The sequence below is a fragment of the Legionella qingyii genome, assembly GCF_003184185.1.
In genome coordinates this window covers 1-54,744 of sequence record NZ_QHJG01000002.1, presented here as the reverse complement: position 1 = coordinate 54,744, position 54,744 = coordinate 1, and the positions used below count along the sequence as shown (strand labels likewise).

The window sequence follows — 54,744 nt, the reverse complement described above, 5'->3', positions numbered from 1 at the left end:
ATGAGGGAGTTTAGATAGACTAAATGACCGAATTAAAAACATTTTTTAACGAAGAGATTGGGATTTTTCGAAGTCCTGATCCTAATAAAAATTATTGAGTTTTATCATGAAGATAAATAAAAACCAACACATCAACGTATGAGATCCCTCTATAAATGGATACAAAAGAATAATTCTCGTGGATTATGTCGCATCGATTGCATATGAAGGGGATTCGTCATTGGTAATCCGAAAACTATCATAATCTCGAATGAAGTTTGCTATATGATATGCTAATGAAAAATTAGTATGCTCTCCGAAAATATCATGATAAACACCTCTAGGCGTTTCATCTAATTCAGCGGTACAAGTTTTTAGCAGAATATCTGCATATTTTTTATTTATTTCTCCCCATTTGTCCAATATGGCTTTGCCATTAGCAAGATGAATTTCATCTTTAAAAATACTTAATTTATTGAAATGGTATAAATTACCCATGAGATAAAGGGCAAAAACCCGCGTTTCCATATATTGCATAGGAATAGCATTCAATACCGAGGGAATAAGAAGTTTAAGCATCAGGAATTTGCTATTATCCAAATTGCGAATTACAAACAGTAAATTCCAGCTAGTGTACAAATGCATCCATTCTTTATACACATAAAATTGACTGACTCTTTTAGGAAGTCGATTAATGATTAAGTTAGGTAACAAGCTGTATTCGCCCTCCTCTGTTATTGAGCTTTCCTCAGGCAAAACTAAATTTTTAAAAGAATAACCGTGAGAGGGTCTAAGGCATTCTAACAAACGAATAAGCGTAGCCCCTGCAAAAGCATTGTCAGCCGGTTGACCATCCTCCTCATACTTTTCTTCCCAAGTTGCTTCCAAGATATTTAAACTCACATTTTTGACTGAATCATCATGCATTTCACCTAATGGAGGAGGACAAATCTTGGCATTCCACAGCGCTAATCCATGCTGCTTAATAAACACTTTTGATTTTTTAACAATTTCTTCCTGACTAAGTTCCTCATCTCCTAATGCACGAATAAATGCACCTTCAGTAATCACGGGGTCAACAGAAACTAATTTTAGGCTTTTAAAAAGAGAAAAGTTATTTCTATTCGAACAAAAAAAGAAATTATTGATGGGATTTCCAGGATAATAAGTGTTTCTTTGTTTTGTAGTAAAACTATAGATATCTTCATTCAATGTGAAACTGTTTACCATAGTCACTGCGAATGCCTCGAATAAACATAATAAATTCAGCTGGATTTGCAGCTGTTCTGACATTTCATTTAACTCTAGATCTGCAATTAATTCTTCGTGCTCTATAAAAGCCAGTAACTCGCATATTGGTGGATTGTTTAGCAAACCTTCTTTTACAGACTCAATGAGTCGCTCCAAATCAATAGGTTCTTCTGTGAGTTTAGCCAAGAAGTTTTTGAACCCTTGATCACGAATTTCAAGTGAATTTAAACTAAAATCATGGAGAGTATTTTTGATAATGGCTGGATTGGATTGTTTCTTAAGATATTTCGTTACACGCTCTAAAAATTGTTTTGCTAAAGTCCTTTGCATAAAAAATCCATGTATTTGAAAATAACAAAGTATATGTCTTTAGCAAAAATTTTTAAATAAAAGGGACTCTTTAACTATTTTCTCCTTCCTGTGGAGGAACCACAATAGCAAAAGGTTCGCTAGAGCTGCCGTCTATGACTTTATTTAATAATGTAACTCTTACTAAAACGTTCATTGTTTTACTTTCTGCAGAACATTTTGTTTCATTCGGCTCACGCTTACAGTTTGCAACCTGGTGCACTGTATCTATAGGACTGGTATCGATATCAATCACTTTTTGATGTTCCACATCAATAAGGGCTATCTGCAGGTGACTAAGCTTCCATTCGCTCCCTTCTGCAGTATATCCCACGCGCCGTTCATGAACCAGGGTAACTTTTTGCCCTCTTTTCAATGTAGTTTGGTATTCCCACACTGGCTGTTCTACGGTCAACTCGCTTTCCACAATATTATTTCTTTGTTGAAATGCTTTTTCCATATTGAGGTAACCCCAACCATACGTTCGATTCCATGCTGAGCCCATAATTTTAGTATGTCCCGAATTCATTGAACCCGCATCGGTCCAAGTATCCGCACTGTTAATAAGTAACGCCTTGATGGCCATAGGATTCTGAATCCCTGCATCTTGCAATAACAATGCTGCCGCACCTACATGAGGGGCAGCTGAGCTTGTTCCCCCCATGAGACGATAACCATCTTTATAGTTCATCGCATTAGAATAGACAAAACCATAAATTTTAGGGTCAGGAGCACACGTCATCGTATCATGGCCAGGGGCAGTTAAATCAGGTTTACGTCTACCAAAAGGTGTAGGACCTCGGCTACTGGTATTCTTTATATGATGTTTGGCTCTATCTACAGTTTTTACCGTAGATTCATTTTCAGTGACCAGCGTATTCATATTGGCAATAGTAAGCGCATTATAATTATCACCAGGGACTGTTAATGTGGAGGCAAAGGTAAATTGATGCGCTGGCTCTATGTATCCAGCATTCCCTGCTGATTTTACCCAAAGGATTTTTTGAGTATTTACTACATAATCCATCACTTTTGCTAGCCCACTCCATTCAGGACAAGCAGGACAATTTAAATCGAGCCGACCATTTCCCATACTGTAATTAATAATGGTAGGTTTCAGTTCAGCACGATTCAACATCCAATCCAAAGTTTCCATCGTACGCATAATACTTGCAGGATCAGCAGTTTCCTCTCCAGCTAATCCAGATACGATGGCTGAAGCGCCATAAGCAATCCCTTTATATTTCTCATGATTACTGGCATAAATACAGGCGACGCCTGTTGCATGAGGCTCTTTTACACCATTAATCAGATTAGAATATCCAGAACCTACATCTTGGCGCACTACTAATCTTTTACCGGATAAAGCAGAATGCAAAGGATCTACTCCTGTATCGATTATGCCAATAATTCCTTTTTGACCAGTATAACCATGGGCCCACCAATTACTCACATTAGGGTAAAAGGATGAGGGTGTCAGTTTTAAAACTTGGGCCGTAACATCCAACTCTGGCATAGCTGCTGGATGTGAAGAAATTTGTGCTGCTGCATTTAAATTAGCAATGTGATAGAGCAAGGTACGATCTCTGGGAATTTGTATTGCTACTGCAGGCATAAAACCGAGGTCTTTTACATTTACATTGGGAGTTTTTTTTAACTGTTCAATAAATGGTTCTTTCTCCGAGGCATTATGTAAAAAAACCAGGAGTGATAAAGGAGCATGTGAAGAGGATCTGGAATGTTTTAAAGTTTGGAGGACATCAGCATCGATAATGGCTCTTGCCGAAAGAACAGGACTTACAGTAAGTAAAATTATCGCCAGATAAGATCTTTTGAATATACGCCACATACAGCACCCTCATTTTTGAGTTTCAATATAATGGACAAAGCTTACCTTCTCAATTGGTAAATCATTGTTATCATCTCAGTAATGAATAGAAGGATTTTAAAGCAAGGAATCGAAAGAAGAAAGCCGTCTTAAGAAAAATATAGTTTATACAATAGGATACTGCTCCTCAGTAATAGAGGAACTATCGTGAATTGGTCAGGGCGGGGCCTGGGTATTAGATACCGGTATGTTAAAATTGTTATTGGCTGATTGTGATCAAAATATGAAGATTATGGCAGCTCAACAACTGGCAGAACTTGAGAAAAATTGCACGGAACATGGGGCACATTTTGATTTTGCCCCTTTACTCACAGCGTTAAAACAATGCGCTGACAATATTGAGGTGTGGAGTGATGAGCAAACCGATAAGTATTGGATTACCACTGCAGGGGGGTGCCAAAAAGCCCTCAAAATTCATTCCTAATTTGAATACTGTTCATTCTAATGATACATTTTGTCTCTCAACTACTTAGAGATAAATAATGACAAGGACGCTTTTTTCTTCAGCACTCATACTGTTTTGTTCCATTGCTTTTGCACAAGATCAAGTGATTGAGGATTTTTTTAAAGATGTGAATCCATCAGCAATATCCACCAAGACGGAAAATAATATACAAGCGAGTCATTTTCGCCTTGTTGAAATTGACCTCAGCCAACTGTATGCGGAACTGGAAAACGTACCCCATCGAGATGAGTTAAAATCAGGAACTGCATCACAAATTGCCCTTCCTTTGCCCGATGGAACTACTAAGCTGTATCAAGTTGTCGAAAACAGTACATTACATCCGGAACTCAGTGCAAAATTCCCCACAATTAAAACCTATGATGCTTATGGGGTTACTGATCCAGGCGATTTCGTCAAACTGGATCTTACTCCGCAGGGATTCCATGCGATGATTCTCAGACCAGGAAAAAGTCCGGTTTTTATTGATCCCTTAAGAAAAAAAAATACTCAATATTATATTGTTTATAATAAAAAGGACTTTATAACCTCCAAGCACTTGAAATGCGGCGTCCAAAGTCAAAATCAATTTGCAACCTCGCCTGTTAGTTCAAAACATTTCGCTCGTTTTAATCCTTGCCAACTCAAAAAATACCGCCTAGCCATGGCAGCAACAGCAGAATACACTCAATTTCAAGGCGGAACAGTAAACGATGCATTGGGGGCAGAGGCAACCACGATAAACAGAGTGAATGGTGTTTATGAAATTGATATGGCCATTACAATGCAAATTATTGCTAATAATAATCTTATTATCTATACAGATCCTAATAATCAGCCCTATACACACGGTGTTCCCGAAAAGATGATCAATGAGAATCAAGAGAATGTGAATCAAGTTATTGGTGCACCTAATTATGATATAGGCCATGTTGTAGATTCAGCAGGAAGCGGTTATGCCGGGCTAGCCTGTGTTTGTAATGATGAACGTAAAGCAAGAGGGGTTACTGGTCAAGCCAAGCCTGTAGGAGACCCTTTCGACATTGACTATGTAGCACACGAAATGGGACATCAATTTGGCGCAAATCACGTACAAAACAATAGCTGTCAAAGGAATGGACCCACAGCCGTAGAACCTGGAAGTGGTAGCTCCATTATGGGCTATGCTGGAATTTGCGCCCCTAATGTTCAAAAAAATTCAGATGCTTATTTTAATGGCATTAATCTTCAAGAAATGGGCACTTTTGTCTCCAGTCCCTCGCATACCTGCCCTGTTACAACAGACATTCCTGATGCTCCTGTAATTACTAGTGTTAATGCAGGAGTTACAATTCCTGCGCAAACCCCTTTTGCTTTGACTGCATCAGCGACTAAAAGTGGCGGCACTGAAGTATTAACCTATACCTGGGAACAAATGAATAATGAAGTCTCTCCCCAGCCTCCAGTCAGCACAGCAACAGGGGGACCCAATTTTAGAAGTTTCTCACCACAACCGACAGGCACACGTTTCGTCCCTAATCTCAACGCGCTCAGTAACGGAGGTCCTTTTACATGGGAAGTTTTACCTTCAGTTTCTCGTATTATGAAATTCAGAGTTTCAGTACGTCGGAATACTCCGGGAGGCTCTTGCAATGCATATACTGATACAACTGTAACAACAACCACTAATGCGGGTCCTTTTATCGTGACCTCCCCTACTAGCAAAGGCATCAACTGGATAGGTTTATCGCCACAAACAATTACTTGGGATGTTGCCAATACCAATTTTACTCCGGTTAATGCCCAAAATGTAAACATCCTTTTATCTACTGATGGCGGAAAAACATTTCCCTATACCCTTTTATCCAACATAACAAATAATGGGCACGAAGAAATCTGCGCCCCTAATTTAAACACAACTACAGCCCGTATTATGGTGCAGGCGAGCAATGGAACCTTCTTTAATATTTCAAAAAATAATTTCTCAATCATTGCAGCTCCAGCTAAAGCACCGGTATTGACAGCAGCCGAGCGTAATCCAATGAACACCAGTAAAGCATTTGTCTCATATGCTGAGTGTATTCCCATATCCAATGATGTCTATACAGTGAATGGTTTACCTGGAGCAACCGTGAAATTGGATATCAAGAATCATCGCTTCGTCATTGAAAACATCCTGACGCCAAAAAGAATCCCTAAGGTCACGATAACTGCGACGAATGAAAGCCGCATGAGTCAAACCTCAAACCCAATTACTATTCCCAGTATTTTATAGAAAAGGCTTAATATGAATAAACATTCAATATCAACAATCATCGCTTGTATCCTCTCATGTAATGCATATACAGGCGTATATTCCGGTCTTAATTTAGGTATTAATACAGTTACTGTTCACAAAGATTTGAGCTATCCTCTTGAAGAAGGTTTGCCCACTTCTTCCAGTTTTAACAACGCATATACTAATTTTCACGGACAAATTTTAGCAGGATATGAATTGCCATTGAGCACAAAATTCTCTACTGCTTTAGAAGCAGATGCGGATCTGTTTATTGGAAAATCACGGTATAAAATTAACGAATGGTTCTTTAATGAAGACGTTGATGCAGAAGAGAAATTAGAATATGGATTCTCCCTCTTTTTACTGCCCGCATACCAATATAATGAGTCAGCTCGTTTTTTTGTAGGACCAGGAATTTCAGGCAGCCGTTTTGCAGTTAACATGGACAATACGGCTGGGAATGTTGGAGTCAGCGCGAATTTCAAGAAATGGTTAATCGGCGGTGGTTTAAAAGCAGGAGCAATCACCAAACTCAATCATAACCTGGATCTACTCTTAACGTATCAGTTCACTCAGTACAACAGTACGGAACGAACTCAAATTGAACCGTTATCTGATGAAACATTACGAGGACGTTACAGGCCGAATGTAAATACTGTATTAATCGGTCTTAGAGTCAATATGCCAGAATCAGTTATTGTAACTAAATGATGTATCTTAATAGTGAGTGCAGGTCGTATATATTGGACCTACCCCAACCGGCACTCACTACCACAAATTTTATGATCACTGATCTCAAAACTATAGTACCTGCTTTATAATTATTAATGCCATCTTGATAAACGTAATCTATTTGACTTAATTTTCAAAAATAGAGGACTTATGAAAAAACCCAATCTCTTCGTTAAAAAATTTTTTTAATTCGGTCATTTAGTCTATCTAAACTCCCTCATTAAAAACATTTTTTACCTAAGCCTTGGGGTTTTTCGTAAGTCCTGAAATAGTGCTTCACCAACAAGACAGACTCGACTTAAATCGAGCCTGTTTGCCGATTAATAAATTGCTTCATTTTGAAGGTTTGCTTACTGAAAAAGAAGAGTCTTCCTGTTCCTCTTGGGGGTTGGTAAGTTTTCCAGTGTTTGAGTTAAATTTAAATATATAACGATGTTGGGGGCCTCTTGATTTTGTACGTTGATGATATTGGGTTACATTTCCTGTTTTAACATCCAGACGAAACATATTTTGATCTGTGGAAACTGTGTTATCTTCTTTATTTTTTTCCTCAATATCATCCTGATTCGTCTTTATATCAAGGTCAATTTTAAACATATATTTTTTCATCTGCTTATTTTGTTCAGACCCAAAGAAATTTTTTCTCTTTTTCAAAGAGGGTTTACTACCGTCTTCTGGTATTTGCAAGGATTTATTTTTGTTTAAAGGTTCCGCTGGCACCGCATCTTGTGACTTTTTACTATAAAAAGCTTGCTCCAATTCACTAAGATCTTCGTTATTTAATTCTAATTCAAGAAGGTGATTATCCATTTCTTGTGGCTTTTTGCCATAAAAAGCATCTTTCAGTTGCTTAATGTCAGCATCATTTAATTCTAATTTCAGAAAATGATTGTAGGGATTAGGCATGCAAACTCCTATTTAAGAATAAATAGTCGCGCATACTATCAACCGGACTTATTTGATGTCAATGTGATTTAAAAATGCCATAAAAAGCGGCTGAAGCTTTAGCCCCTAGTAAAGAGAGAATGCGAACAAAAAATACACTTCCTTCTAATGTCTGTTGACATTTCATTTTATTTCTTTTGCTCAAAGACAATCTTCGACAAATTGAAAATAGCGTTCTATAAAAATTAAATTGACACAGCGAAGGCCAATTTGCTATGTTAACCCAATAATAGATAAAATTTTACCAAACTGCTATCAATATGAATCACCGCGATACGAACAAAAGCAATAAGTACCCTGCAGTGTTCACTGCAAAGGTATCGCCATGCCATGATTCATTACCAACAACAATCTCTTCAGTAGACATTATTATTATTTTGCCCTCTTTACCCTAGAGCGGTTGGCTATTTCTTATTCCCGAACCTCTCTAGGGAGGAACTTTCGGGTAATTGGAATTATTGCTTTATTAATACTGGAGGGTATCGTGACTCAAACTAACTATTTAAATTTAAAAAACAATTACTTGCCCTTTATCATGTGGTTTTTTCCACTTTCATTTTTTGCACTTCAATTTATTTTGCGTCTTTGGCCAGGATTGATGATGCACCAAATAATGAACCAATTTTCAATAGATGCAGCCAGTTTTGGTCTCTTAGCTGCTTTTTATTATTATGGGTATGCCGGAATGCAAATTCCCATGGCGATATTGCTCGAAAAATTTGGTGCCAAAAGAGTGGTTTTTATCTTTACTCTACTTTGTGGATTAGGTGCCTTACTCTTTACCTCAACCAATAATTTTTATCTAGCCTTATTGAGTAGATTTTTAATCGGAGCCAGTTCTGCTGTTGGTTTTTTAGGAGTATCCAAAGTTATTTCTGAATGGTTCAATAGCAATCAATACTCTCAAATGGTTGGATTTTCTTTTAGTGTTGGGTTATTAGGAGCAGTCTATGGAGGTAAGCCAGTAACGCAATTGATCGCAACTTACGGTGGTCAACATGTAGGACAGGTACTTGCACTCTGTTCTATCACCATAGGACTTTTGGCATATTTAGTCCTACGTACTCCAAAGAATATTGAAACCACAAAATCGAATGAAATAAATCTATCTTATTTATCTGTTTTATTCACCTCAAGAATATTATGGACTCTGGCCCTGGCAAATTTACTCATGGTTGGCGCACTAGAAGGTTTTGCGGATGTTTGGGGGGTATCCTATTTAACTACTGCCTATGGTTTTGCAAAATCTGATGCCGCCCTGCTCGTATCATTTATCTTTGTTGGTATGTTATTTGGTGGACCAATACTTGCATTTTTGAGCAAAAAATTAGGGAATTATACAGTAATAGGCATTTGCGGAATTGGGTTGACCTTAGCATTTCTCGTGCTTCTCTCAGATCGCGTGAGTAATTGGTGGATGCTTAGTATTCTATTCTTCGCAATTGGGCTCATGTGCTGCTATCAAGTCATTGTCTTTGCGGCAGGATCCAGACTGGTTTCCCCAAAACATTTAGGAATAACCATAGCTTTTTTAAATTGTATCAATATGTTTGGTGGCTCATTTTTTCATACTTTAATTGGCAACTTAATGGATTATTACTGGGAGGGAAGTTTCACTGCAGATGGTATGAGGCAATACAGTATTCAATCCTATCATCATGCATTAGTAGTTATACCTTTGGGAGCTCTTTTGGGAACAGTATTGGTTTATTGGGTTCACAAAAATGCCAAGAATCAAGTACCTACGGCATCTGTTGAACAGACTACAACTTCTTAAAGCTTCATTGAATTAATAAGTATCAATTTATTGATTTAAGCTGCATTATAAACTCTTCGTCGATTTTATAATGCAGGCAATTATTTTGTATTTTTTCAATATAACCTAATTCCTCCAATCTATTTAAAGCCGGGAGGATATCTGGAGACAATTCATATCGAAATCGAGGTATTGAAGAATTCAATATTGCTTCCTTATCGACTACAAAAAACTCTTTTATATGCTTGCAACCAGGATTAGTAACATCATTTTTAATGACACTCATAAAATGAGGATAATCATTAAAAAGCCTATCGAAATCTAATATTTTCTTCTTCTTTATATTTTCCGAATTTTTTCTATTATTCACGAATTTTTGTACTTGCCATCCACCTAGGGCTGTAGTCAAACAACCGCTTAAAAAGCCAAATATAAATGAAGTATCCATGTTGTTTTAAATTAAGATGTTGATAATGCGTAGCATGATCATTGCACGATTAAAAGTTGGCTAATTATATATCAAAGTATCAATAAAAGTAACGATACTTTATTTTAAGATCTTGAGTCTTTTTAGGTAAGATACCTGCTTGCTTTTTCAACTAGGCATTACTAAACTACGGCTGGCTTGTTCTGTTTGAAACTCATCTGCATTTTATATGGCCACAATACCAAACTATTTGCTTCACATAACTCATCAAAAGAGGATAATATGCTTAAAAAATTCTTCATCTTTTCTATTTTGGTTTTAGCTGGCATGTTGACTGCCTGTGGTCCTATCTATAATACCGAGTACAGTTTTGTTCCGCCGAAATCAGATATAGCAAAAATGTGTACTGCCCAGTGTATTCAAGGTAAAAATGATTGCGAACAGAGTTGTCGGGTAGACAATGAAAATTGCCGCATGAGAGCCCAACAAAATGCGATGTTTGAATACAAGCAATATAAAGAGGACCAAAAAAGAATGGGGCTACCAATTAGTAAATCTGTGACTGATTTTGATCGAAGCAGCAGTTGTAGCAACTCCTGTCATTGTGAGTCGACCTATAGGTCCTGTTATTCAGCCTGCGGCGGCGAGGTCAGAGAGCATAAAGTATGCGTCGCTTTTTGTGACAAACAGCCATAATAAGATAAAAATTTTTTACCTTTTTGACATATAATCAAAGCAAACCAGCAATTTATTGTATCAAATTGCTGGTTTTTCTTTTTTTACTTTTATCAGCCTACTAATAGTCAAATTATCAGAACTTACGAACCCCCCCAAGATCGAGGCAAAAAATGTTTTTAATGAGGGAGTTTAGATATACTAAATGACCGAATTAAAAACATTTTTTAACGAAGAGATTGGGTTTTCGTAAGTCCTGATTATTTTACAATTCAAGAAACCTTTGCCACACTTTAGTTGATCCATTGTAAAGAGTGGAAATAATAATGAAGAAAATTATCCTTTATTTTTTAGCCTTCATTGGGACTCTGGCTATATTATTTTTTATCTCCCAATGGTTTGGTAGAGCTGGAACGACAATGTATAGGGGAAGTCCTTTGCCAATGCAAGCGGCAGTTGGAAAACCTGATTACGCCGTTAGCTCTGTAGCAATGCGTATTACAAGCCAGTCTTCTGGAAATCAACCCTCAGAAAATGTGAAGCGGGGTATGATTATTCGTAATGCGAATATTTCCTTGCAAGTTAATAACATTAATTCAGCAATGGAAAAAATCTTTCAATTAGCGGAAAACTCAGGGGGTTATGTTGTAAGCTCCAACTTAACTCAAGATAATGATGAAGCCAATAATACTACTGCAAATATGAGCATAAGAGTACCTGCCCAAGGCTTAAATAATGCGCTAACTGCCTTGAAGTCACTCGCAACCCAAGTCATGCAAGAATCAATAACTGGTGAAGACATCACACAACAATTTGTCGATTTACAAAGCCAGCTCAGTAATTTACAAAAAGCAAAAGAACAGCTATCCAAAATTATGGCTAGCGCGAATAATACATCCGATGTTCTTAGTGTATTTAAGCAACTAAGCGACACCCAAGGACAAATTGATGTAATCCAGGGACAAATTAAATATTTCAAAGAGTCAGTAGCTTATTCATTGATAAATATTAACTTAAGCATGAACCCAATTATTCAAACGGAACAACAAAAACAGTGGAAAATAACTGAAACATTTATTGACTCCTATCATGCATTGATCGATCAATTACATCATTTTACCTATGGTTTGATCACATTTTTTGTGTACGTTTTACCATTACTATTATTATGGATTTGTATCTTTTTGATTATTTTTTGGATAGGGAAAAAAATTTGGAATAAATTCAAAAAGAGTTAATCTCACGAAATAGAAACTGTTTTAAGAAAATCTGTCTATATTGATTGGGCTTTTATTCTAAATACATGAAATAAAACTGACGGGAGTATTTTGTGTTACGTCATTTTAAGTCAAAACAGTTCATTACCTTCATAGTGGCAGGAGCAATTGCAGTTACGGTAAATTTCTGCAGCAGAATTTTCTATAGCTATGAGTTCAGTTTTTCACTATCAATTATCTTAGCCTATATTACAGGCATGATTGCATCGTTTATTCTGGGTAAATTATTTGTATTCAAGAACAGTCAGCAAACCTTTTTACGATCAATTCTGTTTTTTATCCTCATTAATTTAATTGGTATGCTGCAAACCTGGCTTGTTAGTTTATTTCTTGCCTATCATATCTTGCCTGCTTTGGGTATTAAATCATTCACTTTAGAAATAGCACACGCAATTGGGCTTGTTTTCCCCACTTTTACTACGTATCTGGGACATAAATTTTTTACTTTTCGAGAACACATTTAATGTGCTCAGCGAAACTTTGCAAACGATTTTAAAAATTCAGTAAGTCGTTCAAGGTCTTTAAACTCATGGCATTATAAATCTTTTAATTATAGGAAATAATCAATTTATTTCTTGGTTTTCCCGCCCCTAAGATTTTGAAGTGTGCGAAGATAATATATTCAGGACTTACGAAAAACCCCAAGGTCGAAGCAAAAAATGTTTTTAATGCGGGAGTTTAGATAGACTAAATAACCGAATTAAAAACATTTTTTAACGAAGAGATTGGAGTTTTTCGTAAGTCCTGATATTTTTAGAGAGACTGCAATAAGAAGGGATTACTGGAAGGACAGTTTCTATTTGATTTAATAATCAGGTAATCTTGATTATTCAATGAAGTAAGCAGATTGATATAAGGTTGCTGATTACTGGTACACACGTTGACATCACTCACTCCTCCCAACAAAACACGGCCACTCCAACTGGAAGCCATTATGCAATTAAAGGCTGCTGAAGATCCAACGTAAAAACAGGTTGCCACTTGAGAGTTGGACGAATCAACGGATATAGTGACATTAGACAGATCAACCGTTTTAGGAGGTGCGTTACCTCCTGTACCCAGAGCAATCGTTCCTGAAAGAGTTACAGCATGCTCATTATTGATTAATGTGACATTATTACTTGAATCATAGGTGAGCACAATATTCGTATTAGGAACTGTGACGGTATAGGTAGTTCCGGATGGGACAGAAGGAGGATTGGGGTTTGGATTTGCATTAGGAACTCCTGAACCTATAGCTGGTAAGCTAGTACTGGTGAAAGTAGAATTAAACAATTGGCCACTGAGGGCTGGATCATTTTGGCTAATATAACTTGCGGATACCAAAGATAAATTTTCATTATTAGAATTGATCCAGGTCACCAGATGATCTACTTTTTTATATTTAGAATTATTGGTAATCGTCCAGGTGCGGTAAAAGGTGGAATCGAACTCGGTAGTAATATCAGAACCCGTTGTAATCGCATTATACCCAGCAATCGTGGAATAATTACGCAACTGCTCCATTTTTTGATTAAACAATTGCGTGGACAGATAATCTTGATTGGTATTTGCTTTGGCTTTGATAAGGTGCACTTCCGTCTTGCTGCCAGCAACCATCCCAAAAATTAATAACGAGGTAACAACCATGGCTTCAACCAATCCCAAGCCGTTCTGTTTGCTAGGGGTTGAGTTGAATTGATGAGTGCTCATCGTCTCTCTCCTCAACTATAAATCCTTAAAAATCTCGCCAAGATCCTGGGACCTTGACAAAAGACCCTACTTTGTTCAATTGATTCAGGACCGTTGTGCTATAAGTAATATTGGGTGAACCAGTAGATGTTATAGAACCTTCTACTACGGCACCACCGATTATATCCAATGTTCCTCCCCCGCTATTATTCCAATCTCCTATTATATAAACCATACCATAAATCGTAGTGCTGCCATTAGCTTGCAAAGAACCATTAACTACCAAGACAACCGGATTCGTAGGAGAACCTATCGTGGCACTACCCGAGAAGCTGGCAGAACTTCCTCCTGTTTGGTTAATCCAAATCGATTGACCAACAACTCCATTTAAAAGACCACTGTAATTTGTAGTACTATTATTAGTATAGGTAATATCCGCCGATTGTTGTGCTAAAGTTTTTGTAGTAGCAAAAAAGTCACTAAAAAATTGATCCGAGCTCAAACTACTTATACTTGAATCGTTGTGTACCACATCAGTCTGAAGACCAGCACTATTGGAGCCAGAACTTGTATTTGAGGCTGTGCTTGCTGAACCGCTTAAAATCGTATCCCCCCCACTCCAAATGGTTGTCCCAGTTGTCGTATTGGTAATAGTCAGGGAACCACTCAAGTTCACATTATTTTTTACAAGAAGAGGCACTGGTGTAGGTGCAGGTACAAAGGGATAAATCTGCATAATTTGAACTATAGTGGTTGAAGAGCTGTTATTATCAGCCGTTCCCTTTGAAGTTACTGTAATGCGGTTGAAATTAGTGAAAACCGGGTTGCTATAAGTGATGGTATAGGTGGTATTATTACTAAAAGGTACATTGGTTATTTGCGCGTTGGTGTAGGTATCTATAAAACCATCATTGTTCGTATCAACAAGAATGGCTGTTTTATTGGCTTCCAGATAGGCCAATCCATACTCCAAACCGGCTTCAGCCGCCATAAAAGATTGCGATGTTCGATAAAAATTATTTTCTATTTTTTGATCAAAATCGACTGTTTTAATGGTTAATAGTGCAGTTATTGCAATTCCCAGTAGAATCATCATTGATGTAGCAAGCAAAACATAGCCGCGTTGATGTTTCATAGCAATAACCCTCCTCCTATAATTCAGGGCTGAAATTTATCGTTACGTACTCGTATTACTTGGGTAAAAGTGCGGCTCACTGAATTATCTGAAATCAAACTACCTGTTAAATTAACAGTAACATTTCGTATCGTAAGCGTGCTTATTCCATTACTTAATGTGATAACCGTAGGTGTCAGATTAAAAGATAAATTAGTCACCTGGATCTGATTGGGATCAGTTAAATTGATCCAATTGCCGTTGTTACAATCAAAAAATGAGTCTGTTGCTGCTCTTGCTTGTAAGACATTATTCGAGAGCCTAAATCCAAAGCGTTTGTCATAACCCGCGGAATTTAATGAAGGCATAGTGCCATTTGAATCTGTGTCATAGGTGAATAAGATACAGCTGCTAACAGGAACAGTAATATCATTAGCAGATGCCATAAAGGGATTAGTAATAGTCCCAGAACCTATATCATTAGCAGCGTTTGCGGAATAGCCCGCTCGTCGTATTTCGATGACCATCATATTCATTGCGGAACGTAATTGTTGATCCAATCTGTTAACTGCCATGACACTGTAAAAAGAACGCATTAAGGAAATATAAATCGCAATACTGCCTGCTAACAAGAATAAGCCAATGGCAATTCCTATTAGTATCTCGAGCAGGGTATAACCCCTGTGTTTTTTAATCGTTATTAAGGACATGTCTGATATCCTGAAACAGTATTGGAACAAACAGTAACTAGCCCCATGCTGTTGGCATTAATCGTTGCTGATTTATCTGACAGACTAACATTTATAGAACCTCCAGATGTAATTGTTCCATGAAATCCGTCAAAAATAATGTAAGGGGCAGAAGCTGAGCCTGAAAATCCAGTTATAGAAAGGGCAACAGGATTACCTGAGTAGTCACTGCTTTGTACTATGGTTTGAATGCCATTAACCAAACAACTGTTTACTACGGTGCAATCACACGGAGCGGTATCACTAAGTCCATAACACCAGGTTGTTGGCCTGAAACTAAGATAAAGAGTATTCTTTGTAGTAAGAGCCTCTGATTGTGCGATTTTAATATAATTATACAATTCCTCCGTCCCTGTCCTTACGCGCTTTTGATTCATAAAATTTGTGTAGGAAGGAAAAGCAATCCCCATAAGGATTACGAGTATCGCGATGGTGATCATTATCTCGAGAAAGCTAAAGCCCCTCAGTTTATTTGTGCCAATCCTTTGAACGGCCATAAGGAATTCCCTTTTCTTAAGCAATCTCAAAATGAGTAATGTATATTATTAGTTTAGTCTAAGATTAAAGAGAGTAATTATGGAGAATTCTTAAAATGGATAATTTCAAGAATAAAAAAGAGGGATTTTCATTGATTGAATTAGTAATCGCCCTGGCTATTATTGCTATTCTTGTTTTGATAAGTATGCCAAGTTACTTTAATTATGTTATGCATTCTAGACGAACAGAAGGGATTAACGCCCTAAACAGCATCCAACTTGAAGAAGAAAAATACCGTGGTCAAAATACGGCTTATGGTACCTTGGCAGATGTTTGGGGGGGAGTGACTACCACAGAAAATGGATATTACACCTTATCAGCCACTAATAATACAGCAACAGGTTATACCCTTACTGCAACCGCCCAAGGCTCCCAGGCAAATGATACACAGAATGGCGTTTCATGTAGCACTTTAACCTTGACTGTTAATGGACTCAATACCACCAGAGCGCCACAGGCTTGTTGGTCACAATAAAACTCTAATGAGTCAATAGACATCTTTCATTTCTGAGAGTGAATTAGGTGAAATGCAATGGAAACTCGAAATTTATCCGAAGCAGCTTTACCCATTACATGCGATTTATTTCATGTCCTATACTTATTGAATAACACCAGCCAACCTGTGTGAGATTTAAAAATGGAACGCTCATGGAAAGATCAGTTGCATCAAAAGCTAATAAAACAATTAGGTATGAAAAAGGGGAAAAAATTTGCTGAAAAATATCTTCCGGCATTATCAATGAGTTATTGTGAACAACACACCATTGAAGAGGCAATAGAAGATCTCTCGCAAATTGATAATCTGTCACTACAAAACCCATTAACGATTGTTTTTTTTGAATCACCACGTGGCGAACATCCATTACACATTAAAGTCTATCGATATGGCAGTTCTATTCCGTTATCGGATATCTTACCCATGATTGAGAATATGGGATTACGAACTTATACTGAAAGACCCTATAAAATTTCGATAGAACCCAACCAGTTTATATGGATTGGTGATTTTAATGTATCTTATTCCTCCCCCAATTTACTCACCCTGGATCAAGTAAAAAACAATTTTAACGAAGCCTTGATAAAAATAAATGTGGGGCTTTGTGAGAATGATGGGTTTAACAGATTGGTTTTAGGTGCGGGATTATCCTGGCGTGAAATAGTGATCATTCGTGCTTATGCCAAATATATGCAACAAATTGGATTTCGCTTTAGCCAACAGTATATTGAGAAAACCATTTCCAACTATGCACCCATTGTCAAAAAATTAATTGAACTCTTTTGTTTAAAATTTAGCCTGAAACAGAATGCTAAAAATAAAAATAAACGGGTTGAATTGGAGCAAGAAATTCGAGCCGATATTGATGCCATTACCATCCTGGATGAAGATCATATCATCCGTTTTTTCTGGTCTCTAATCACAGCAACACTTCGTACAAATTTTTACCAGCTAGACGCTGATGGTAACCCCAAAGACTATTTATCATTTAAACTCAATTCAGCCAAAGTACCTGATTTACCGCCCGGACAACCCATGTATGAAATTTTTGTCTATTCCACGCGATTTGAGGGCATACATTTGCGCAGCGCAAAAGTTGCTCGTGGTGGTATTCGGTGGTCCGATCGCCCCGAGGACTTTCGTACAGAAGTTCTTGGTCTTATGAAAGCTCAAAAAGTAAAAAACTCAGTGATTGTACCTTCTGGAGCCAAAGGAGGTTTTATCTTAAAAAAAGCAACTAATATGCTTGATCGAGAGCAGATAAAACATGAGGTAATTGCGTGTTATCAATCATTCATCAGAGGGTTGCTTGATCTTACAGACAATTTTGAAAATGACCATGTTGTTTCACCCCTGAATACCATTTGCTATGATGATGCCGACCCCTACCTTGTTGTCGCAGCAGATAAAGGAACTGCCACATTTTCAGATATTGCAAATGACATTGCCAAAGAATACAAATTCTGGCTTGGAGATGCCTTTGCTTCAGGTGGCTCTGCGGGCTATGACCATAAAAAAATGGGGATTACAGCGCGTGGCGCATGGGAGTCCATTAAACGGCATTTTCGTGAAATCGATATTAACATTGAGAAACAAGATTTTACGGTTGTTGGCATTGGAGACATGAGTGGGGACGTATTTGGTAATGGTCTAACCTATACCCACCATTCTCTTTTGATTGCAGCCTTTGATCATCGCCATATATTTCTTGATCCCAATCCTGACGGGTGTAAATCTTTTGAAGAGCGCCAACGCTTATTTAATTTACCCACTTCATCATGGGAAGATTTCAATCCTCGATTAATTTCCAAAGGTGGTGGTATTTACAAACGTTCAAGCAAGTCCATTACCATTACCCCCGAAGTAAAAAAAGTACTTGATATTAATGCAGATTCATTAACGCCCAATGAATTGATTCGAGAAATCTTAAAAGCCCCTGTTGATCTGTTGTTCAATGGCGGTATTGGTACTTATGTAAAAGCATCAACTGAATCGAATGCCGATGTAGGTGACAAAACAAATGAATTTTGCCGTGTTAATGGTAATGAGTTGCGCTGCAAAATTGCGGGCGAAGGCGGTAATCTTGGCTTTACTCAACTTGGAAGAGTCGAATTTGCACTTACAGGTGGTTTGATCAATACCGATTCAATTGATAATTCAGCAGGAGTAAATTGCTCAGACCATGAGGTGAATATTAAAATTCTACTCAATAAGGAAATGAATCAAGGAAAACTTACTGAGAAAAAACGCAACCAATTGCTTACCAAAATGACGGAGCAAGTAGCCCGACTCGTTTTACAAGATAATTACAATCAAGCGTTGGTTTTAAGTTTTTCTGCGATTAATGCACTCGCTTATAGCGGTTTATATCAAGCATACATTAAAGAATTGGAAGGATTGGTGCATTTAGATAGAAACGTGGAATTTCTTCCTGATGATAAACATCTTTTGGAACGTAAAGCCGCTGGCCAAGGCCTAACGCGCCCTGAATTGTCAATTCTTATGGCTTATACAAAAATTTATATTACGGGTGAATTATTAAAATCTGATTTACCCGATGACCCCTATTTTGCAACCATACTGGAAACAGGCTTCCCTTCAATGTTGATGAAATCCTATGCCAAATCAATGCAAACCCATCGTTTGCGTCGTGAAATTATTGCTACGCAACTCAGTAATCAAATTGTTAATAGCATGGGTATTACCTTTATGTACCGCTTACAAATGGAAACTGGACAATCAGTAGCAGACATTGCCCGTGCTTATATTATTGCTTCCAAGGCTTATGGGATAGATGAATTACACCAATTAATTGATTCGCTTAATTATAAAGTAACAGTACAAACTCAATATGAATTACTTCACCACGTAAGACAATTAATGAATTTGGCATCTCGATGGTTCTTGCACCATAAACGTCTTGCAGGCGGAATTAGCAATAATATTGCCCATTACAGTCAATCTATAGCCAAACTTGAAGAATCAATTCCTAATTTGATGGCAGGGGTTACGAAAGAATATCTTGATAAAACCGTTATTCAGTTTGTAGACATCGGTTTACCCAAAGAGGCTGCAAAAAAGATCGCTGCTACACGTGCTATGTACACCGTGTTAAACGTAGTGGAAGTTGCGACACAAAATAAATTTGACTTGGGAAGAACTGCCGAAGTTTATTTTAAAGTAGGCAGCAAGTTTAGTCTGGTTTGGTTCCGTGATCAAATTGGTAATGATTCTCGTGAAGGCCATTGGAATAGTCTGGCACGCTTATCTTTGCGTGATGAATTGGACAATTTGCAACGTCGCCTTACCATTGTCATTGTGATGAACAATCAAAAAGGACTTAATTCGGAGGAACTGATTACTTATTGGTTCTCAAAAAACCCTTTTATTCAACAGCGATGGGAAAAATTGCTGGAAATGTTACTCGGCAGTTCAAGCATTGATTACACGATTTTCTTTGTTGCACTACGCGAATTATCAACCCTAATTGCAGTAGAGTAATATAAAATCGTTACAGAAATCATCGCTTGAATATGCGAAGCATCACTGCATTGAGTTAAGAAAAACTGTAATTCCACTGTAAAAATTAGATTCTCGCCTTCGCGGGAATGGTCTAAATCCTTAATTTAATGGCAGTAGCGTATAGTTAAGTCCAGGAATCTTTTGCAAGAAAGCCCAATCCACACTGCTCCCCCCTTTTTCGCATGGAAGGTGATTCCCATTGTATTTTTGTATCCGTTGATGATACTTTGTTTGTGAATTAATTTAATGTTAATGCTTTCAGGAGGTCTTTATGGATGAAGAATATAGAAAACAAGCTAAGTTAAAAATTACAAATGCCAAATATCTGGATCGTGAAGTTATTACAAAAAAAACTGTAATTGATAAATACCTACAAGGGATTAATTTATTTTTACTCATTGTTAATAAAACATTAAACGATTTTCATGAACTTTCCGATGCTTATCATGATCTGGCTATCGTTTATTTTAATAGCTCCGAATATGAAAAATCAGCTCAATGTTATCTGGATGCTATTAAACAACTTCTGCAAACTCCTCTCAATGATAAAAGTTATAGAAAATTAACCGAGTTGTATATTGATTTAGCCGATGCGTGTTATGAATCGTTAAATCAACCCGCAGGGGATGAGGCAATGGCTAATGCCATAAAAGCATTCGGCTGTATTAAAGAAAAAACCTTTGAGGAACAAAATATCGGTGACCCAGTTGTTAATTTCAAGCAATTTCATAGTCATTATGAAAAGAAACTCTCAACTGCTTCATATATTGCTTCATCCAGATTTGCTAATCATGAACATCTACTGGGTGAAGGACAATTTGCAAAACAAGAACAAGCCCTTTTCGAACAGTTTGAAACAATATCAATTCATGAAGTTCAACAAATTGATCACAGTATAGAAAGCATGTTAAGCCAACTCTCCTTATCAGCTGATAAACACCCATTTAGCCCAGTTTTAATCAATGAAACACCTGGTGATGGTGCTTATCGTAATATGGCAATGCAGCTTTTAGCACTCGCTAAATCCCAGGTTCAAAATCAACGTGTAAGAGATACCATTGCAACATATAAACAAGCCATTAAAACATTACAAATGATCAAAGCCCCCCAACAAAGTGATCATCAAATAATTCAACATTTGGAAGAACAAATACACTATTTATCGAAGAAACCCATTACCACAAAAACACAATTCCCTGCAACTTCCCCCTCTATACCTCAAGAGAATCAAAGTTCTATTTTGGTAAGCCAGTCTGGGGCAAGTTTTTTTTATCAATCGTTACCTCAAGAAACAAAAGAAGAATGTTTTGAGAGTTATGATCAAGATGTTGAAATGGATAACAACAGAATGAGTATGTAAAGAGAATGCTACCTTAACGTTTTGTTATTCTGTGTGCTTATGCCTCATCAGTTGAAGGAGGTCCAATCTTTTGCAACTTATGGATATTCTAAATTTCCTACAGAACTCCCAAAACAGTGTTATGGGAGTTCCTAATTTAAAATGACTTTTTATAGATTGTTATCAAGCATAAAAATCATTTAAATTTAGGATAAATCTAAAAAATCCATTTTAGATCAGTCTATAATTTTAAGAGTACAAAATACTATAAAAACAATTTAGTTAGAAACTAAAGGTATCTCAACAAATCAGGTATAGGAGCTATTCTATTATGAATCAGTATCAGCCTATTCCAGTTCATTGGTTTTTTGATCCATCGATCTATCAACTTGAAAAAGAATATATTTTTAAGCAAAGCCCCCAATATGTTGGACATCAGCTTATGGTTCCTAACTTAAATGATTATTATGTTTTGAAACGAAGTAATAATACTGAGATGCTGATTCATCACCAAGATGGGATTAGCCTGCTCTCTAATATTTGTCGGCATCGACAGGCGCTTCTGTTATCCGATTCAGGAAATATAAAAAGAATTCGCTGCCCAATTCATAGTTGGTCATACAATATCCAGGGTGAATTAATTCATGCACCACAATTTGAACAAATACCCTGTCTTAATTTAAAAAAAGACTACGTAAGTGAGTGGAATGGACTTCTGTTTAGAGGAAACAATAAAATAGAAGGAGATACAATCGACACTAAAGCATATACCGTATTGGATTTCTCTGATTATGTATTCGCTCAATCAAGACATCAATGCCATTCCTTTAACTGGAAAATATTCATGGAAGTATTTTTAGATGATTACCATATACCTTTTTTCCATAATGGATTGAGAAAATTAGTCGACGTACGAGAACTTGAATGGACGCTTGATGATACCTACTCCATCCAGTATGTAGGTATCCAATCTGATTTAACCAAATCAGGTTCTGCCAATTTTAAAACCTACCAATACGAATTATTGGCGCAAGCAAAAAACGAGCTACCCAGGTATGGAGCTGTATGGATGGCCTATTACCCAAACATCATGATTGAATATTATCCCTATATGTTAGTCATAAGTACTGTTTCTCCAATAAGTATTGAACAATGCATCAATATTGTAGAGTTTTTTCATCCGAAAGATATTTGGCTTTCTAATCCAAGCTTGTGCGCAGCAGCACAAGCGGCTTATTTAGAAACTGCGCAAGAAGATGAAGAAATATGCCTCAAAATTCATCAAGGTCGCAAAGGACTTCATGAGCAAGGAGAAGACCAATCAGGCCCCTACCAACCCGTATTGGAAGCAGCACTGCCCACATTTTACAATTTCCTCTTAGAAAAAATAAAAAAGAAAAATAACGAGGGGCTGTTGACAATCCACCGCGGCACCTAAGCGGGCAAAGAGAATTGTCAACAGCCTCTAATATTTTCCTCAGTTCAATACCTCTGCTTCATGCACCAAAGCCCTAATTAATTCTTTAACACTAGTGCTCCTGCACAATGGAACAGATTGTCCTGCCACATTGACATAAAATCAGAGTTAATACCCGAAAAACTTATCAAATGGCTATCTGTTGCTGGAAAATGTTCTGTGATTTTCTTAGAATGTTATTTTGGATTAATGAAGATAGATTTTTGCTCTCTTCAATTTTTAATAAAACGCCTGGTGCATCAAGTTAGGAGGACGCTATGAAAGCACAAGCTATATCATCTTTTGGTGACCCTTCAGTCTTTGAAATGATTGAGCACCCCAATCCCCAAATTAAACCCGGCTATGTGCTGATTCGAGTTGTGGCAACTAGCGTAAATCCTGTAGACTGTAAAGTTCGCTCTGGAAAAAACAGCCATATTTCCCCTCCTTTTCCTGCAATTTTACATAGTGATGTAGCTGGTATCGTTGAACAAGTTGGTGAAGACGTTACTGAGTTTGCTGTCGGTGATGAAGTCTATGGATGTGCTGGTGGTTTTCTTAATGAATCAGGTGCGTTAGCTGAATTTATGCTTGCTGATGCCCAGTTAATTGCGAAAAAACCCCATACCTTGAGTATGGTTGAAGCCGCTGCCTTACCTCTAGTATCAATCACAGCCTGGGAAGCATTATTTGAAAAAGTTAAAATTAATTCTGGACAAAAAGTATTAATTCATGCTGGTACAGGAGGAGTTGGACATATTGCGATTCAGCTCGCCAAATGGGCTGGCGCTGAAGTATACACCACTGTATCTTCTTCAGATAAAGCAGATATAGCGAAATCACTTGGAGCCAAAGAGACAATTAATTATCGGGTTGAATCAGTTGAAGATTATGTCAACCGACTAACCAATGGTAAGGGTTTTGACATAGTATTTGATACCATCGGTGGAGAAAATCTCGACAAATCATTAGCTGCTGTTGCCATGTATGGAAACGTAATCAGCATTCAGGCAGCCTCCAACCATGATCTTTCACCTTTACATACTAAATCGGCCAGTTTACATGCAGTGTTTATGCTATTGCCATTATTACGTAACATACAACGTGAACGGCATGGCAAGATTCTAAAAGAGATCGCGATGCTAGCAGATGAAGGTTATTTAAAACCGCTCATTGACCCGCATCTTTTTTATTTCGAGAACATTGATAAAGCTCATACATTATTAGAATCAGGAAAAGCGGTAGGAAAAATTGTAGTTCAGGCTTATTAATTCTGTCTTATTAACGCCATAACCCGGGAATCCAACTGATTACACCCGGGTTTCGCTGTGCTACGCCCAGGCTAGGATTTTGGAGGTTGAAGCAAATTTTTACAGGACTTACGCCCCTAAAAAAATCGAAGCAAAAAATGTTTTTAATGAGAGAGTTTAGATAAACTAAATGATCGAATTAAAAACATTTTTTAACGAAGAGATTGAGTTTTTTTCGTAAGTCCTGTTTTATTGCGTTCACAGTAGAGAATGGTGCTTGCTATCACCGCTGCAGGCATGGCCAATATATTTAAGATGGGGATAAAACTGGCTAGATTTATAGAAAAACCCAATCCAAGTGAACACATTTTATTACGAGCAATTTTTCTACGCATTTCTTTGAAGCTAACAAGGTTATTGTCCATAGCAAAATCTTGGTATTGAATACTTAGAATCCAAGCATTAAAAATAAACCACAAAAAAGGATAAACAGGCTGTAGAAATGGTACAAAAAATAAAATACCTATAATTAAAAAGCGTGGTAAGAAATAGCCAAGAAATTCACATTGACGTTTTACACTACGAACTATGACTTCATAAAATGTTGAAGGGGGAATGATGCTTCCAAAAAGCAGATTTTGTGTTTTTTCTGCTAGCAGGCCATTTAGAGGTGCTGCAATTAAATTGAAAAAAACCGTAAATAAAGATAGAAACATTAAGAAAAAACTGAGAATAAATATAACAAAAAAAATACTGCTAAAAAAACTTAACCAGGAAGGTAACTTATCAAGATAATGGTAAACATAGGGCAACAAATAGTGGTAGATAAGATAAAACAAGCCGGAAAACATAATAAAATTAATTGCTAAAGGCAATAGGATAAAACGTCTTAATCCATGAGTAGAAAGATGACGAATACCTCGTAGCATATAACCCATACCATGAAAAAAATCCCTCATTTATCCCTCAATCCACATCATGCGCGTTGCAATATACAAAATCTAATAATACACATTAATCGTATTAGGTTAAGTAATTTTGTCAAAAAACATCATATCTTTTAATATCTTTGTACAAAGAAATGATAGAATAACTTATTAATATATAATTATATTTTCTGAAAATAAGGTTTAATAATGCCAAGAATAGTGCAACAAATACCCAAACTAGCCACCCTGGCAGCAAAGGAAATTGAGAAATCAAATCCTCATCTTTTTTTTACTTTATATAAAAATACAACGTTACCCCTAGATCTAGAAAATCAGTATATTAATCCCTTAGTACAGGATCTCGTGAATAAACATGGGAAAATTTATTTGGCCAACATAAAAAAACGAAAAAAGCTGATTGATGAACGCTCCTCCGCCATTGAAGAGGATTGTTGTTATAAAAAAGCCATCACTCTCGCGATGGTGGCTTTAGGCACTGGAGTACATTTTGGTATTTATTTCATTCTACGGGCAAGTGGAGTACCCCATTCAACAACTCTAACGTTTCTTGCTACAATACCAGTCACTGTGATAGTCATGGGATGTTTTAGTCCTTGCGCCTCTATTTTACTATCAAAATTAATAGCACGAGGTACCGTGCCTGATATTCCGAGTGAGGTAGTTGATTTAACTGAAGTAGTTGAAGATATTGAATCACAAAAAAACAAAAGCCATCTAACTGTCTGAAAAGATTTATAACCAAAGTAGCTTACAGGCAGCGCAGCGGAACCCTGCAACTATACTGGCTATACCGCTCTGCACCAGGCTATTTTACTTATGCTCCTTTTGTAACAACTTTGTTACAATTACAGAACATCTTGTTATATCCCTGTTACATTTATTATTTAGACTAGTCATCAGATAACAATTAAAGAGGGGAATATAAGAAATGATGATCAAAAAATTATTGCTGTGCGGGATGTTAGGCGCGGCTACTTTATTTTCCACTACGTCCTTCGCTTTTTATCATACACATGATTATTATCCACGATTCAAGAATTTCCGCCATCACCATCATCATTCAAGATGGAGAAATACTCATCGTTGGACGCCGCCAAGAGATTATATTGTAGTGGAAAACGGTGCACCCTACCCACGATACCATCAACACTATTGATTATTAAATAATTTTCTTAAGATTGGGCCAAAATTGGCCCATTTACAGAATTGTGCTATACAATTTTCACCTACAGCATGTTCATTTTGTTCCGCCTTCATAAAATGATCTGATAAAATTTTCTCGCATAAAAATAACATCAATTATTTAGAGAACTTCATGAAATTTTTCAGGCGAACATGTTTTTTTTTCTTGATCACAGCTATTGCTCTTTATTCTTTTGTGGCGATGTATGTTACAAAAAATGCCGAAAAAGACGAAAAAAGGCAGGCCGATGTTATTTTAGTACTTGGAGCCAAAGCCTATCGCAATAATTCGTACAACCTTTGCCTCGTGGCTCGCGTAAAACATGCAGTTGATTTATATAAGGCTAACCTTGCCCCAAAACTTCTTTTCTCAGGTGGTACAGATATTGAAGATGGCGCAAATGAAGCGCGAACTATGAAAAAAATTGCTTTATCTTTAGGTGTACCTACCGAAGACATCCTGCTTGAGCCCGAATCAACTTCCACTTATGAAAATCTTCTTTTTTCTAAAAGGTTATTGCAAGCGAAGCAATTAAAATCCATTATTTTAGTAACTGAACCTTTTCATGCACCCAGAGCCATTCTAGTGGCTCAAAAATTGGGGCTTAAGGTATTCTGTTCCCCTGCAGTAGAAAGCGCATGCTGGAAAAAAAATAAATATCTATCGCGTTACTTTCTCAAAGAACCGCTTGCTATAATTTTTTACAAAATGAGAAATCAGTTATGAGCAGAATTAATTGAGAAATTTATTAATGAAAAGGGCTACACTCAAGGTAGCCCTTTATGCTTTTAGATTATTAATTATTTACTTTTAGTACAAGTCTCTGATCCAAGTTGATTGTCTGATTGTAAAACCCAGTTGGATTGTAACGAACCATCTGGTTTAATTTCTATCATTTGAATACCAATCACTTCCGGTTTTCTTGGATCCCAAAATGAGGAAGCAACAACATTAGTTTGATTTGGATGCATAACGCCTGTACCGTAAAGAACTGGCTCTCCATTACTATTATCCCATTCTAAAGTATAGGTATCGCCAGTTTTGGATACTGTAAGAGGATAAGCAACAGTATTATTGGCAGAATCAACACGTTGGCATTGATAATCCCCTATAAAAGAAGAAGTACTAGCCTTACTTGTTGAAGTATCACTACTGTTCGAAGCAGGAGAAGTTGAAGTACCAGCAGCACTTGTACTCGAGTCATCTGCATAAGCTGTTAGAGTAGGTAGGGATAATGCGGCGACTAAATAAATACTTTTAATTACAGTTTTCATAATAAATTCCTTTTCTCACCTTTATGCGAATAAATCTACTATTGGACTGATTTAGTACATGTTTCAGTACCACCTTTATCCTTATTACTTTCTGCAAAAACACCATCCAAAGAACCATCAGGCTTAATTGTGAAAATTTGAATTGTGGTTACAGTTGGTGATTTTGGTTGCCAAAATATGTAGCCAATCGCATTATTGACATTTTTATTAAATATGCCTTTACCAATGTAATATGGAAATACACTTCCTGTAGGGATTCCTGAAATTTTATACACATCTCCATTTTTTTTGAACACTACGGTTTCAGTACCGTCATTGGGAGTAGTGAACGGATCATGGTACGAGCATTTATATGAGCCAGAAATATCGGGTGTATCTGCAGAGTAGATACTGGGTGACACGGCTAAAATACCTAGCATTGTTGCTAGGGAAAATTTATTGATGACACGCATAAGAACTCCTTTTCTTAATAACTTAAAATTGATTTTAAGATACCTAAGCTAATACTAAATATATGTTACGCAATTTGGAAAAGCAAATTTCAACTGGAATAATTTTTATATAAAACAGATGTATTAAATGAACATGGAAGTTATTTAGATAGGTAAGAAGTATATTCTTCCGAATCTAAAGCTTGATTGTCGTCAAGAAAATCAACTACTTTTTTCAACTGCCCTTGATTTATGGCCAGGCTTTCAAAAAAACCGAACTTAACGGGTTTGCCAAGAATCGCTAACTTTCTTTTTTCAGCTGCTTGACATCTTGTCTCTGCGGAAAACGACCATAAAGAATATTTGTCACGAGAATCCTTTTGACGATTTTTTTTATATTCCTCCAAACAAAATAAACAAGTTGCTAAATAAACTACGCTTGCTTCCTGGCTTGTTAATATTCGTGCTTGTCTGTTTACTTCGGAAGCAAAACTTAAACCCGCTGCAAGGGATTTCTCTTTTCGAGTTGCAAAATCCAGTTCTAATAAATGAAATGTCTTTTCTATTAGCTCATCTTCTGTATCGCCAGGATTAAACCTGACTTGCTGAATAAAGGGATAAATCCAACGACTTTGGTCCGTAGCGCTTAGAAAATCGACGCGTAGAGTAGGAATTAAATGAGTTACCTTCCGCAAATCCTCAAGGAACTTAATTGAGCGGGTATCAATGTATTGATTATGTGTATTGAAAAATTTGATGCATTCATCTGTATTTTGGGTTAACCAATTAAAAATTGCCAACTCAGAACGTCGCTCTTCATCTGTTGTATGGGAGCGAAAATGAATCAGAAACGGGATTAAAGTAAGTTGCTCCACAGTGCAATATTTATAAATTAAATAATAAAGTGTTCTCAGCAAAAACAGTACATCTTTCATTTTTACGATCACTTGTGGTTTTTCTGAAGTTGTCCCTGCATTCAGTCTTAGGAGAGGATAGTCATTTTCTGAGCGCTCTTTATAACCTAACATTCGACTCGCACGAATAAATAAAGGCATAAGCTCGGTTATCATTAATCGATTTCCAGCCAAATGATCAAAATTATTTTTTAATTCTTCATACAAAATAGAATGATGGAAATCAGCTTCTAACACATTTGCTTTCACCAATGACTGTTGAAAAAAAAGCCAAGGCCTAACATCAGCACCATTGTTCCATTCGTCATAAGGTACATTACCAACAACCCAGTGCCAAAATTGATTAATGAGTTCTTTTACAGGAAGCATTATGCCAGGATGAACATCTCCCTCATCCTCGAGTAACGCGACCATCTCAGTTCGTCTTGAGACGAATTCAATAATTTCTTTGGGATATTTTAATAATTCAATATTACTTTTAAGTTCGCCAATCCGTAGTTTTAACTCGCAGACTTTCATTCTTTTACTCCATGTCTTTTATTGAGTAATGATTAAGAGACTACTTAATAAGTGTAGAAAAAAGCTGTACTAAACCAACAAGTATCTCAAATTATTGACATTTTAATTAAATATATAACAAAATATTTATTTTAGATCTATAGCAATATGACGTTTTTTATTACAGAGCTTTTTAAGGATATACTTCAAAAAAATTCAGCTTATTCCTAAGTCTTGTCAATAATTCCCTAAACTTATTGCGACAAATTGCTAATTATTCTCAATCAATAATTCCTGGAAGGATATTATTATGGCAATATAATCAGCTTCTACCATTACATAGACTTTATTGCGGCAAGAAGGATACTTATTCAAAATGTTTGATTTTACCGGAAGTTATACCGATCTATATCAACTGACCATGGCTCAAGTTTATTTTTTAAAAGGTCACAAAAATAATACGACCATCTTTGATTATTTTTTCAGAAAACTTCCTTTCGGCTCGGGATATGCCATCTTCGCAGGCCTAGCAGATTTATTGGAAATATTAGAAAACTATCATTTCAGTGAACAAGATATCGATTTTTTACGAAATAAAGGAATGCATCCGAAGTTTCTTGAGTATTTGAACAATTTTCGTTTCAATGGAACTGTTTATGCTCCCTCTGAAGGTGATTTGGTGTTCCCTACTTGTCCTGTAGTCACCATTGAAGCCAATATGATTGAAGCACAACTGATTGAAACCATTCTATTGAACTTACTTAATTTTCAAACACTTATTGCCACAAAAGCGAGCAGAATCCGCCATGTCGCTGGTGATTGTACCCTTGTGGATTTTGGATTACGCAGAGCCCAAGGGCCAGGGGGATATTATGCTAGCCGTGCAGCGATTGTTGGAGGATTTGATGCCACAAGCAATGTATGTGCCGGACGTGATTATCATATCCCTATTTCGGGAACTATGGCTCATTCATTTATCCAAAGTTATGACAATGAATTAACGGCTTTTCGTGATTTTGCCGAAATATGGCCTGATAACTGTACCCTTCTCGTAGATACATACAGTACATTGGAAAGTGGGGTACCCAATGCAATTCGCATAGGTAAAGAGATGGAGCAACGCGGCCATCGGTTGCAAGCAATCCGCTTGGATAGTGGGGATTTAGGCGAGTTGGCAAAAAAATCACGTCAAATGCTGGATGACGCTGGTCTGCATTACGTGAAGATTATTGCCTCCAATCAATTAGATGAAATCAGAATAAAAATGCTACGTGAACAAAAAGCGCCAATTGACATTTTTGGTGTGGGAACCAATTTAGTTATTGGCGCCCCTGATGCTGCTTTAGATGGAGTATATAAACTGGCTTTTGCAGAGGGAAAACCGAGACTTAAACTTTCTGAGTCAACAAGTAAAATCACCCTGCCTTATAAAAAACAAGTGTTCAGATTGTTACACCAAAATACTTTTTTAGGCGCCGATGTTATCGGGCTTATGGATGAGAAGAATTTAGATGGGGTTTATGCTCCTTTTGCATCTGAAAAACTATTGCCTATCACTCCAGATCAGCAAGAACCATTGCTGCAAAAAGTCATGGAGCATGGCAAACAATTAATCCCATCGAAAACACTGAACGAAATTGCAGAATTCAGTAGAATGCGCTTAAGTCAACTTCCTGATGAATACAAGCGGCTTGATAAGCCCAATATCTATCAGGTTGGATTAAGCAACCAGCTTAAGACAAAACGCAACGCATTAATTAATGATATAAAAACAAATCCTATCTGATGAAGACATTAATTATTATCGATGTACAAAATGATTTTATGCCAGGAGGCTCCTTAGCGGTGCCTCAAGGAGATTCTATTGTCCCCATCATTAATCAAATTACCCCCAAATTTGATTTAATTGTTGCTACTCAAGATTGGCATCCAAAAAAACATAAAAGTTTTGCATCCAACCATCCTGGAAAAAAGCCTTTTGAAAAAATTATGCTGCATGGAATAGAACAAATACTATGGCCAGACCATTGTGTTCAGGGAACCTGGGGCGCAGAATTTTATCCCCAGCTTGAAACAAGGCCTATAGCAGCTATTTTTCGCAAGGCGATGGATCCTGACATCGACAGTTATAGCGCCTTTTATGATAGCGCTCATAAAACAAACATCGGCTTAGCGGGTTATCTCCAGGCAAAAGGGGCCAAAGAACTCTATTTCTGTGGTTTATGTGCCGATATTTGTGTGTATTTCTCTATAAAAGATGCACTTCAAGAAGGATTCAAATGTTATTTAATTGAAGATGCTACCCTACCCCTAAATGAAAAGGCTTTTAAAAAAATCAAAGAGGAACTCTTGGAACATGGCGTCGAATTCGTACGCAGCAGTAATATTAAGTCTTGAAACGTTTCTGTAAACCCTCACCCCTGCTCCTCTCCCTAAAGAAGGAAAATTTTTATATCCCTTCTCCCCCAAGGGGAGAAGCTGCCGGTTAGGGGGATATCTACACCGGTGAAGAAACTTGACCCGAAACTAACTGTATCTCTGATTTTATCGCTGCAGAAACCCGCTCACCTGGCAACACAATTCCTATTAAATTCAGAGGATCCACAGATGAGATAGTTTGTGGTACCTCATCAAGTTCCTCATTTCGCATAGCCCGTAAGGAATCCACAGCATAAGGTAATGCAAATTGTTCACCTAAAAATCCGTCAACAAAACGACCTCCGCGCACCTCACCACGTAATTCAAGGCGTCGAAAAAAAATCAATAAATCGCGCCAACGAGGAATATTTTTCTCGCGCACGAGCAAATCACGGAATACTACGCCATAGCGTTTCAACAGCATCCAACATGCTGCTTCCACACGCTTTTCATAATCAGCTTGTGCATGAACATGCAACAAAGACCAACGCCCAGTACTAAGTGGAAATAGTGGTCTTCGTCGATGTCGGCCACTATATTTGCGTTTTGTACTAATAAGAGTACGTACATTATCAAAACTATCCGCCGTGACCATACCTACTGCAACTAACTCCCATAGGCCATTTTCTACTTCAACTTTTAGATTCCCCGTACCGCGAACAATGTCTGCATAGAATGAGGCACCATATTTTTTTAGGAATTGATAAATATTACGAGCAGGATGACTTAAACTATCCACCTCTTCAATATTATCCACAAGTTCATGAGGTGGAATCCAATCGGCTTCTTCTCGGACAAAAAATGTAATTGGTGCATTTCGCGTGGGTGCTAAACGCCTTGATTTTGTTGTTTCTTCTTCACTAACAGCTACAGAAGGATGAGGAGACATACGTCCCCAACCTACAAGGCCACTCATACACAGCTTATCGAGCATCAACAGATCATAGTCGTGTACGCGTGCAGGGAAGATCTCAGACTCCCATGCATTTGCAGCGAGCTCAAAACCCTGTAGTTGTCTAATAACCTCCAGAAGCCCACTCTCACCGCGCAGCTGATTCCCTTTTGCCACATGTTGCCATTTAAGTAACCAGGCCATAAATTGCGCCCGGGTAACCGGTTTGATCTGTTTGCGCAAGGATTCTGTAGTATAGCGATGGATACGTGCCAGTAAACGACGTTCACACCACTCGACTTCACCGGTATGCTCTGCACGAAAACTCCCGCGCAATACATACCCACTGGCTTCCAATTTTAATAAAGCATGCGTCACATCCAAAGAGGAAAGTTGTAAACAGTCACTGAGTACTTTTTGGGTGATTGGACCTGTATGTAAAAGCCAACCACGTAGGGCGTTCAGGATGCTCTCATCTTGTGATCCTGGTTCATCCTCAATATCAGCAAGTTCGTTGGCAAATGTTGCTTGCGGGAAAATGCAATGAAATGTCTTCTTCTTTTCAGCTGGCACATAATAATTTTTGCCTACAACTGAAGCTAATGTGGCCCTTCCTTCCTGCTGTAACTCAACAAAATAGTGTTTCCATGCAGGCAAAGTAGATTGATACTCAGACAATTGAATTGTTTCCGGAAAAACAATCACCGTTTGCAAAACATCGTGTAATTCATCTGCAGAGCGAATATCTGGCCAAGCGTGTTCTTGCACCTCTGTAATTGCTTTAGGATCCAGTTTACCCACCTCCTCCAAAAGTGCTTCCGGGAGTACACGCCGCATTTCAACTGCGCGAGAGCGTCGCTCCTCTAAAGGAGCATCATCTAAAAATGCATAGGGATTAGCATTTAAAATTTCATGGGAAAATACGGAAGGAACCGGAGTATCGACTGCAAGACATGTAATATTCTTGGATTCAATTGCCTGGATCACTTGGGCAAATCCCTCAATATCTAGAGCCTCCATTAGAATATCTTTCATAGTCTCTTCAATGAGTGGATGTTCGGGCAAGATGACATCACGTCCACCCAAATTATCCTGACATGCCGCCGCATCTGGAAAAACCGCAGCCAATAAATCATCTGCCAACATACGCTGAATATTGGGAGGAATTTTTTTACCGCCACGAAAACGTAATAAGGATAAGGAGCGTGAGGCTACTGCGCGAAATCGCACACCGAGTAAAGGGGATTGCAATACTGCTTGCGTCACAACCTCTTTTAGTGTGTTGGTATGCAAAAAGTGAAACACATCAGATAAAGGAAAACTATGTTGTTCTGCCAAAGAAATATTTAACCCATTATCGGTTGCTGCAGCTTGTAATTCAAAATTAAATGATCGACAAAACTTCTTGCGAAGAGCCAATCCCCATGCTTTATTGATACGCGCACCAAAAGGTGCATGAATAATCAGTTGCATCCCGCCACTTTCATCAAAGAAACGCTCTGCAATCACTGTTTTTTGCGTCGGGACGGCTCCCAAAATTTGTCGACCTAATCGAACATATTCCAGCAACTGCTCTGCAGCAGAACCATCCAGTCCACAATGATTGATTAACCATTCAATCGCGGCCTTTATTTCAGGATAGTGTTTTATATCAACAAGTTGTGGACTTTTTTCTGGCAACAATTCACTTATTTTTTCGCGCATCAGCGAAACCTGTAGTGATAACTCAATGCTACGTGCCGGTGCTTCTCCTAGCCAAAAAGGTACGCTTGGCGGCGCACCATGTGCATCTTCCACAAGTACGCGTCCATTTTCAATGCGAAGTATTTTCCAGGAGTTGGTTCCTAGTAAAAAAATGTCACCTCGATTGCTTTCTACCGCAAAATCTTCATCCAAAGTTCCTACCATGGCATTATCGGGCATCGCAATAACGGTAAATAATCCATTGTCTGGAATAGCGCCACCACTGGTAATTGCTGCAAGACGGCTGCCACGCCGTGCTTTGATCATATGATTTACCTGATCTCTATGAATATAGGCACCGTAGCGTCCTCGTGTACCGGCGATTCCTTCGGATAACATCCTAAGAATTTCATCAAACTTGTCCCATGTTAAATGATGATAAGGATAAGCGTTTTTAAAATAGTTAAAGAGCGATTTCTCTTCCCAATCCTGAGTAGCACATGCAGCCACAATTTGTTGTGCCAAAATATCAAGCGGCTCATGGGGAATAATTAACTGATCCAAATCCCCTTGGCGTATTGCATAGACCAGTGCCGCACACTCTAATAACTCATCGCGGGTAGTTGCAAAAATACGTCCCTTGGAAATCGCAGCATGCCAGTGCCCAGCTCTCCCTATTCGTTGTAATGCGGTGGCAATAGCGCGTGGCGAACCAATTTGGCAAACCAGATCAATACTTCCTATATCGATACCTAACTCCAAAGAAGCTGTAGCGACTAATACTTGTAGCGCGCCATTTTTTAATTTTGTTTCTGCTTCGAGTCTTAATTTTCGCGATAAACTGCCATGATGAGCTAAAACTTTATGCTCCCCTAAACGTTGCTCTAAATGATGGGCAACCCGTTCCGCCAATTTTCGGGTATTAACAAATACCAAAGTAGAACGATGCTCTCGGGCATAAATAGCAATTTTTTCGTAGATTTCATCCCACATCTCATTGGAAGCAACGGCAGATAATTCACTTTCTGGCACCACAACCTGCAAATCCAATTGGCGTTCATGTCCTATATTGACCAATTTCACTCTGGTTTTCTTAGCACCCGTTAAAAAATGCGCTACCTTTTCCAAAGGTTTTTGTGTCGCAGATAATCCAATGCGAATAAATGGTTTTAGAGTGAGTGCTTCTAAACGTTCCAAAGATAAAGCCAGATGCGAACCTCGTTTGTTGTTTGCCAGGGCATGAATTTCATCAACAATCACTGTATGGATTCTTGCTAAATTGATACGGCTTTTTCCAGCAGTTAATAAAATATAAAAAGACTCAGGAGTGGTGATTAGAATATGTGGTGGTTGCTTGAGCATCTTTTGTCGCTCACTGGCGGGTGTGTCCCCTGTTCTCACCGCGATGCGAATTTCTGGCAGGTATATACCGCGTTCTTTAGCTAATTCAGTAATTTCCAGCAATGGTATGAGTAAATTTTTTTGCACATCATTGCTGAGTGCTTTGAGCGGTGAAACATACAAGACTTCAGTCATATCCTGTAAATTTCCCGATATGGCTTTCCGCACCAAACCATCCAAACACGCTAAAAATGCAGCAAGGGTTTTTCCTGAGCCAGTCGGCGAGGAAATGAGGGTATCATTTCCTGCCAAAATGAATGGCCATCCTTGCTCTTGTGGTTCAGTGGGCTTTCCCACTTTCTGGATAAACCAATCCTGAACGAGCTGATGGGCCCAAACAAGGCTCTGATAGTTTGGTAAGTTCATAAGATTAATGGTAAATGAACAAATTCAATACATAGTATAGGCGATATTACTGGAATATAAGACTTCCTCAAATTTTACTTTTCTATCGATTGATACTTATTATTCAGCATCTATAAGAATTTGCTCAATTTCTTTATTTTTAAAAACTACATATTGGTGTAACCCTGTAGCAACTACTGCTGGGGCTAACTCTTTCATTGTCCTAACTGCTTCTTGTTTTTGTATATCTGTACTGTTTTGTTTTTCAAGAATCTCTGCATTTGCTAAAAAAGCAGCAATTGTACCTTTTCTTACGATTTTGCCATTGATGGATGCATTATCAACGCCATCAGGTAATATATTTTCAGGTCGAATTGAGCTATTATTTGACATATCGTTCTCCTTATATATGATGATAACCCATCATTTTTATCAAAAATTCAAATTAAGCGCGGCATTTCAATTTCATCTGATTTAGATTGTTCTACGACCGTAGATTGCCTTAAATCCTGCATTAATTTTGTTTGCTTGTCAGCCCATAATGAAGATGCTTTATGAATTCCTGTGTACTCAGAAATAATGTTCTGAACCTTTTTTTTCATTTGTTGCGCTACATCAGGAGCAGAATGTTTTCCCTCTGCATCTGCCTGTTCTACCAATTCTGCTGCTGCATTTAATGTCTCTTGAGTCCTTTGAAAATTAATCCCCTTTCGTAAATATTCTTTTAACATTAAGACCACTCTGTTTATTAAATGACAAACGAACTTTAGCATTGTTTGCGTAAAAATTAAAACTCGCAGAGCAAGGCATCAATATTGTTGTTGATTCGTTTATTACAACCATGGATGAATTTAATCGCTACAAAGAAGAATTAGAACAGTATGGAATTTTATTTGTTTATCGTTATGCTTCTGAACACTAATCGAGCAAAATGAGGAAGCCAGAGGCGATCGATTAAATATTTTACATAGACAAAATAATACCAATATGATCTATTTATGATCTTCGCTATTATTTTATGATCTAGTTGTGCTAAGATGCGCTTGCCTTCTCTACTTTTTAGAGAAAGCTTGAATTTTTATAATGAGAGCGAGGTTGAAATAAAATGGCGTTTGTGAAGTTTTTTAAAGATACAGCAGCTGATCTTGGAGAGGTGGTTAAACAAAGACCCCCAATTTATACTTCAGTTAAAAAGTTAATTAATCAGTTAGACTATGAAGCAAAAGAAGGTAAAAAAACGCTTCCTAACGATGTTCTCAATGCGGTTCAACAACTTAAAGCTCAATTACAGTCAACACTAGATAAATTTGACAGTGATCTTGAGAAAGGGATACGAATTCTAGCATATAAAAATCGGGTTAAAGAAATGGCCGAGGAATGTCGCTCAGCTATCTATAGTTGGGAACCAACCTTAATGGCACAAACTGGAGCATTCAATAAGCTCAAAGCATACATTAACGCGTTTCTGGAAGAGTATTTTGGGATTGAGTCATATTTTACAATAGAGAAAAACGAACTTGGCTTGAAACAGGGTATGAGTTCCAATTGGGTTAACACAAAAGGTGCTCTCACCGAAGAAGTTATTCAAAGTCCTGAAGATCTTCCATGCGGCTGTATCCTAAGTTGCTAAAATAAGGAATTTCTTATAACCTGGGAGAACCCATCCCAGGTTATATTCCATGTAGCTTACTCACAAATAAACTCCAAATTCATTTCCAAAAAATAAATTCTATCCTGTTAGTTTTTCAATTCTTCTCCTAATCAATCAATGCTAATATTATTGATATGAATCAAAAAGTTCAAAAGGAAGTGTATTATGCTCCAAGGCTTATCTGCTCAGCCAACTCATTGCTTAGGAGTTAGCCTATGAATCGCACCATTCTATTTACATCCGGATTAATTATCATATGGATAGTTGGTTACTTTCTGGTAATAGGAAGCCATGTGTTGATTCCTTTGGTGATTGCGGTTTTTATTTGGTTTCTTCTTAATACGATAAGTAACATTATTCAACGCATACCAGCGATACCTAATTGGCTCAGCATGATTTGTGCCTTTGCAATACTTGGAGTATCTCTTTTAATTTTTATAAATATCATTACCAATAATGTCACTAATGTCATCGCTGCATCCAATCGCTATCAAGAAAACTTATTAACAATTTTTAGCAATATTGATCAAAAATTTCACATTCAAATATTAGCGAGTATGAATAACATGCTCAAAGGTCTCAATTTTCAAACGATTTTCACGAGCGTTTATGGGGTATTCACAACGCTTACTAGTTCAACTGTACTTATTTTATTGTATGTTGCCTTTTTATTTGTCGAACAACATTTTTTTCTAAAAAAAATTGATGCGCTTTTTCCCTCTTTGGAAAGCCGTCTTTTAGTTAACAACATCATTAGTCATATCGCAAACAATATGCAGACTTATCTGGGAATTAAATCCATTTTAAGTATTATTACTGCTCTTTCCAGCTGGATAATTATGAAATGGGTGAAATTGGATTTTGCAGAATTTTGGGCACTTCTTATCTTTTTTCTCAATTTTATTCCCAATATTGGCGCCATTATTGCGATTGCTTTTCCAGCCACTTTGGCCTTGGTTCAATTTGCCAGTTGGATTCCTTTTACTGAAATCATTCTGGGTTTAGGAATCATACAATTTATAGTAGGAAATTTGATTGAACCACGTTTCTTAAGTAATTCATTGAATTTAAGCCCATTAGTTATCTTAATTGCCTTAGCAGTTTGGGGTGCAATATGGGGAGTATTAGGGATGTTCCTCTCCGTACCCATCACCGTCATGATGATGATTATCTTTGCCCATTTTGAAAAAACAAGACCTATAGCCATTCTTTTATCTCAAGACGGAGATGTCTTCAAAACTTATGAACTATTGCCTGCAAATAACTTACCTGAGCAAGATTGGACTCAATTTTAAAAAATGTAGCCTAGGTGCGGCGCAGCAGAACTGGGCTTGATGATATATAACATCCCCTGACTTTCGCTGCGCTGTCCACCCCAGGCTACGCATCAATGAAATCGTTTATTTTGGTTCCCAGAATGCAATATGAGCTCCAGTAGGATCTTTAATAATCGCAAAAAGTCCCATATCTCCAGCAGGAGTAACTCCTTTAATTTCTTCAGCTCCATTTTGTTTGGCTTTTGCTAATGTATCTGCAACATGACTCACCAAAATATAAGCCATCCAATGAGGTGAAATTTCATTTTGTTGATTTGCAGGAATCTGCCAGATACCTGCAAATTCTTTATCGTTGGCTTGAATAAGAGTGTATGTCATTTCACCAGAGTGTATTTCTTTAAATTGCCACCCTAGTACTTTGCTATAAAACTCTTTCGCTTTGCTCACATCCGCAGTAGCTAATTCATTCCAGCAGAATTGACCCATAGAATTTTGTGACATATTCATTTCCTTATTTTATTAGCAGTGTTTGAATGATAGTCCATAATTGCAAAAGATGTTAAAAAACATGGTCTGGAAATAAGACTATTCTTATCAAGCTGCCGAAGCAGCTTTAGCGGCTTCGCTTAACTCATTCTGGAATTTCTCCAGATCAGGAAAAAGATTCTTGCGAAATTCAAAAAGGTTTCTTTCTATTGATGAAGCAAAAAATCCGGGTTTATACGGTTTTTCTTCTTTATAATATGCCTCATACAGAGGAGCAAGAATGTGTTTATCTATCCACGCCATAAATTGGTTAAGGCGCTTATTTGAAGAAAATTTAGGGAGGTTTTCATTAAACTCCTCACGGAGATCTTTAATTAAATCACCTGCTTTATCGTGATTAGCAGTTGCAAATTTTTTTAATTGTTCTTTTGAATCACTCAGGTTATCCAGGCATAAATCATTTCTAGCAGTGCCAATTTTTGCTACTAATTGCGTCACTTCGGCATCATGCCGTGTAAATGCTTGCAATAACCCTTTCAAGATAGTAACTTCTTCTGAATCCTTTGAAACGTCCCCCAAGCTTTCAAGTTTAATTTTATCGATAATTTCCTGTACTATTCTTTTTCTCTTATTCACAAGATCACTTTGTTTTTCAAGCAACTTCGTTAATTTGCCAAATTCCTCAATTTGGTCAAAAGGTTTTACTTTTTGTTGCAACTTATTAAATAATTTTTTAATAGATTCTATGTCCAGAGTACTATTCTCACCCTTAAAAGCCTGCTCCAGTTCTCCATAAGCTTGATTATATTCTTGAATTTGCTTTGCAATCGCAGCATTTAGAGGATAGGTTTTCTCTTTATACACCAGAGAATTCCCTTCGTAAGTTAAAGTAAGAGGGGAAAAGGCTGCAAACCTGTTTCTTAAATCGTCTAGCTCTCTTTGCTTTTCAACAAAACTCTTAATTTCGTTTTGACTTTCTATTAGTTGGATGAACTGTTTTGTTATCTTCTGTAAGAGTTCTGCATTTATCATTAACGGGTTTGAAGTCGAAGAATAGTTTTTAAAGAACTTAGTTAAACGTTCATATAAGTAATTATATCTCTCAACCATATGTTGGGTAGAATAATTCAGAGTATAATTAGCTCCCTCAAAAGATAGAGCTTTTTCCTTTGAAGTAGTGTTCGTTAAGACAAACGGAGTGTGATTTTTAAACTTTTCTTTGAAATCTAAAAACTCTTTCCTATTTTTTCTTTGCTCTTCAAGAAAAGCAATAATCTGTATTTGATTTCTTTGTAATGCAGCAAACTGTTCTTTTTTATTCTTAAATAAAATAGGATCTACTGGAAATTCGTTATCACTCAATGCCTCAAATAATTGTTTATGAGCGAGATTATATTGCTCAACCAATATTTGAGTTGGAAAATCCAAGACATATGTTTCTCCTTGATATTCTAAAGAATCATTCTGCAAATTAAATTTCAGAAGTGATTTTGAAAGTTTTCCTTTTTATATCTAAAAGATCCAGTCTATTGATTTTTAGCTCTTCTTCATATGCAATAATATACTGCTCAATTTCAGTTTTACTTTCTCTAATAAGTTGTAATTCATGATGAAAATCAACATACTCGCTCGACTTATTGTCATCCTTAAACGCATCACTTATTTTTGCTCGTGCTGAAGTATAATTCTCTAAATTTTTTCTAATGGAATCAGAGATAAAATAAGATTTACCATTGTAATTAAAAAATTCGCTTTTAACTGTTAACAGAGGAAAATCTTTTTCAAATTGCACTTTTAATTTCTTGAGATCACTGCCTACATTTCTCACATGGCGAACAATAACACAGTTATCAGGAACATCGGTTGAGAAACCCAAAGTATAAGTTAAGAGTCTATGTAAATACCATTGTGCCTGCTGATTATCTATTCCTTTGTCAAAGTCATATTCCAGTGCTTTTTGATAATTATTAAAATTTTGGTAAAAATCATGAGGGGCATTTGTAAATGCCTCATAGAGGCAAGCTCTTTTGACACAAAAATCTAAATCTTTTCCAATTAAACCTTTAATGACTTGCTGATGACTAACAATGACACTTATAACTTGAGCAATATATTTTTTTTTCTCACCTAGTTGAGCAAGTAAATTTTTTCGCTCTTTTATAATTTCCTGTCTAGTAGTCAGATCATCGTCCCATTGCATGGAGGATATAAGTAGTTTTGCCTCATAATCAGTTGTATTAAAACTAAAATCAACTGATTTTAATTGTGTTGCTAAATCAACCGGACCTCTATTCGTCCTATAATAGGCCGTATCTATAATACCCTTTACAGTAGACAACCTCTCATGGAGAGCCTCAAGCTCTTCGACCTGTTGCTTAATTTCCGCATCCAGTTTTGATATTTCAAGTTTGTCTTCAATTAATTTACAAACTTGTTCGAAATCAAATTTTTTCTTATTAATCTCATAGACCTCATTGGCCATCGCGGCATATAAATCGGGTGGAATTCGTCCTCCTTTTAAACGTTCATAGATTTCGCCTGTTTTCTGTGTAATTGACTCGATTTCATCAAGAAATTTTTTCAACAGCTCCAGATCGGACTGAATTGAGTCACGTAATATGGGATCAATTCGCCCCAATTTAAATTGAATATTGAAAGTATGTTGTTTTAATCGGGCATAAAGTTGGGCAACCGCGTTTTTATTTCTCGAAAAAACTTCGCCATGTTCTTTGGGGTCAAGTTTAGGGTATAAATCCTCTTCAATAACGGAAAGATCGGTTTCAATCTGCCCTATGTTTGCAATGGCAGTCTTCAGCAGTTTATTGCGATTCTCAAGTAAGAGAATGCACGCGCTTCTGGGCATGGGCTCTTGTAGACGTTCCTCTATCGCCTGAATTTGTTCCTGTAAATGAGCGGTGATGGCATCGCGTTTTTTTAATAAAGCTTTTGCATCATTATTGATTGCCACACAGCGATAGATTTTTTTCTGAGTTTTTGCCGTGTCAGCCAATGCGTAACCTTCCTCCCTTAAAAATTTTTCTCTTTCATGATCGGCATTAGGTGAAAACGCTTCGATTATAGCAACCCGGTCTCTTCCTTGCTTTTGCTTATGCTTTATTTTGCCATCTTTCATATAAGATACTCTTATTGGTTTACCCCCAGCATCATATGATTATAAATCGCACACATTAAGCAATTATTAAATATTTGAGTGAATTTTTAGTAATTTTGTCTATAAATTTATAAATAAGAGATTAAGCAAAAAAGCTATCTAAAATTAGTCAGGATGCATGATAAGAAACTGAAGGAGTCGAATTAATTATAGGCAAACTGTAAACAGACTCCCTCTGATTGCTCCGAATCGAGTTCTAAAAGACGATAGATATCTTGAACAGCTTCCTCTTTAGGATTAAGTTGTTTTTGATAGGTATCATTTAATCGATACCCCACATAGATTAGCGTTACACCCAAGGCAATTGGCCAAGAAGCAACGGCCGCAGTAATAAGAAATGCAATTCCCCCCACATTAAAGGCCATGTTGTTCCAAAATTCGAGGTAATTTTTGCTGCATTCATCGTTGAGATTTTTTAAGAGTTGGCGATGATGATCATCGTCCAGGATTTTACCATTTGCCAATTCACGTCGTACCGCAATAGATGATTTTTGGTATTTTTTATATTCTTCCGCGGTGTTATACAATGCATTACCAAGCATACTAAATAATGCAATTCCGGCTAAAGCAAGTGGACCGGTACATACCATACTGATTGCAAAACAGGTGGCAATTAGGTTTGCTCCTACTATGTTAATTGCAAAATAGGTGCATTGAGCTTCCCATTCATCATTTAGTACATCAATCTGGCGCTGAATGACGGCTTGTTCGAAGGTTGTTGCATCATTTAATTGTGTCTGTAATTCCTGGACATGATCCTGATATTGGCCGGCTTCAAAAAGCCACTGTGCTAACAACAATAATGTGTCGAAAGTAAGGCTAGCAACAATAATTAGTGGAACAGCAGAGCCAGCAATATGAAAAAAATTATTATAAGTAGTTAACAAACCTACTCCAGCCCAAACCAAATCACTAGCCATGATAAAACCACGTTTTTCCATTTCTTGTTTCAGTACTTTCTTTGACGATAATTCTTCACTTATTGCGGACTGGAGAATATGTTTGAGCACTAAGATTAAATTAATCACAAAACGGAATGTATAGAGGAAAATACCCAGATCAGTAATGGCTTTGCGTGAGTTATTCAGAAAATTAATGCCATCGATAAAACTGTATTGATTACCAAGAACCGTATTAACTTCTTGAATCAATTCAGAAACAGAACTCTTCTGAAGATAAATAATTACATAATTTGCTAGACTGCGGCTGTGGGTGAATTGAGAACGCCAGGTGTTTAAAGCACCGACATTTTGGCGTAATTTGGAAATACTAATAAATGATGTCAGATGATCTAGAATGCTTGTTTGCAATCCCTCTATCATGAACTCCGAGAAATTATCAATTGATTTTCGCTTTTCTTGTGCAAGGTCTATTTTATAAAATGCCTCTAATTTTTTGCGAAATTGTTTTAATTTTTTCAAATCAGAATCAACAAAATCAAGTTGATAATAAGAAATTAGCGAATCACACAAGAAATACAAATAATGCACAGTAACGCTTTCTTGTGTCCAACATGATTTATTCGATATAAATACTTGATGAAACGATAAAAATTCATCATTTAATCGATCTAAATGAAACTCATCCTCTTTAAAGGAAAGATTATTTTTTTTCAATGAATTATTAAAAAAAGCATGCTTTATGAGACCAATTTTTGATTTTCCCATAAAAGAACTCTTTGAGATGAATTGTGAAGAATTGCTCAATTGTACTATGGGTATTTAGAAACAGATTAAAACAATAGTGTTAATTTTCTGCAAAAAAATAGTTAAAAAAAAAGTAAATGATCAAAATCAAAATTAAGAGAATGATTTAAGTACAAAAGCACCCTCTTTTTTTTCTAAAAACTAATTGATAAACTCTCTCCCCAAATAATCCATAATCCCGAGATATAAAGTTGACTCTTGATGCAAATAATTCCTCTGATTCTATTGAAGAAAATTCTTTAGAAAAAGAGAAAGTGGTTATTATTATTCCAACGCACAATGAAGCGCTGGTCATTCAATCAACAATAGAACAAGTATTTGCATCAGTAGAACAAATTGAGCAATATGATATTCATATTTTAATTTTTGATAGCGCCTCTACAGATAACACAAAACAAATTGTTACTTCATTACAGAGCAATTATCCAAAATTACATTTACAAAATGAGCCCACTAAATCCGGACTTGGTTCTGCTTATTTGCAAGCCATGAATTATGCGTTAACTGCTCTAAATGCAGATATTATTTTTGAATTTGATGCGGATCTATCTCACCAACCCAAGTATATTCGCCCTATCTTAGATATGTTGCAAAATTGTGATTGTGTGCTGGGAAGCCGTTATGTAGAAGGTGGAAGTATTCCGAGTAATTGGGAATTACATCGAAAATTATTCTCCATTTTAGGCAATTACATTGCTCGAGCAGTACTCACACCAAAATATAAGGATTTTACCAGTGGTTTTCGTGCTACTCGCAGGCAACAACTTATAAAAATTCTGCCTCATCAATTTCTTACAAATCATTATGCATATAAAATGCAGTTGTTGTGGCTTTTACATAAAAATAAAGCAAAAATTCGTGAGTATCCCATTGATTTTATCGATCGAAATCAAGGGTACAGCAAATTACCTAAAAACAGTGTTGTTGATTCACTGCGAGTCGTTTTTACTTTACGATATCATGAAATCAAGCGCTATTTGAAAATGTGTCTTGTTGGCTCCTTGGGTATTTTTGTACAGTTTATTACCTACAATGTATTGCGTGAATACTTTCAATTCTCGCCTTTTGAGGCCTCACAAATTGCAGTATGTGCAGCGATCATTAATAATTTCTTTTTAAATAGCAAAATTACATTTAGCGCCAAGAATAAATTACCCTGGTCCTTAAAAATAAAGCGGCTGTTGATTTTTACTATTTATTCAGTATTTATTATTAACTTACAAAGTTATTGGTTACGCTTAGGAATTTTTTGTTTTGGCGTCGGACCTTTACGTGAAAATATAATCATGGGTATCGGCATTGGATTAATGTCTCTTTTAAATTACTACACTTATTCTCGTCATATATGGGCAGATAAATATGTACTTAGTAATTAAAGATAACTATTGTCATAAAAATGGAGCGACAAAAAATAATTTCACCCATGAATATTCTACCGGGAAATGGATATCCATCAGAGAAACAAGCAAATAATGGGATTATTTTGTGGGCTTTTTTAAGCTCGCGAAGTGTTTACCTGTTTTTAACTCTGTATTTTATCATTTTACTCTTCTTAGCACCTATAAATATATTATCTCTTGATACGTACTATTATTGGGATTGGAGCCGACACCTGGCATTATCCTATTATGACGGCTCCCCAATGATTGCATATTTTATTAGGCTTGCAACTTTATTGTTCGGAGATAACCTATTTGCCTTGAGTTTTATAGGCATCACCTGCATTGCCATCTCGAGTGGGATTATTTATAAAAGTGCTCGATTTTTTTTATCCCCTGAAGCAAGCTGTATTACTATGTTATCCTGGCTATTTTCCCCACTAGTCACCTTAGATATTTTAAAACAAACGACCTATGATACGCCCCTTGCATTATTTTGGTCATTAACCCTGTATTACACTATAAAATTTATTCAAACCAATAGAATAAGAGACCTGTACTTAATTGGTATAAGCTCCGGATTGATGATGTTATCCAAATATAGTGGCATCGTTTTAATCCTTTCCCTGCTGATTTTTTTAATTTTTAGTACCTATCGTTCAATTTTCAAATCAAGACATTTTTATTTTGCTACGATTCTAGCCATTATTATTTTTAGTCCAGTAATTTTCTGGAATTATCAAAATCATTGGCAATCATTTATCTATCAGTTAACCACTCATAAACTTAATCCTGGAGTAAACCCTTTTTATCATGCTGTAAAAACATTGTTTACCTCATTCATCCCGTCACTAAATATTATGCTTCTTCCTCCATTTTTAGTACGAAACCAAAAACTGGATGAAAAAAGTGCATCGGTTGTGACATTGTGCCGTACCATTTGTATTACTTTTCTTTGTTTTTACTTATATACCGCAAGCCAAGCAGGGATTAGGGAGTTTTGGCTGACTCCGTACATAATTAGCAGTGCGATTTTATTTGGATATTGGTTTACAACATTTAATTATCGTAAATTCGCCATTTTATTGCTCATACTTTATGCAATAATTAGTCTCTGCATTCTAATAGATAACACCTCCAAATTTAATTTTATCAAATCAAAAAAACTTATCTCCTATCATTTAATCCAAAAATTTAATGCGAGTCATACAGAGTTACCCGATACAGTCTTTACTTCAGGCTGGTTTACAGCACGCATGCTCTTTTTCCTCAAAAACAAGCCGATTATTTATACTTTAGGTTGTGGCACTGCTCAAAACCAATATGCTTTATGGAATGTTGACATCAATCAAAAAATTGCAGATAAGACTTTGAAAGAAATATTGTATATTGATCGGCATGACCGCCAGAGTTGCTTGAAACAATATTTTGATCAATGTCAAAAAATACCTACTCATGTACATCCATTTAGACATAAGGAATATGCACTGAATGTGTATAAATGCCGAAATTTTTAAGAACTCATCATGAAAATATCCATAAAATATAGCGTTAGTGACAGGCCAGCTTGATAGCTGGCCAATCTTTTTTTAACGTATTCATCGAATTATGTTACCATCCACTTTATTAGATTTTGATAAGGACCATCGATGCTTAAATTACTCTTTCTCTTTATTACATTATTTTCTTCAATATGTTTTGCTGATGAAAAAGAAATAGCAATTACTATGGATGATTTGCCTCTTGTTGCCTCAAGAATGGATACCCCCGGAAATCGACAACGATCAACCGAACGCTTTACCCAAATTGTACAAACATTCCAAAAATATAAAGTTCCAGTCACGGGTTTTGTGATTGCAGGAGCGATAGAAAAAGGTCAATGGGATTTCCTTGAGCAATTTCGTCAGGCAGGCTTTATGTTAGGTAATCATACTTACTCACATTATAATCTGAATCAGATCAACACTGAAAAATATATTGCAGATGTAGATCGTGCCGATAAAATTCTTACGCCAATAATGACTCAACCCAAATATTTTCGCTATCCCTATCTAGCGGAAGGAAATAAAGCCAAAAAACAAGAAGTATATGCTTATCTAAAGAAACATAATTACACTATTGCCCCTGTAACCATTGATAGTAAAGATTTTGACTTTAATGAAATGCTTTATAAAGTTCCATATCGTTCACGAGTAAATTATATTCAAAAGTTAAAACCACGTTATTTGGCTTATATATGGAAGCAAACACTAAGAGCCGAGAAAAACTCTAAGGGCGGAAATACCAAGCAAATATTATTAATTCATGCGAACCTTCTTAATAGCTATGTATTAGGGGATATTTTGGAAATGTATCAAAAAAATGGATATAAATTTATTAGTTTGACTGAGGCACTGAAAAATCCTGCCCCAATCATTAATTTTTCTCCTGCTATGAAAAAGGATACTTTAGGAGCACAATTGAAAAATGAATTCATCAATATTCCCAAGTCAAAAGAAAATTATGTAACACCTGAGTAAATTTCAATCGTCTTTTCAACCTGGGTGCGGCGAAGCGGAACCCAGATAGTTCTATATCAACTCCCGGGTTCCGCTTCGCTGCACCCAGGTTACAATGTGATTAAACAAATCAGTACTGGAGGTTAAATGTTAATACTTGCTATTCTTTTATTTCTTGCTGCAGTAGTTTGTGGTCTCTTTCTTTTGACAGCAATACTACAAGACAGGCCGATTAATATAACGGTGAGAAATCTTCATGCAGTTTTTGCAGCATTGGGGTTGCTCATAATCATCGCTCATATGCTTGCATTTGCGACAGGTAAATCGACACTTCTTGCCGTAAGTTTAATCTTTTTGATCGTTGCTGCATTAGGTGGATTGAGCATGGTTGCACTTGCTAAGAAAGGTAAAGCACTTCCCAAAAAGGCAGTACTTGTTCATCCAATAATTGCCCTTGCCGGATTAATTGCTTTAGTAATCTATGTATTACCCTGATTATTCGGGTTCAAACCTGTGTTTCAATCGTTCACGAAGCGATTGAACTAATATCGGTGGTGCCTTATCTGGTGATCCTGAGTCAAACGGTGGTTCGGGATCATATTCCAAACCAAGTTGTAAACTTTGCGCCACATTTTCATTAATAAGTTTTGCAGCAAGATATAAGGCCATATCAATACCAGCAGAAACTCCAGCTGCAGTAATAATTTTACCATCCGTTACAAATCGTTTATGTGTCGGTATGGCTCCCCATTTTTCCAATCGATTCATTACTGCCCAATGAGTTGTTGCTTTAACTCCAGATAAAATTCCTGCTGCTCCCAGGATCAAACTTCCAGTACAGACTGAAGTAGTCCATAAAGTATGTTCATGAATTGTTTGAATCCATGTAAGAATTTCAGGACATTCACGTAATGCAGTTGCATTACCAGCACCTGGAATCAACACAATATCAGTTTGAGAAATTTCATTTAATGCATGCTCAGCAATTAATGTGAGTCCGGAACAAGTACGTACCTGTCCCTTATTTAATGCAACCCGCTGCACGATAACTTCTGGCAAACGACTCAGTACCTCATAGGGACCAATTGCGTCGAGAGCCGTCATTCCTTCATAAAATAAAAAAGTAACGTGCAGTGGTTTAGACATGCTTTTCTAACCCTTTTTAACAAACTGAGATTTTAATTTCATGGCACCAATTCCCTCAATTTTACAATCAATGTCATGATCTCCATCTACCAAGCGAATATTTTTTACTTTGGTACCAACTTTTACTACTTGCGATGATCCTTTTATTTTGAGATCTTTAATTACAGTAACCGTATCCCCATCTTGCAGAATTTGACCGTGGGCATCTTTAATAATGCGTTGATCGTCATGGCTCTGTTCTTCGACACCATCTTTTGCCCATTCATAGGAACATTCCGGGCAAATTAGTTGATTACCATCTTCATAAGTATATTCTGAATTACATTTAGGGCATTGGGGTAAAGAAGACATATTTTTTTCCAGTTAAAAAAGAGATTCATAGTATAGCAAAAACTCAATTAGTCTCCTACAACACTAATAAGCAGATGACGTTCTTGTGATTGATAACGATGCTCATAGAGATAGATACCTTGCCACGTACCTAAAACCAATGTTCCATTTTGTATAGGAATGGTTAAACTGATTTGAGTTAATACAGTACGAATATGTGCAGGCATATCATCCGGGCCTTCAATTAAATGTTTAAAAAGTGGATCCCCATCCGGAATTAATCGAACCAAAAAATGTTCTAGATCCTTGCGAACCTGAGGATCATAATTTTCACAAAGCATCAAAGAAGCACTAGTATGTTTGAGAAATAAATGACATAAGCCTTGTTGTATCGTGGTTTTTGATAAGAGCGCTTTCACATCAGCAGTAATATCCTGCGTACCTCGACCAGAAGTGTTAAACGTGATGGAGAATTGTTCAATTTTCATAAGATTAATGATTCGGTTATTGGTTCATTTGTACTATCGCAAAATTACGTCACGATTCAAAGTAAATCATCGGGCTCTACCATAGAACCAATAATTGTCAGTACTTTATGTCTGGACTTATCTCCTCGTTGCAAGGTAATTTGTCTTGCTGGTACTTTAAATATCTGTGCAATATACTTCAAAAGTGCTTTATTAGCGCGACCTTCAAGTGGTGGGGTATTTAAGCGTATTTTAAGCTCCCCCTCATGAAGACCTACAATCTCTGTTTTTTTTGCACCCGGCTGAACATATAAACGAAGGGTTAATCCTTCAGCATCACGTTGATACCACATTGATACCATCACCCCTGGAGTTTTTAAAACCAAATTAAATCATTTATTAATGAGTTACAAGATAAATCAGAGTAAAGAAGATCAGATCCTGGGCTACAGCTGCGCATTCACCCAGATGATCCAATTGATTTAGTTAGTAAGACTAAGAGAAGATACTACGTGTTCCATTTGTGTCATGGTACTGTCATAAGTTTTATCAAATAATTTGATATTACTCTCCAACATGCGTCGATTTACTTCCTCCATCTCCTTTTCTATTTCCTGCATTTTATAAGTATGAGAAAAGAACGAATCGACATGATTTGCAATGCTTGCCCCATTTTTTCCAACTTGAGATTGAAACCATAATTTCACATTAGGAGCAGGACATTCTTTAGTAATAAGACGCGCAGGAAACTTGCCATCACTTAATGGTTGAGCCAGGTTGTCCCCTTCTTTTTCTAATCGCTCCAGTAAAGAAGGATCATCCGTCATAATTGCTTGGCGTATGGTCGCATCGCGAACGATTGTCAGCATTTTTGTGTATTTTTCAATCTTCTCGCTTGCCACACTTCCTACGTATTTCTTTGCTGTTGCATAAGCCAAGTTCTCACCATCAAAAATAATGCGTGGATCGTTTGCAAATAGTTCTAAAATTTCTGGACGACCAGTGGATAAAATGACACTCATGGTCGTTTTAGTCGCCTTAGCGCTTTCAAAGCTGAGATCAGGTTGTTTTGCAATAAACTCAATCAAATCTAATGGTGGTGTTAAGAGAAGAACGACTCGCATCAGAAGGGTTCTTCCATTTGTGTTTACTGCATTGACTAATTCAGGATAATCAGTAATCAGCGTTTTAACTTTTTCGTATTCTTTTTTAGTTATAGCTTGCCATAATGCTTCTTCTTGTGGCGTCATTATTTTCTCCCTTTTATAAAAAATTGGACATATTATAACAAAAAAGAGGCATGATGTGGTATAAAATTTCAATTATAATACAAAAATCATTTACATCCCCACACTATTTTGTGGCTTATCATTGAACTGAAACATAGAGGCAAGGCTATCTTTTACATGATTTAAAGGATCATAATCAATGCCCAAATTACATGCTTCACAAATTTTTTGAATGTGAGACGGGCTTGCTTTATCAAAGCCAATTGATTTTACATCTTCAATAAGATTTTCGATTTTTGCTATTTTTTCTGCAATTTCTGGTTCGGCATCTTCATTTAATTCACTTAAAACAGTGGATAATTCTTCGATCATTGATTCATAATGGTGCTGTTTTTCAGGATCAAACTCAATAAACTCAGTCCTATCCCTCATAGAACTCATATAAAATCGATATCGTTGAGCAGACAATGAGTTTTGAGGTTCTTCACTAGGTGCAACTTCAGATTCTTCTTCTTTAGGCCTTGAAAATTCAATCACAGGGTCAATTGGTTCCGCATCAATAATGCGCTCTTCAGCAACAGGAGCAATTTGAGCTTTTTCATCATGAGTAACTTTAGACTGATACTGTTCTCCGCTCATCAGCTCATCAGCAGAGCTACTAAATTTCAGGTCAACGCCTCGCTCCACCGACACAGAGGAAATGGAAGTATTTCCATTAAGAACTGTAGAATCATGGTGTTCTTCGCTCTCAGCCTCAACAACAGAAATATTTGGGTTCAACTCAACGTCATGTTTTGCAGACCCCGCGGGAATGGAAATATTTTCACTAAGTACTTTAGAATCAAGCTGTTCTTCGTCCGCAGCATTAACATCAGAAGTACTTGAGTTCAATTCAACGCTATGCATTGCAGGCACCGCGGGAATGGGGGCATTGTCATTAAGTACTTTAGAGTCATGCTGTTCCTTATTCTCTGCCTCAACAACAAGTGTGCTTGATTTAAAACCAACATTTTGCTCTTCAGGTATAAGATCAGCAAGCCTTGGAGCAAGGGTTTTAGAATCCACATCAAGCACTTCTTGTATTAGAGAAGAACTTTTTGGAGTTTGCAATAACTGCTCTACGCGAGGTTGAGGCAGAATAAACACTTTTTTTATCAGGTTTACACTGATATCAAAACGTTTTTTTGATTCTTCTGACAATATTGGTTGAACAATACTCACTATGTTTTCCAATTCTTTATTACATTTATTTAATAAAATTTGAGTGGCATCATATTTCTCAACTGTTTTTAACTCTTCTTTATATTTTTTTAATTGCATCAGTGCCATATCCAGTTTATTGATTTGTTCTTTATCCAATTCATCAGCAGGACATTTTATTAATTCATCTATAATAATACTCAAACTACTGTCTACATCTTCTAAAGCATGAGCACGTGCTTTCTCATAATGAACAGAAATCGCCTCCATCTCCTTTTTCCATTCGCTTTGAATCGCTTGGATTTCCTTTTGAAAACTCATAGTAATTGCTTGATGTTTTTCATAAGCTTTTTGTAATTGTGGTGACTCATGACGAACTTCTTCAAAAAATGCTTCCAGAGCTCCTTGGGCTTCTTTAAATTTTTCTTTTTTAATTTGGTGGTGTTTTTCAATGGCTTCTATCTCTAATGGAGTTTCTCCAACCACTGGAGTTATCTCTGTACTTCTCGCATCCATTTCCTCTTTTATTACTACTAATTTTTTATAAAGTATTATCGCTTTTTGTTTTGTTTCTTCGCGAATGTTATCGTCTTGGTTAATGACATCTAATGTCTCTCGCATTAGGGTAAGATGTTGCACATAAGTTGTGTCGATTTGTTTTATTTGCTTCATATGGTAGAGATGAGTAATTCGTTGCATTTCATCTTCATAATATCGAAATAAATCCATATTAGTTAAGCCATAAAGCGATTTTTCCCATTCAGATGCAGGCGCGGCTAACGATTTATGTTCTTCAGGTTGTTGTAATGATGGCTCTTTTTTTCTGGGAACAAACACAAAATCCTGTAAATTGGCGGCTGCAGCCTGAGCTTGCTCTTTTTCGATTTCTTCAAGCAATGCAATTTCTTTTGCCAATAGATCTTTATCTTCAAAAAGAGATCGAATTACATCAAACTGACCAGTAACCGTTAGAAAAAAGAGCAAATTGTGCTCGCACAAATGAATAAATTCACTAAGAAATTGTTCATTTTGATGAATCACGTCATTTTTATTTTGGATAGAATTGAGCCTTCTAAGCCATCCTAAATAGGAAACCAAAAGAGGATAGGTTGCTTCAGATAACTCACGTTGTTTTAAGATTGCATCACTGGGATCACCCATTACCCGTTTTAAATGCTCATCTGGTGATATATGAAGAATTCCCATCACTCATTACCCATTTATTGCTCACATTTTCCTTAAGTATAGTATTTTTTATTCCATGCGATTTAATAATGAACAGTGAATGAGTCGTTTTTAATGTAACAACAGGAATGAGTCGAGTGATTGCAAGCAATGTACTGCGTTCAATGCCGTACATTTTTAGGGAGATAATTCATTACGCAGTAACTCAAACATTTTGCGTTAGTAATCTCAAGATCACGAAAATAGGTTATTTCCTTTAAATAAAAATCAAATGTCTCCTGAATTGCTTCAAAATAACCTTTAATGACAACCGAATAACGCATTTTCTCTGTATAGTGCATTTCGAGTAGTTTGGAATATAAAAAAGTGACTTCATCAGCACATTGTGTGTGCGCCATAAGCGCAACATCAAAACAATTCGCTTCAAGCAATTTAGTGTTCAGCTTGTATATATTGGCAAGTATGTTGGAAATGTAAAAATTAATTTTTCCTATTTTTTCTTTATACACATCACCTAACACGTCAGGAATTGAATGAACCATATCACGCAAGAAATTTAAATCAGCAATATAATTTCCCAACACATGATCTTTCTTCATTTCTATAAATCGAGCTTGCCATTCTACCAAGAGCATCACGATACGCTTATATGCAATTAGTTCTTTTTCTTTAGAATAATCTAGTGTAGGAAATTGGTTGCTGGTTTTTATATGTTCCATTTTTCCCATCACCATAAAACATGCATTTTTTATATCTTCAAAAGTTAATGACTCAAAATTACTAGTTCCAATTTTTTCACTAATAGTATCAATAACTTTGACTACATCAGGAGATAACATTGCGATTCCAAATTTCAGTTTGGATATAAAGAACGCTTATTTAATTATATTTCTTGGAGCCAAAAGCTTCAGCATCAAT

General features: G+C 36.7%; 49 protein-coding genes. 23 read left to right on the top strand and 26 right to left on the bottom strand.

Translation table 11 applies throughout. From position 1 onward, the window contains the following. Positions 1–183 precede the first annotated feature (183 nt). Entirely contained in the window at positions 184–1,560 is a 1,377-nt protein-coding gene (locus DGG96_RS01275) for a hypothetical protein (protein ID WP_110141210.1), read from the bottom strand. A gap of 70 nt (positions 1,561–1,630) precedes the next feature. After that, positions 1,631–3,427, bottom strand: coding sequence for a S8 family serine peptidase (locus DGG96_RS01270; protein ID WP_110141209.1), 1,797 nt, complete (start codon positions 3,425–3,427; stop codon positions 1,631–1,633). 226 nt (positions 3,428–3,653) lie between these two features. Between DGG96_RS01270 and DGG96_RS01265 the strand changes: the two genes are divergently transcribed. Genes DGG96_RS01265 through DGG96_RS01255 form a run of 3 tightly spaced genes read left to right on the top strand, consistent with a single transcriptional unit; the run spans position 3,654 to position 6,876 of the window. Further along, the gene (locus DGG96_RS01265) at positions 3,654–3,890 is read left to right on the top strand and encodes a hypothetical protein (protein ID WP_110141208.1); all 237 of its coding nucleotides are present in this window, start codon (positions 3,654–3,656) and stop codon (positions 3,888–3,890) included. A gap of 58 nt (positions 3,891–3,948) precedes the next feature. Further along, positions 3,949–6,162, top strand: a complete 2,214-nt coding sequence (locus DGG96_RS01260; RefSeq protein WP_110141207.1) for a reprolysin-like metallopeptidase — start codon at positions 3,949–3,951, stop codon at positions 6,160–6,162. A 12-nt stretch (positions 6,163–6,174) separates the two neighbouring features. Continuing rightward, complete coding sequence (locus DGG96_RS01255; RefSeq protein ID WP_110141206.1) at positions 6,175–6,876, top strand: outer membrane protein; 702 nt, start codon at positions 6,175–6,177, stop codon at positions 6,874–6,876. 354 nt (positions 6,877–7,230) lie between these two features. On the opposite strand, the gene DGG96_RS01245 is transcribed toward DGG96_RS01255, so the two are convergent. Then, positions 7,231–7,803 (bottom strand): hypothetical protein, encoded by a 573-nt coding sequence (locus DGG96_RS01245; RefSeq protein ID WP_110141205.1) that lies wholly within the window; start codon positions 7,801–7,803, stop codon positions 7,231–7,233. A 523-nt stretch (positions 7,804–8,326) separates the two neighbouring features. Between DGG96_RS01245 and DGG96_RS01240 the strand changes: the two genes are divergently transcribed. Next, complete coding sequence (locus tag DGG96_RS01240) at positions 8,327–9,619, top strand: MFS transporter (RefSeq protein WP_407656301.1); 1,293 nt, start codon at positions 8,327–8,329, stop codon at positions 9,617–9,619. A 22-nt stretch (positions 9,620–9,641) separates the two neighbouring features. Here the strand turns inward: DGG96_RS01240 and DGG96_RS01235 are convergent, their stop codons facing one another. Further along, positions 9,642–10,046, bottom strand: a complete 405-nt coding sequence (locus DGG96_RS01235; RefSeq protein WP_110141204.1) for a hypothetical protein — start codon at positions 10,044–10,046, stop codon at positions 9,642–9,644. A 261-nt stretch (positions 10,047–10,307) separates the two neighbouring features. Between DGG96_RS01235 and DGG96_RS01230 the strand changes: the two genes are divergently transcribed. The 3 genes from DGG96_RS01230 to DGG96_RS01215 all read left to right on the top strand — a co-directional run bounded on the left by DGG96_RS01230 (position 10,308) and on the right by DGG96_RS01215 (position 12,441). Then, positions 10,308–10,721 carry a hypothetical protein gene (locus DGG96_RS01230; protein ID WP_110141203.1) on the top strand — a complete coding sequence of 138 codons (414 nt, stop codon included), beginning with the start codon at positions 10,308–10,310 and terminating at the stop codon, positions 10,719–10,721. Between the two features lie 305 nt (positions 10,722–11,026). Next, positions 11,027–11,938, top strand: a complete 912-nt coding sequence (locus DGG96_RS01220) for a DUF4349 domain-containing protein (RefSeq protein ID WP_110141202.1) — start codon at positions 11,027–11,029, stop codon at positions 11,936–11,938. 92 nt (positions 11,939–12,030) lie between these two features. Beyond that, positions 12,031–12,441 carry a GtrA family protein gene (locus tag DGG96_RS01215; RefSeq protein ID WP_110141201.1) on the top strand — a complete coding sequence of 137 codons (411 nt, stop codon included), beginning with the start codon at positions 12,031–12,033 and terminating at the stop codon, positions 12,439–12,441. A 289-nt stretch (positions 12,442–12,730) separates the two neighbouring features. Here the strand turns inward: DGG96_RS01215 and DGG96_RS01210 are convergent, their stop codons facing one another. From DGG96_RS01210 to DGG96_RS01195, 4 genes are read right to left on the bottom strand one after another with little or no spacing between them, the layout of a single operon-like run. Next, positions 12,731–13,669: a type IV pilus modification PilV family protein gene (locus DGG96_RS01210; protein ID WP_110141200.1), complete on the bottom strand. Its 939-nt coding sequence runs from the start codon at positions 13,667–13,669 to the stop codon at positions 12,731–12,733. Positions 13,670–13,694: 25 nt separating this feature from the next. Beyond that, complete coding sequence (locus DGG96_RS01205; RefSeq protein WP_110141199.1) at positions 13,695–14,783, bottom strand: pilus assembly PilX family protein; 1,089 nt, start codon at positions 14,781–14,783, stop codon at positions 13,695–13,697. Positions 14,784–14,806: 23 nt separating this feature from the next. After that, complete coding sequence (locus tag DGG96_RS01200) at positions 14,807–15,472, bottom strand: prepilin-type N-terminal cleavage/methylation domain-containing protein (protein ID WP_110141198.1); 666 nt, start codon at positions 15,470–15,472, stop codon at positions 14,807–14,809. Then, positions 15,463–16,008 carry a GspH/FimT family pseudopilin gene (locus DGG96_RS01195; RefSeq protein WP_110141346.1) on the bottom strand — a complete coding sequence of 182 codons (546 nt, stop codon included), beginning with the start codon at positions 16,006–16,008 and terminating at the stop codon, positions 15,463–15,465. Before DGG96_RS01195 ends, DGG96_RS01200 begins: the two co-directional genes overlap by 10 nt. A gap of 95 nt (positions 16,009–16,103) precedes the next feature. Here DGG96_RS01195 and DGG96_RS01190 point away from each other — a divergent pair, with 95 nt between their 5' ends. The 5 genes from DGG96_RS01190 (at position 16,104) to DGG96_RS01170 (ending at position 24,132) form a co-directional block, all read left to right on the top strand. Beyond that, complete coding sequence (locus tag DGG96_RS01190) at positions 16,104–16,523, top strand: type IV pilin protein (protein WP_110141197.1); 420 nt, start codon at positions 16,104–16,106, stop codon at positions 16,521–16,523. Between the two features lie 162 nt (positions 16,524–16,685). Then, positions 16,686–20,045, top strand: a complete 3,360-nt coding sequence (locus DGG96_RS01185; protein WP_110141196.1) for an NAD-glutamate dehydrogenase — start codon at positions 16,686–16,688, stop codon at positions 20,043–20,045. 292 nt (positions 20,046–20,337) lie between these two features. Then, positions 20,338–21,426: a hypothetical protein gene (locus DGG96_RS01180; RefSeq protein WP_233590456.1), complete on the top strand. Its 1,089-nt coding sequence runs from the start codon at positions 20,338–20,340 to the stop codon at positions 21,424–21,426. Between the two features lie 310 nt (positions 21,427–21,736). Further along, entirely contained in the window at positions 21,737–22,843 is a 1,107-nt protein-coding gene (locus DGG96_RS01175; RefSeq protein ID WP_233590455.1) for an aromatic ring-hydroxylating oxygenase subunit alpha, read from the top strand. Between the two features lie 296 nt (positions 22,844–23,139). Further along, positions 23,140–24,132 carry a zinc-dependent alcohol dehydrogenase family protein gene (locus DGG96_RS01170; protein ID WP_110141194.1) on the top strand — a complete coding sequence of 331 codons (993 nt, stop codon included), beginning with the start codon at positions 23,140–23,142 and terminating at the stop codon, positions 24,130–24,132. A gap of 191 nt (positions 24,133–24,323) precedes the next feature. Here the strand turns inward: DGG96_RS01170 and cysZ are convergent, their stop codons facing one another. Further along, positions 24,324–25,070, bottom strand: a complete 747-nt coding sequence (gene cysZ, locus DGG96_RS01165) for a sulfate transporter CysZ (protein ID WP_110141193.1) — start codon at positions 25,068–25,070, stop codon at positions 24,324–24,326. Positions 25,071–25,247: 177 nt separating this feature from the next. On the opposite strand from cysZ, the gene DGG96_RS01160 reads away from it, so the two are divergent. The 3 genes from DGG96_RS01160 (at position 25,248) to DGG96_RS01150 (ending at position 26,970) form a co-directional block, all read left to right on the top strand. Then, complete coding sequence (locus tag DGG96_RS01160; RefSeq protein ID WP_110141192.1) at positions 25,248–25,787, top strand: hypothetical protein; 540 nt, start codon at positions 25,248–25,250, stop codon at positions 25,785–25,787. Positions 25,788–25,989: 202 nt separating this feature from the next. After that, positions 25,990–26,217, top strand: a complete 228-nt coding sequence (locus tag DGG96_RS01155; protein WP_233590454.1) for a hypothetical protein — start codon at positions 25,990–25,992, stop codon at positions 26,215–26,217. A gap of 159 nt (positions 26,218–26,376) precedes the next feature. Further along, positions 26,377–26,970 (top strand): YdcF family protein, encoded by a 594-nt coding sequence (locus DGG96_RS01150; protein WP_110141191.1) that lies wholly within the window; start codon positions 26,377–26,379, stop codon positions 26,968–26,970. A 74-nt stretch (positions 26,971–27,044) separates the two neighbouring features. On the opposite strand, the gene DGG96_RS01145 is transcribed toward DGG96_RS01150, so the two are convergent. The 3 genes from DGG96_RS01145 to DGG96_RS01135 all read right to left on the bottom strand — a co-directional run bounded on the left by DGG96_RS01145 (position 27,045) and on the right by DGG96_RS01135 (position 29,382). After that, positions 27,045–27,518, bottom strand: coding sequence for a hypothetical protein (locus DGG96_RS01145; RefSeq protein WP_110141190.1), 474 nt, complete (start codon positions 27,516–27,518; stop codon positions 27,045–27,047). Between the two features lie 38 nt (positions 27,519–27,556). After that, positions 27,557–27,970, bottom strand: a complete 414-nt coding sequence (locus DGG96_RS01140) for a hypothetical protein (protein WP_110141189.1) — start codon at positions 27,968–27,970, stop codon at positions 27,557–27,559. Between the two features lie 140 nt (positions 27,971–28,110). Beyond that, entirely contained in the window at positions 28,111–29,382 is a 1,272-nt protein-coding gene (locus DGG96_RS01135) for a hypothetical protein (RefSeq protein ID WP_110141188.1), read from the bottom strand. Positions 29,383–29,737: 355 nt separating this feature from the next. On the opposite strand from DGG96_RS01135, the gene DGG96_RS01130 reads away from it, so the two are divergent. Together DGG96_RS01130 and pncA are read left to right on the top strand one after the other, a co-directional pair. After that, entirely contained in the window at positions 29,738–31,147 is a 1,410-nt protein-coding gene (locus DGG96_RS01130; RefSeq protein ID WP_110141187.1) for a nicotinate phosphoribosyltransferase, read from the top strand. Then, positions 31,147–31,758 carry a bifunctional nicotinamidase/pyrazinamidase gene (pncA, locus tag DGG96_RS01125; protein ID WP_110141186.1) on the top strand — a complete coding sequence of 204 codons (612 nt, stop codon included), beginning with the start codon at positions 31,147–31,149 and terminating at the stop codon, positions 31,756–31,758. The genes DGG96_RS01130 and pncA overlap by 1 nt, the downstream gene beginning before the upstream one ends. Positions 31,759–31,858: 100 nt before the next feature. Here pncA and DGG96_RS01120 read toward each other — a convergent pair whose 3' ends face one another. The 3 genes from DGG96_RS01120 to DGG96_RS01110 form a co-directional block, all read right to left on the bottom strand. Further along, positions 31,859–36,121, bottom strand: coding sequence for a DEAD/DEAH box helicase (locus DGG96_RS01120; protein WP_110141185.1), 4,263 nt, complete (start codon positions 36,119–36,121; stop codon positions 31,859–31,861). Between the two features lie 99 nt (positions 36,122–36,220). Then, positions 36,221–36,493 (bottom strand): hypothetical protein, encoded by a 273-nt coding sequence (locus tag DGG96_RS01115; protein WP_110141184.1) that lies wholly within the window; start codon positions 36,491–36,493, stop codon positions 36,221–36,223. Between the two features lie 47 nt (positions 36,494–36,540). Next, positions 36,541–36,831, bottom strand: coding sequence for a hypothetical protein (locus DGG96_RS01110; RefSeq protein ID WP_110141183.1), 291 nt, complete (start codon positions 36,829–36,831; stop codon positions 36,541–36,543). A gap of 374 nt (positions 36,832–37,205) precedes the next feature. Between DGG96_RS01110 and DGG96_RS01105 the strand changes: the two genes are divergently transcribed. Then, positions 37,206–37,730 carry a hypothetical protein gene (locus DGG96_RS01105; RefSeq protein ID WP_110141182.1) on the top strand — a complete coding sequence of 175 codons (525 nt, stop codon included), beginning with the start codon at positions 37,206–37,208 and terminating at the stop codon, positions 37,728–37,730. A 236-nt stretch (positions 37,731–37,966) separates the two neighbouring features. After that, a complete protein-coding gene (locus tag DGG96_RS01100; protein WP_110141181.1) occupies positions 37,967–39,046 on the top strand; it encodes an AI-2E family transporter in 1,080 nt (359 codons plus the stop codon). Between the two features lie 105 nt (positions 39,047–39,151). Here the strand turns inward: DGG96_RS01100 and DGG96_RS01095 are convergent, their stop codons facing one another. From DGG96_RS01095 to DGG96_RS01080, 4 genes are all read right to left on the bottom strand, one after another. Continuing rightward, positions 39,152–39,529 carry a VOC family protein gene (locus DGG96_RS01095; protein ID WP_110141180.1) on the bottom strand — a complete coding sequence of 126 codons (378 nt, stop codon included), beginning with the start codon at positions 39,527–39,529 and terminating at the stop codon, positions 39,152–39,154. 93 nt (positions 39,530–39,622) lie between these two features. After that, positions 39,623–40,984 carry a hypothetical protein gene (locus tag DGG96_RS01090; RefSeq protein WP_110141179.1) on the bottom strand — a complete coding sequence of 454 codons (1,362 nt, stop codon included), beginning with the start codon at positions 40,982–40,984 and terminating at the stop codon, positions 39,623–39,625. A gap of 1 nt (position 40,985) precedes the next feature. Then, on the bottom strand, positions 40,986–42,647 hold the full coding sequence (locus DGG96_RS01085) for a hypothetical protein (RefSeq protein WP_110141178.1): 1,662 nt from the start codon (positions 42,645–42,647) through the stop codon (positions 40,986–40,988). Between the two features lie 182 nt (positions 42,648–42,829). Further along, positions 42,830–44,353, bottom strand: coding sequence for a hypothetical protein (locus tag DGG96_RS01080; protein WP_110141177.1), 1,524 nt, complete (start codon positions 44,351–44,353; stop codon positions 42,830–42,832). Between the two features lie 230 nt (positions 44,354–44,583). Between DGG96_RS01080 and DGG96_RS01075 the strand changes: the two genes are divergently transcribed. The 4 genes from DGG96_RS01075 to DGG96_RS01060 all read left to right on the top strand — a co-directional run bounded on the left by DGG96_RS01075 (position 44,584) and on the right by DGG96_RS01060 (position 48,764). After that, positions 44,584–45,768 carry a glycosyltransferase family 2 protein gene (locus DGG96_RS01075; protein ID WP_110141176.1) on the top strand — a complete coding sequence of 395 codons (1,185 nt, stop codon included), beginning with the start codon at positions 44,584–44,586 and terminating at the stop codon, positions 45,766–45,768. Between the two features lie 20 nt (positions 45,769–45,788). Next, on the top strand, positions 45,789–47,288 hold the full coding sequence (locus tag DGG96_RS01070; RefSeq protein ID WP_240610423.1) for a glycosyltransferase family 39 protein: 1,500 nt from the start codon (positions 45,789–45,791) through the stop codon (positions 47,286–47,288). Positions 47,289–47,420: 132 nt separating this feature from the next. Then, entirely contained in the window at positions 47,421–48,290 is an 870-nt protein-coding gene (locus DGG96_RS01065; RefSeq protein WP_110141175.1) for a polysaccharide deacetylase family protein, read from the top strand. Between the two features lie 126 nt (positions 48,291–48,416). Next, on the top strand, positions 48,417–48,764 hold the full coding sequence (locus DGG96_RS01060; RefSeq protein WP_110141174.1) for a hypothetical protein: 348 nt from the start codon (positions 48,417–48,419) through the stop codon (positions 48,762–48,764). Here the strand turns inward: DGG96_RS01060 and DGG96_RS01055 are convergent, their stop codons facing one another. The 7 genes from DGG96_RS01055 to DGG96_RS01025 form a co-directional block, all read right to left on the bottom strand. Further along, on the bottom strand, positions 48,765–49,415 hold the full coding sequence (locus tag DGG96_RS01055) for a DJ-1/PfpI family protein (RefSeq protein ID WP_110141173.1): 651 nt from the start codon (positions 49,413–49,415) through the stop codon (positions 48,765–48,767). A gap of 6 nt (positions 49,416–49,421) precedes the next feature. Then, positions 49,422–49,766: a zinc ribbon domain-containing protein YjdM gene (locus DGG96_RS01050; RefSeq protein ID WP_110141172.1), complete on the bottom strand. Its 345-nt coding sequence runs from the start codon at positions 49,764–49,766 to the stop codon at positions 49,422–49,424. Positions 49,767–49,813: 47 nt separating this feature from the next. Beyond that, positions 49,814–50,233: a secondary thiamine-phosphate synthase enzyme YjbQ gene (locus DGG96_RS01045; RefSeq protein WP_110141171.1), complete on the bottom strand. Its 420-nt coding sequence runs from the start codon at positions 50,231–50,233 to the stop codon at positions 49,814–49,816. Positions 50,234–50,289: 56 nt separating this feature from the next. After that, positions 50,290–50,565: a DUF167 domain-containing protein gene (locus DGG96_RS01040; protein WP_110141170.1), complete on the bottom strand. Its 276-nt coding sequence runs from the start codon at positions 50,563–50,565 to the stop codon at positions 50,290–50,292. Positions 50,566–50,694: 129 nt separating this feature from the next. Next, the gene (locus DGG96_RS01035; protein ID WP_110141169.1) at positions 50,695–51,462 is read right to left on the bottom strand and encodes a hypothetical protein; all 768 of its coding nucleotides are present in this window, start codon (positions 51,460–51,462) and stop codon (positions 50,695–50,697) included. A gap of 90 nt (positions 51,463–51,552) precedes the next feature. Beyond that, positions 51,553–53,847 (bottom strand): MICOS complex subunit MIC60, encoded by a 2,295-nt coding sequence (locus DGG96_RS01030; RefSeq protein WP_110141168.1) that lies wholly within the window; start codon positions 53,845–53,847, stop codon positions 51,553–51,555. A 140-nt stretch (positions 53,848–53,987) separates the two neighbouring features. Continuing rightward, positions 53,988–54,665 carry a hypothetical protein gene (locus DGG96_RS01025; RefSeq protein WP_110141167.1) on the bottom strand — a complete coding sequence of 226 codons (678 nt, stop codon included), beginning with the start codon at positions 54,663–54,665 and terminating at the stop codon, positions 53,988–53,990. Positions 54,666–54,744 lie beyond the last annotated feature (79 nt).

Excerpts from the sequence above, each read along its gene's own strand:
- DGG96_RS01275 (WP_110141210.1), bottom strand. The coding sequence starts at position 1,560 with ATGCAAAGGACTTTAGCAAAACAATTTTTAGAGCGTGTAACGAAATAT.
- DGG96_RS01270 (WP_110141209.1), bottom strand. The coding sequence starts at position 3,427 with ATGTGGCGTATATTCAAAAGATCTTATCTGGCGATAATTTTACTTACT.
- DGG96_RS01265 (WP_110141208.1), top strand. The coding sequence starts at position 3,654 with ATGTTAAAATTGTTATTGGCTGATTGTGATCAAAATATGAAGATTATG.
- DGG96_RS01260 (WP_110141207.1), top strand. The coding sequence starts at position 3,949 with ATGACAAGGACGCTTTTTTCTTCAGCACTCATACTGTTTTGTTCCATT.
- DGG96_RS01255 (WP_110141206.1), top strand. The coding sequence starts at position 6,175 with ATGAATAAACATTCAATATCAACAATCATCGCTTGTATCCTCTCATGT.
- DGG96_RS01245 (WP_110141205.1), bottom strand. The coding sequence starts at position 7,803 with ATGCCTAATCCCTACAATCATTTTCTGAAATTAGAATTAAATGATGCT.
- DGG96_RS01235 (WP_110141204.1), bottom strand. The coding sequence starts at position 10,046 with ATGGATACTTCATTTATATTTGGCTTTTTAAGCGGTTGTTTGACTACA.
- DGG96_RS01230 (WP_110141203.1), top strand. The coding sequence starts at position 10,308 with ATGCTTAAAAAATTCTTCATCTTTTCTATTTTGGTTTTAGCTGGCATG.
- DGG96_RS01220 (WP_110141202.1), top strand. The coding sequence starts at position 11,027 with ATGAAGAAAATTATCCTTTATTTTTTAGCCTTCATTGGGACTCTGGCT.
- DGG96_RS01210 (WP_110141200.1), bottom strand. The coding sequence starts at position 13,669 with ATGAGCACTCATCAATTCAACTCAACCCCTAGCAAACAGAACGGCTTG.
- DGG96_RS01205 (WP_110141199.1), bottom strand. The coding sequence starts at position 14,783 with ATGAAACATCAACGCGGCTATGTTTTGCTTGCTACATCAATGATGATT.
- DGG96_RS01200 (WP_110141198.1), bottom strand. The coding sequence starts at position 15,472 with ATGTCCTTAATAACGATTAAAAAACACAGGGGTTATACCCTGCTCGAG.
- DGG96_RS01195 (WP_110141346.1), bottom strand. The coding sequence starts at position 16,008 with ATGGCCGTTCAAAGGATTGGCACAAATAAACTGAGGGGCTTTAGCTTT.
- DGG96_RS01190 (WP_110141197.1), top strand. The coding sequence starts at position 16,104 with ATGGATAATTTCAAGAATAAAAAAGAGGGATTTTCATTGATTGAATTA.
- DGG96_RS01185 (WP_110141196.1), top strand. The coding sequence starts at position 16,686 with ATGGAACGCTCATGGAAAGATCAGTTGCATCAAAAGCTAATAAAACAA.
- DGG96_RS01180 (WP_233590456.1), top strand. The coding sequence starts at position 20,338 with ATGGATGAAGAATATAGAAAACAAGCTAAGTTAAAAATTACAAATGCC.
- DGG96_RS01175 (WP_233590455.1), top strand. The coding sequence starts at position 21,737 with ATGAATCAGTATCAGCCTATTCCAGTTCATTGGTTTTTTGATCCATCG.
- DGG96_RS01170 (WP_110141194.1), top strand. The coding sequence starts at position 23,140 with ATGAAAGCACAAGCTATATCATCTTTTGGTGACCCTTCAGTCTTTGAA.
- cysZ (WP_110141193.1), bottom strand. The coding sequence starts at position 25,070 with ATGAGGGATTTTTTTCATGGTATGGGTTATATGCTACGAGGTATTCGT.
- DGG96_RS01160 (WP_110141192.1), top strand. The coding sequence starts at position 25,248 with ATGCCAAGAATAGTGCAACAAATACCCAAACTAGCCACCCTGGCAGCA.
- DGG96_RS01155 (WP_233590454.1), top strand. The coding sequence starts at position 25,990 with ATGATGATCAAAAAATTATTGCTGTGCGGGATGTTAGGCGCGGCTACT.
- DGG96_RS01150 (WP_110141191.1), top strand. The coding sequence starts at position 26,377 with ATGAAATTTTTCAGGCGAACATGTTTTTTTTTCTTGATCACAGCTATT.
- DGG96_RS01145 (WP_110141190.1), bottom strand. The coding sequence starts at position 27,518 with ATGAAAACTGTAATTAAAAGTATTTATTTAGTCGCCGCATTATCCCTA.
- DGG96_RS01140 (WP_110141189.1), bottom strand. The coding sequence starts at position 27,970 with ATGCGTGTCATCAATAAATTTTCCCTAGCAACAATGCTAGGTATTTTA.
- DGG96_RS01135 (WP_110141188.1), bottom strand. The coding sequence starts at position 29,382 with ATGAAAGTCTGCGAGTTAAAACTACGGATTGGCGAACTTAAAAGTAAT.
- DGG96_RS01130 (WP_110141187.1), top strand. The coding sequence starts at position 29,738 with ATGTTTGATTTTACCGGAAGTTATACCGATCTATATCAACTGACCATG.
- pncA (WP_110141186.1), top strand. The coding sequence starts at position 31,147 with ATGAAGACATTAATTATTATCGATGTACAAAATGATTTTATGCCAGGA.
- DGG96_RS01120 (WP_110141185.1), bottom strand. The coding sequence starts at position 36,121 with ATGAACTTACCAAACTATCAGAGCCTTGTTTGGGCCCATCAGCTCGTT.
- DGG96_RS01115 (WP_110141184.1), bottom strand. The coding sequence starts at position 36,493 with ATGTCAAATAATAGCTCAATTCGACCTGAAAATATATTACCTGATGGC.
- DGG96_RS01110 (WP_110141183.1), bottom strand. The coding sequence starts at position 36,831 with ATGTTAAAAGAATATTTACGAAAGGGGATTAATTTTCAAAGGACTCAA.
- DGG96_RS01105 (WP_110141182.1), top strand. The coding sequence starts at position 37,206 with ATGGCGTTTGTGAAGTTTTTTAAAGATACAGCAGCTGATCTTGGAGAG.
- DGG96_RS01100 (WP_110141181.1), top strand. The coding sequence starts at position 37,967 with ATGAATCGCACCATTCTATTTACATCCGGATTAATTATCATATGGATA.
- DGG96_RS01095 (WP_110141180.1), bottom strand. The coding sequence starts at position 39,529 with ATGTCACAAAATTCTATGGGTCAATTCTGCTGGAATGAATTAGCTACT.
- DGG96_RS01085 (WP_110141178.1), bottom strand. The coding sequence starts at position 42,647 with ATGAAAGATGGCAAAATAAAGCATAAGCAAAAGCAAGGAAGAGACCGG.
- DGG96_RS01080 (WP_110141177.1), bottom strand. The coding sequence starts at position 44,353 with ATGGGAAAATCAAAAATTGGTCTCATAAAGCATGCTTTTTTTAATAAT.
- DGG96_RS01070 (WP_240610423.1), top strand. The coding sequence starts at position 45,789 with ATGGAGCGACAAAAAATAATTTCACCCATGAATATTCTACCGGGAAAT.
- DGG96_RS01065 (WP_110141175.1), top strand. The coding sequence starts at position 47,421 with ATGCTTAAATTACTCTTTCTCTTTATTACATTATTTTCTTCAATATGT.
- DGG96_RS01060 (WP_110141174.1), top strand. The coding sequence starts at position 48,417 with ATGTTAATACTTGCTATTCTTTTATTTCTTGCTGCAGTAGTTTGTGGT.
- DGG96_RS01055 (WP_110141173.1), bottom strand. The coding sequence starts at position 49,415 with ATGTCTAAACCACTGCACGTTACTTTTTTATTTTATGAAGGAATGACG.
- DGG96_RS01050 (WP_110141172.1), bottom strand. The coding sequence starts at position 49,766 with ATGTCTTCTTTACCCCAATGCCCTAAATGTAATTCAGAATATACTTAT.
- DGG96_RS01045 (WP_110141171.1), bottom strand. The coding sequence starts at position 50,233 with ATGAAAATTGAACAATTCTCCATCACGTTTAACACTTCTGGTCGAGGT.
- DGG96_RS01040 (WP_110141170.1), bottom strand. The coding sequence starts at position 50,565 with ATGTGGTATCAACGTGATGCTGAAGGATTAACCCTTCGTTTATATGTT.
- DGG96_RS01035 (WP_110141169.1), bottom strand. The coding sequence starts at position 51,462 with ATGACGCCACAAGAAGAAGCATTATGGCAAGCTATAACTAAAAAAGAA.
- DGG96_RS01030 (WP_110141168.1), bottom strand. The coding sequence starts at position 53,847 with ATGGGAATTCTTCATATATCACCAGATGAGCATTTAAAACGGGTAATG.
- DGG96_RS01025 (WP_110141167.1), bottom strand. The coding sequence starts at position 54,665 with ATGTTATCTCCTGATGTAGTCAAAGTTATTGATACTATTAGTGAAAAA.